Here is a 57,671-nt window from a genome sequence, read left to right as displayed (position 1 = left end):
AGTTGTTTTTTGGTCAATCGAAACCGCTGGGCTCAAACCCTCAATAAAATCTACGTCTGGCTTATCCATTCTTCCAAGGAATTGCCTTGCATACGCGCTTAAGGATTCCACATAACGCCTTTGACCTTCTGCAAAAAGAGTGTCGAAAGCAAGAGAAGATTTGCCAGAACCAGATAGGCCAGTAAAAACAATCATCCTATTTCTAGGCAATTGCAAATTAACATTCTTTAGATTATGCTCTCTTGCACCTTGAACAGTTATTTTTAAGTCGGAAGGAACATCACCTAAGTCGTATATTAAATTACCATTATTTTTTACAATTGGCGCCGAATCAATAAACGATTGAAGTGCATTGTTTTTTTGACGACTATTTCCATCTTTAGCATTCATGTTTGTAGCATTCATATTTGCATCTTTTATTGAAAGCGATTGCTTACTTTGTAAAGAATCCAAGTGTTTTTGCATTCTACCTCCTTAAGATGCTTTAGCGTATATGAATCAAAATTGCAAAACTAAATCTTGATTACATGCCTGTTTTGTAATATCATTCATTATAGAACACATGTTCGAAATATGTTGCTTACTGCGTGTTGCTAATCCTATGCAAGCCTAACGGTATAATCGGGAGTTTGGTTAACATATTTCAATTAATATTTTAATTACGATTTTACAAGAATAAAACTTAAGGGGTGGGTAAAAAATGGCCATTGACGCACAAGGACTTACTATACAAATTGGTGCGCGCACGCTATTAAACCCAACAGATTTTCATGTTACAAAAGGCGACAAAATAGGCTTAGTTGGAAGGAATGGCGCTGGAAAAACAACACTTACGCGCGTAATTACCGCAGAAACACTTCCAGCTGGCGGAAGCGTAAAAGTAAGCGGCTCTTTAGGATACCTTCCACAAGACACGCATGCGGCAGATCCAGAGCAAAGCGCGCTAGATAGGATTATGAGCGCTCGCGATATTTCGTCAATCGTATCTCGTATACGAAAAGCAGAAAAAGACATGACGAATCCAGATCCAGATATTATGACAAAAGCCATGAATCGCTACGATAAAGCGATTAATGATTTTGAAAAAGCTGGTGGGTACGCTGTTCAATCGGAAGCAATATCAATGGCAAATAGCCTTGGACTCCCACAAGAAGTTATGAAACAAGCTCTTGGAACACTTTCTGGCGGCCAACGCAGACGAATCGAACTCGCGCGAATACTTTTTTCTAATGCAGATACGCTGATTTTAGACGAACCTACAAACCACTTAGACGCAGATTCCATAGTCTGGTTGCGCAATTACTTAAAACGCTTTGAAGGCGGATTCCTTGTTATATCACACTCAACAGAGTTACTAGACGAAGTTGTTAATAAAGTTTGGCATTTAGATGCACAACTTGCGCAAATAGACATGTATTCAATGGGCTGGAAAGCATACTTGCATCAACGCGTTGTAGACGAAGAGAGAAGACGAAGAGAGCGCGAAGTTGCAGAAAAGAAGGCGGAGCGACTTATGAAGCAAGGAATCCGACTTCACGCAAAAGCAACTAAAGCGGTAGCAGCTCAAAACATGATGCGTAGAGCTGAACGCTTATTGAACGAAACAAGCGAAGCTCAAAAACAAGAAAAAGTAGCAGACATTCGATTCCCAGAGCCTGCTCCTTGCGGACGCACTCCTATTATGGCTAAAGATATTTCAAAAGCTTACGGATCGAACATTGTATTTGCTGGCATAAATTTGGCTATAGATAAAGGCTCGAGAGTTGTTATTTTGGGATACAATGGCGCTGGAAAAACTACCACTTTGCGCATTCTTGCTGGCGAAGAAAGCGCAGATACTGGCGTTGTTGAATATGGGCACGGATGCAAAATAGGCTATTTTGCGCAAGAGCACGATACTTTAGACTTAGATGCAACTGTTTTAGAAAATCTTCAACACGTTGCTCCAGAATTAAACGACACTCAAGCAAGATCAATGCTTGGAAGCTTCCTGTTTTCGGGAGACGACGCCATGAAACCCGCTAAAGTGCTTTCTGGCGGAGAAAAAACTCGCCTAGCATTGGCAACTCTTGTAACTTCTAAAGCAAACGTTCTTTTGCTTGATGAGCCTACTAATAACTTAGACCCAGCTTCTCGCGAAGAAATTCTTAAAGCAATTTCTAAATACGAAGGCGCAATTGTGTTGGTTACTCACGACGAAGGAGCAGTTCTTGCGCTAAACCCAGAAAGAGTTCTTCTTATGCCAGACGGTGACGAAGACTTGTGGAGCGACGACTATCTTGATTTGGTAGCGGAAGAATAGGATTTTAGATTGCTATGAAAAAAACAGCTAATTTTGCAAATTGCGCGCTACACAACATTTTTCGCGTTCTTCGCGCGCCTTTAGCAATATTGCTGTTAATAGCATTGTTTGAATGCACTGTTGGAAATATTCCATTTTGGAATAGTGTTACTGGCAGCACAGATAGCATGTTTGCTCACAATCTTACTGGCCCTGGAATTAAAAGACTTTCTTCTGGAGGACTTTTAATTACAGACCCTTCGGAATCTTATTTAGAAGTTAATTCCGACGGATCTTCGCCGTACATTCAGCTTAAACCTTCACTAATTACGCCTAAAAAAATTGGCAAAAGTCCCGTTAAAACAGACGTGCATGTACGCATTGATGTTAATAAAATCGCTGGAAAGCCTTTAAGCACAAACCCTAGAGCCATTAGTTTTGCTATGCTTCCTGTTCCAGATCAAGCAGTTGGAGTTAAAAGCACGCTTCGATTATGGATACAGCACCCTAAAGGAGACGTTGTAGACGTTGAGGACGCAAAAGCAAATGTTAGAGCACCTTTTAGTTGGAATTGGGGTCGCGTTCTTTTTCTTATAGTCGTTTCAATTTTGATTGCATTGTGGAATCCTTGGTCTAAATTGTGGAAAATAAAACTTAATACAAAAAGTTTTAATCAAAGACTTTTACTAGTTTTATCTTGGACTCCATTTATTGCTATAGCTGTTGTTGCAATTGTTTGGAATGTTTTTAACGCTATTCCAATGCATTTTGACGTTGCTGGAAACTACACGTACGATTTTGATCAATATGCACACACAGCAGACGCTCTTATTAAAGGAAAAACATATCTTGACTTGCCTGTTCCTAAGCAAATGCAAAATCTTACTAATCCGTACGATCCAATTGCAAGAAACAAGCTTCTTTCTAATTTAGTGCACAATATTTATTGGGATCACGCATATTACAACGGCCATTGGTACTCGTATTTTGGTGTAATTCCAGCTGTTTTATTCTTTATGCCTTATAGACTTATATCTAGTTTGTGGATTAATGGCGGAAGTATGCTTCCAACAACAATCGCAACTCTTATATGCCTAGTGGGGTTCTTAATTTCTGGCTCTCTTCTAGTGATTAGACTTATTGAGCGAATAAATAAACGAGCGTCTCTTGCTTGCGTGTCTATTTGCTTAGCATTGTTCTTTATTACATCTAACACCGTTTACTTATGGTTTAGAACATCATTCTATAGTGTTCCAATGGCAGCTTCGCTATTCTTTACATCTTTAGGATTATGGTTTTATCTTGGCGCTAATAAAAATATTGCAAAAGATTGCAAACAAAGCCAAGAATCAAACAAGTCTATTTATCAAATATCTGCTAAGCACATTGCATTAGGATCTTTGTTTATATCTCTAAATCTAGGATGCAGACCAACATTTATAATCGCGTTTTTGCTTGCAATACCGCTTTTTTACAACAATATTTACTTCTATTTTAAGCATTTAATTTCTAGCAAGAAAATTATAAAAGAAGACTTAAAGCAAATAATAAAGCTAGTTTTAGGCGTGATTGTGCCGTTTGTAATAGTTGCAATACCAATCGGATTGTATAACGCTTTAAGATTTGGGTCGCCATTTAACTTTGGTAACGAATATCAAATTACTATTACAGACATGACTACAATGCGCCTTCCTGCGCAAAACATCATTCCTTCAATTTTAAGTTATTTAGCTTTGCCATTACGCTTTACACCAACTTTCCCTTGGATTTCGATTAATCCTATTGCTTTCAATAGATGGCAATACGCGGAGCCAATGATTGGCGGAATGTTTACTCTTGCTCCATTGGCATTTATTGGCGTTATTTGTTCTTTGTTAACGATTAAAAGAATGAGCAAATTTGCGTCAAGACTTACTATATGCGCTTTGATTCTTGCAATGATTGTTGTTGTTTTCAACAGCTTAAAAGCAGGAATTGGATGGCGTTATATTGCTGACTTTGGATGGGCGTTCTCACTAAGCGCAATAATCGGAATTACTGTTTTTCTAGAAAAATACGCAAACGTAGAAGATTGCACAACTTTGCGCACAAAAGTTATGTGTTACACAATACGAATTGTAGTTTTAGCAATGCTATTTTTCTCTATTGCAATCGCTTTCTTAGGTTGGTTTGTTCCAGGAAGAGAAGATTCAGTTTTGCGATTCAATCCTGGGCTTTGGCACTACGTTAGATGCTGGTTTACTCTAATCTAGTTTATATTTTAAGAACTCGAACCTTCCTAGATTACTTCCTAGATTTTTCTACATCTCTTCTAGCATTTTGTGAACAGTATTAAGTAACAAAGTAACGCCATTTTCAAATTGATCTTCTTTAGGAAGTAAAGACAATGCTAAGTAGCCATTAGTTGGCATGTCAAAATAATATCCAGGCTGAGAAACCAGCTTGTAGTCTTTAATTAAGCGCAAAGCTAATAAATCATCATCTATACAAGAAGGAACGCGCAACAAAATATTCCATCCTCCTTCTGCGCGCAATGCACTAACGCAACAATTTGGGTAGTTTGCAAGCATTTTTCTAAGCTTTTTAAGATTAGAGCGTACTCGACTTTGAACAATCGCAGTTTGCTCTTTAGCGCATTGCAATAATTCTGGAATTCTTTCTGATACAGTTGCGCCAATTGGAAGAAAATCATCCGCAATAACGTCAAGTCGTTTCATTGCTTCTTGCACATCTTGACTTGGTCCCGAAACCTCAATCCACCCAACTTTTGCGTGCGGAGCTGCAAGCATTTTTGAAAATCCATCTAAAGCAAAAACGAGTGTTGATTGTTCTCCTGCAAGTCTTGAATTTTTGGCAAATGGTTCTAAAGAGTAATCGTAGAAAACTTCATCTGCAATAATCGCAACATTATTTTTATTGCATAAACTCAACAATTGCGCTCTTTCTTCTGGCTTAACATAAGAGCCTGTTGGATTATTTGGGTTTATTAAAACAAGAGCACGAATACGATTATTTGCGTTTTGCAAAAGTTCTTTAACTCTTGGAACATCAATAGTCCAAGAACCATCGTAAACAAGCGGATAAGGTATAGATTTTACACCTTGGAGTCTTGCAATAGATTCAATAAGAGGATACCCAGGAGTCGGAGCTAAAACTGAATCGCCACAATCGCACAGAAGCATCATAAGCCATGCATATGCTTGAGAAGTAGACGATAATACGTATAGATTATTTGGATTAAGAGCTTTTGGCGAATCACTTTTTTGATCTGCAACATTTTGACTTGCAATATTTTGATCTACGCGATTATCTCTAGCATTTATAAAATCAGCAAGAATGCGCCTAACTTCGATTGGCCCTCTAGGATCTGCTGTATATTTTGCGCTTAAACATTTTGGAGCAAGGCCATGCACTGTTGGGTTTGAATCGTTAAGTTTTGTAAGCTTAATACCTTTAGATATAGCAACGCGTTGAGCCAGAATAATTGGATTTGGCTCACTTACATCAACTCTAGAAGAAAATCGCACTCGACTACACTAGCGCATTGCATAACCAAATATAAAAAATGCGCTGAACGCAAAAGCATCCAGCGCAAATAAAGTAAACAAAACAAATAAAATATTAAAACTTTACTTGTTTCTTTGTTGCATTGCATAGTAAGCTGCACCAATAATGCCAGCTTCGTTATGCAAAGACGCAACAACAATAGGAGTCTTAATATCGATATGCGGCAAGAACTTCTCGCTCACACGGCTAACGCCACCGCCAACAACAAACAAGTCTGGATTAAAGTACTTTTCCATTAATCCGTAATACTTAGTTAAACGCTTAGCCCACTTTTTATAACCCATATCCAACTTTTCGCGAACAGAAGAAGCAGCATACTTTTCTGCATCTCCCTTTCCTTTTTCTAGCTGAATATGACCAAGCTCTGTGTTTGGAATAAGAACGCCATTGTAAATCAAAGCGGTTCCAATTCCAGTGCCTAATGTTGTTGCAATAACTAAGCCATCTTTATCTTTTGCTGCACCAAAATGCTGCTCCGCAAGACCAGCAGCGTCGGCATCGTTAACAACTGTAACAGGACGACCGCAAGCTTCGCTAAACACTTCTGTAACATCCACACCAATCCAAGATTGATCGAGATTCGCCATAAACTCAAGTTTCTTGCCTGGCTTAATAGGCGCTGGGAAAGCAATACCAACAGGAACATCTGCAGGAACATCAAAATGCTCAAGTTGCTGACGAACAATATCTGCAACAGCTTGAGGTGTGGAAACCGCTGGAGTGAGAATCTTATATCGCGGTTCTGCAAACTCGCCTTTTTCCAAATTAACTGGTGCAGCCTTAATACCAGAGCCACCAATATCTACGCCAAATGCTTGTGCAGTGTCAATCATCGTTAACACTCCCCTCTGAATGTCGGACAATGGGATATCATGTTCATTCTACAATATTGCTAAAGCGACACGCTTATATATTGTCTATTTAATGATAACGATTGCATAAATGTTTTTCTCAAAATTAAAGCTTTAATATTAAAAATCATGCAAACAATTGCTAAAATTTTAACTCTAATCTATCGCAAATAGTTTTGAAGCTCCTTGTTTATTAAACCATTTGAAGCAATAACGTCGTTTTCGCGTCTCCAGTGGATTGAGTCACCATTCCATTGTCGAACATGACCTTGAGCCTCTTTAACAACAACAGCACCAGCGGAAACGCCTGGAATATCCCACTCGTGAAGATGCGGCTCAAAATAAGCGTCGTAAGTGCCATCAGCAACCTTGCATAAGTCAAGAGAAGCAGGGCCAATGCGCTTAATATCTGCTGGACATTCTTCCTCAAGCGAAGAAACAACATCCAATGCTCTTTTAGATTCGCCTGGAATATAAGACATTCCGTAGCAAACAACAGAACCGTGCAATGTTGATGTTGTAGAAGGAGTGATTTTCTCTCGCTTTTCTCCATTAGGAGTTTTACGAATACGAATAGCACCCTGGCCTTTAGCTGCTAAATAAGTAAGACCTAAAGCTGGAGCATGAACAACTCCAAGAACGGGCCTTGCGGAGCCTTGATCGTTGAACTCAAAAAGCGAAACAGTTAGAGTCCACTCCGCCATATCTCGATTAAAGTTAATAGCACCGTCAATATTACCAACGCACCAAAAACGATCACCAATATTGCAATTTTCTGGACGATTACGCCAAAATCCCTGGAATGTGTTTATGTACGTAAGACGATTTTCAATAAAGCGTACGAGCTTATCTCCAAAACCAGAATCTGCTTGATTCGGATCCCCCAAAACCATCATGCTTGCCATATCTCGAGGATTTAATTGGTCTTGATAAGCGTGCTTGCCAACATCTTCCAAAATTCTAGCAACTTCAAGAGCAACATCGCGTAAATTCATACTTGCCATACTCTACTCACCTCTTTAATTCCCCACATTTTGATTATTTATCTATTCCAAAAATCTGCAACTATCCATAAATCTGCAACTATTTTACTCAACTAATCAAATTAAACCAAACTTCCACACGCAATATTCAAATAAAATCAATAAACTTTCACATTTAACTTTTAACATAAGTTTTATAAGAAGTCTTACAATGCAAAAACGCGTAGCGAAACAAAATCCTAAATTTCTTAAACCAGCCTTAGAATTAATTAATAAACCTAACATCTCTCTTAAAAGATTATAACATGACTTATAACATGACTAAAGTACCAGACTTAAAAACACAAGACTTAATTAATACTCATTCAAATAATCCTTCAAATAATCCTTCACTAAAAAAACCAGGACTTCTTGTTTTAGATGTAGACGCCACTCTTATTGAAGAAGAAGTTATAGATTTATTAGGAGACATTGCTGGAGTTGGATCTGATTTAGCATATATAACGTCTAAAGCAATGCAAGGAAAAATGGACTTTAATACGTCGCTAAAGCTAAGAGTTTCTATGCTTAAAGGACTTGACTATTCTTGCGTTAAACAAGTTGTGCAAAATATTCATGTAACAAATGGAGCTAAAAAGCTTATTAGCACATTGCACTCTTTTGGATGGAAAGTTGGAGCTGTTAGTGGCGGATTCAAGCAAGTTTTAGACGATTTTTTGCCAAAACTAAACATAGACTTTTGGGTTGCAAACAATCTAGAAGTCGTAGATTCTAGATTGAGCGGAAAAGTTATTGAGCCTATAGTAAATCGTCAATATAAAGCAAAAGCATTGACAAATTGGGCGCGCAAGAACAATATTGATATTGCTCAAAGCGTTGCTATTGGAGACGGCGCTAACGATATAGATATGATTAAAACAGCAGGATTAGGCGTAGCATTTTGCGCAAAGAAGTTATTAAAAAGTCAAGCTAAAGCAAGCATAGATACGCGAGACCTAAGCCTAGTTTTAGATTTACTAAATTAACGTTTACTCACTAACTTTTAATCCAAGTAGGATTCACTACTTAAGTGCGCTCCTCTTGCCCAATCTGCAGCATTCATAGCTTTTTTACCTTGCGCTTTAACTTCTAAAAGCTCAATAGCTCCGCTTGCACATCCAACCCAAACATTGTGCTTTTTTGCAAGAATCTGCCCATGTTTAAGCTCATTTAGACTATGCAATTCAATATCTTCATCTTTTGCTACTGCGCAAGCAAGAACATGCAAAGTGATTGCTTGCAAATCACTAGAATCAACATGAAGATTGCACCAAGCTCCAGGATTTGGCGTGCAAGCGCGAATCTGCCTATCGGTTGCAAATGATGGAATATCAAAACGAATATGAGCATCTTCAACAGTGATTTTTTGAGCGATTTGGCAAGGAGTAGGATCTTGCTCAACTGGAATAATTTGACCAGCTTCCAAGCCAACAAGAGCAGAGCAAAGAAGATTTGCACCATCATTGCTTAATCTAGTCAGCAAATCGCCAGCTGTTTCATGAGCGCCAATCTCGGTAGTCATTTGTGCAAGAATCGGACCTTCATCCATTCCGCGCGTAATCTTAAAAACTGTTGCACCTGTAATATCGTCTCCAGCCCATATTGCGCGCTGAACAGGAGCAGCACCTCGCCACTGCGGAAGAAGCGAAAAATGCAAGTTGTACCATCCTAAAGGAAGAGCATCCAAAACAGATTGGCGAAGAATCTTTCCATACGCAACAACGGCCGCAAGCCTTGCGCCAGTAGCTTTTAGAGCACTCACACACTCTTGCTCATTGCTGGGATTAATCTCTAAAACAGGAATTCCAAGCTCAATCGCAGCTTTTTTAACAGCACTAGGAACAAGCTTTCTACCTCTACCAGTCGGAGCGTCTGGACGAGTAAGAACAGCTCGCACATCAAAATGCTCTTTATCTTCAGCAAGCGCGCGCAAAGGAGCAACAGCAACATCTGGAGTTCCAGCAAACAAAATAGGCAATACCATAAGTCAACTCCTTAAAATCTAAAATCCCAAAAATCCTAAATCCTAGCAAAATGCATCTTTTAGCTTGCTAAAGAATCCCTTTTTATTGCCCACTGGCTCTGCAATAGCATGTTGCTTTACTTCGCTAACTTTTTCATCGTGCAAGTTTGCAAACTTTTCAATCAAACTACGCTCTTCTTCGCTAAGCTTTGTTGGAATATTAACAAGAATGTGAACAATAATATTTCCTCTATCTTTACTTCCAAAAACAGTAACACCCAAATCGTAAAGAGGAATCGTGTCTTCGTTTTGCGTTCCAGCAGGAATTTCAACACTCTTTTTGCCATCAAAAGTATCAATATCTACTTTGTGACCAAGCACAGCCCAGCTCATTGGAACGTCAATCCAGCAATGTAAATCGTTTAAGTCTCTAGTAAATTGCTCGTCTTTGCGAATGCGAACGTCAACATACAAATCGCCAGCTGGACCTCCACATTCGCCTATTGCTCCTTGAGACGCAAGTCGCAAGCGAGAGTTGTCTTTAATTCCAGCAGGAATCGTGATTCCAACTTCCCTAGAAGTGCGAACGCGACCATGCCCGTGGCAATTTGGGCAAACATTTTTAATAATCGTTCCGTGGCCTTCACATGCGCGGCACGGCTCCGAAGACATCATTTGACCAAACATTGTGCGAGTAACTCGTTGCACAAAACCAGCACCCTTGCACTCTGAGCAAGTTACAGGATCTGTTTTATCTGCCGAACCTTTTCCAGCACAATCTTGGCAAAGACCGAAAGTAACAACATGAACCTTAGCGTTTCCGCCAAAAACAACAGTTTTAAGGTCAACCTTAACTTCTGTTAGCGAATCTTCACCACGATTAACGCGCGGAATAGGAGATCCAGCATTAGCACCAAAAGACCCAGAGAAGAACTGGTTTAGAATATCTCCCATATCCATATTCATATTTGCGTACGCGCCAGCGCCAGCACCAGCTCCCGATGCCGATAGATTATTTGGATCTACGCCCATATCTACCATTTTGCGTTTTTCTGGATTAGACAAAACGTCGTATGCAGCGTTAACTTCCTTGAATTTGTCTTCAAACTCAGGCCCTGCAATATCTGGATGATACTTTCGACTTAACTTTCTATAAGCTTTGCGAATCTCATCGTCGCTAGCGTTAGAATCAACACCTAAAATCTTGTAATAGTCAGTCACTTAACTCCCCTTTTATGTTCTAAAATTATTTTTACATAAGGCACAGCCAGCCAGTTTTTATGAATTTGTTTTTATGAATTTTCAGATATAAACGCATTAAGATATTTTGCTACAGCTTTAACAGCTGTCATTGTTGCAGCATAATCCATATGAGTAGGACCGATTGAGCCAATAAACGCAGAATCGGAATCCGAATTGTAGCCGTAAGCGCTTGTTACAACAGAAGCATTTAGAAGACCAGGCGTGTGAGTTTCCGAACCTATTGCAACGCTAACGCCACTTGCGCAATCGTTTGCTTCTTCGCTTAGCGAAGTCATAAGTCGCATAATAACAGCTTGCTCTTCTAGAGCGTCAAAAAGAGACGCAAAATCGCCAATATTTTGCCTATGCGCAAGTTGAGAAGCTCCAGCCATGTACAAATCGTGGGAATGCTCGCCATCGTGCATATCTTCTAACGCGTTAGAAAGTTGACTAATAACTTGCAAAGCAGAAGCTAAATCCTGGCGATTCGCTAGAGAATAAACACGTTTTGAAGCATCAAGAAGAGATAATCCAATGCAATCATCGTTAACCATATTAGTTAGATGCAATAAATCATCTGCATCTATGTTTGATGCTTGAATAATGTGTTGCGCAACTCCTCCAGCATCTGTAATCACAACAACCAAAAGCGTAGAAGACGATACTTGAACAATCTCAATTCTTTTTACTTTTGACTTCGACAATGCAGGAGACGCAACGAGTGCAACTTGACCAGTTATGCTTGCAAGAAGTCGCGCTGAGCGTTGTAGAGTGTCTTGTAAACTAACAGATCCACTTAAAAACGTGCGAATCCCTCGTCTTTGCGCATTAGAAAGCGGGATTAACGCAGCTAAGCCATCAACAAAATACCTGTAGCCTTTTTCTGTAGGAATTCTTCCAGCAGAAGTATGTGGCTGAATCAAGTAGCCTTCTTCTTCTAGAAGAGACATATCGTTGCGAATCGTTGCAGAACTAACGCCTAATTTGTGATTTTTAGCTAAAGATGCAGACCCAACAGGCTCATGCGAACGAATATAATCTTCAACAACCGCACGCAATATCATCATGCGTCGTGATTGCATTGATTCTCCTTTATTAAAACATCAAACTCGATTAAATAGCGCTAATAATTTCTATAAATAGCACTAATCGTTTATTAATTCACTGCTAACTATTATATATGCCAAAATAATATGTGATAACAATATGTGATTAAGTATTATTAAGTATTTTTAATAAATCACTTTTACAGAATAACAACTAACTATAAATATAAACTTTTGTTATGTTTTGACACACTTTGTTAGAAATTCGTCTGATATAAAAGATAGGATTAAAGGGCAATGTGAGGGTAATGGCCAGCGTAAGCTGTGCGCAAAAACCCGAATTATTGGAAGGAAAGTAGATCACATGACCGATTTCAACTGGTCTGCATTAGACGAGCGCGCCGTAAAGATGGCGAAGGTTCTCTCGGCTGATGCTGTTGAGCGAGCAGGACACGGACATCCTGGCTCCCCTGTTTCATTGGCACCAATTGCGTACACCTTGTACCAGCACTTCATTAAGCACGATCCTGCTGACCCAAAGTGGGCTGGCCGCGATCGTTTTATTCTTTCTGGCGGTCACGCTTCGCTTACGCAATACGTGCAATTGTTCTTCTCTGGTTACGGCTTAACTCTTGACGATCTTAAGTATTTCCGTGGCGGTGCAGACACGCGTACTCCAGGTCACCCAGAATATGGCTTAACTCCAGGCATCGAAATGACTACTGGCCCACTCGGTCAGGGTCTTGCTTCTGCTGTTGGTTTTGCTTATGGTCAGCGCTTTGAGCGCGGTCTTCTTGACCCAGAAGCTCCAGCTGGCACTTCCCCATTCGATCACAAGGTTTGGGTTATTTGCGGTGAAGGCGACGTTGAGGAAGGTGTTTCTTCTGAAGCTGCTTCCTTGGCTGGAAACCAAAAGCTTGGCAATTTGACTGTAATCTTCGATGCAAACCACATTCAGATTGAAGGCGATACTAAGCTCACCTTCTCTGAAGATATTCTTGCTCGTTACCGTGCATACGGTTGGTACACCGATGAAGTTAGCTTCATTCAGCCAGACGGTTCCTACAAGGAAGACGTTCAGGCTTTGGCTGCTGCTATTGAAAAGGCTCAGGAAGTTACCGATAAGCCTCACTTCATTAAGGTTAATACTTTGATTGCTTGGCCAACCCCAGGCAAGACCAACAATGAAGCTTCCCACGGCTCTAAGCTTGGTGAAGAAGCTGTTAAGGGCTTGAAGGAACTTTGCGGTTTCGATCCAGAAGTTTCGTTCCCAATCGACGAAGAAGCTTTGGCTCATGCTCGCAAGGTTGCCGAGCGCGGTTTGGCTGCTCACAAGGCTTGGGATGAAGCTCTTGCAAAGTGGGCTGCTGCCAACCCAGATAAGGCTGCTCTTTACGATCGTCTTAAGGCTGGCAAGCTTCCAGAAGGCTTCGACAAGGCTATTGACGACTTGGTTGCTGGCTTCGAAGTTGGTTCCAAGGTTGCTACCCGTAAGGCTTCTGGCGCAGTTCTTAACGCAATTGCTGCTGTTATGCCAGAACTTTGGGGTGGTTCCGCTGATTTGGGTGGATCCAACAACACCAACATTAAGGGTGCTGACTCCTTCGGCCCATCCGAGGATGCAACTCGCACTTGGCCAAACGTTTCCGAGTACGGCCGTCAGCTTCACTTTGGTGTGCGTGAGTTTGCAATGGGTGCTATTACCAACGGTATTTTGCTTGGTTCTAACACTCGCCCATTCAACGGCACATTCTTCCAGTTCTCTGACTACGAGCGCCCAGCAGTTCGCTTGGCTGCTTTGATGGAGATTCCAAACCTCTACGTTTGGACTCACGATTCCGTAGCTTTGGGTGAAGATGGTCCAACTCACCAGCCAATCGAACACTTGGCTGCTTTCCGCGCTATTCCTCAGCTTGAGGTTGTGCGTCCTGCAGATGAGTACGAGACTGCTGAAGCTTACCGCTACTTCTTCGAGAAGAAGAACAGCTACCCAACAGCTATGATTTTGACTCGCCAAGGTGTTCCAACTCTTGCAGAAACTGCTGAGAAGGCTCGCGAAGGCGTAAAGCACGGCGCTTACGTTTTGGTTGATTGCGAAGGCACTCCAGACGTAATCGTCATGGCTACTGGCTCCGAAGTTCAGTGGGCTGTTGCTGGTGCCAAGACTTTGGCTGCAGAAGGCATTAAGGCTCGCGTTCTTTCTATGCCATCTCTCGAATGGTTCGAAGAGCAAGACGAAGAGTACAAGGAAGCAATCCTTCCAAAGTCTGTTAAGGCTCGCGTTTCCATCGAAGCTGGCTTGGCATTGCCTTGGTACAAGTATCTTGGCGATTGCGGCAAGGCTGTTTCTATCGAACAGTACGGCTTGCAGGGCGACGGCGGTCAGAACATGATCGACTTGGGTATTACTGCTGAGCACGTAGTAGAAGCTGCTAAGGCTTCTATCGAAGAAGCACGCGCTTAAGATAGCAAGTAATAAAAATAAAACTTGATGTGTCAAAATAAAATTGATTCATCACAAAAACTCGAAGTGCTAATTTAGCAACTTCACTGGAAACAGCAAAGGCGTGTTGATGTTAAGCTACAGATGGTTTAACATCAACCGCTGTTTCCTGTAAAACGCCAACACTACCAACGTGTTCCAATTGGTGGAGCACAGTGTTAAGGAGATAACATGACTGAAGCAACGCAGCGCACTAGCGATTCCGGCGTTTCTATTTGGTTGGACGATTTGTCCCGTACCCGCATTGAGTCTGGCTCTTTGCAAGATTTGATTGCTAACAAGAATGTTGTTGGTGTTACTACCAACCCATCTATCTTCCAGAAGGCTTTGAGCCAGGTTGGCCCATACGACGCACAGCTTAAGGAACTCGGCAAGGTTGACGTTGAGACCGCTATTCGCGAGTTGACCACTACCGATGTTCGTAACGCAACCGATATCTTCCGTGAGATTGCAGAAAAGACCGACTTTGTTGACGGCCGCGTCTCCATCGAAGTTGACCCACGCTTGGCTCACGATACTGCTAACACCGAAAAGCAGGCGGAAGAGCTTTGGGCAAAGGTTGATCGTCCAAACGTTATGATCAAGATTCCTGCAACTTTGGAAGGTCTTCCAGCTATCACCGCTACCCTCGCTAAGGGTATCTCCGTGAACGTAACCTTGATCTTCTCCCTCGAGCGTTACGAGCAGGTTATCGACGCCTTCATCGAAGGTATTGCTCAAGCTGCTGCTAACGGCCACGACTTGAAGCACATTGGTTCCGTAGCTTCCTTCTTCGTCTCCCGCGTTGATAGCGCTGTTGACAAGCTCCTCGAAGCTAACGGTTCTGCTGAAGCTAAGGCTCTTGAAGGCAAGGCTGCTGTTGCTAACGCTCGCTTGGCTTACGAACTCTTCGAGAAGAAGTTCGCAGCTGATCCACGTTGGGCTGAACTTGAGGCCAAGGGTGCTAAGAAGCAGCGTCCACTTTGGGCTTCTACTGGCACCAAGAACGCAGCTTACTCTGATTGCAAGTACGTTGACGAGTTGGTTGCTGAGCATGTTGTTAACACCATGCCAGAAAAGACTTTGAACGCTCTTGCTGATCACGGCAACGGTGCTGCTTCCATTAAGGGCACTTACGAAGAGAGCCACGCTGTTATGAACAAGCTTGCTGAGCTTGGCATTAACATTAAGGACGTTACCGACAAGCTTGAGGCCGACGGTGTTGCCGCCTTCATCAAGTCTTGGGATTCCGTGATTGCAGACGTACAGTCTGGCATCGATCGCGTAAACGCCTGATTTGATTAATCAGCAATAAATAAACATTAAACCGCACATGAACGTGGATTAGTTCACACATGTGCGGTTTTGTTTTGCATTTTTATCAATCGCAATAAAAAAGCTACCCAGTGTTATTTTCTAAGCTAAGTAATTGAAAAGAGACAGACAGTGTAGTTCTGTCTCTTTTCACGTAGAATTTTTTAATTGGCAGAAATATATACCTGATGGATAGGTATGTGTTCCTGCCTATTTTTATGCAATTTTTCAAAACAATAAAGAACATTATTAGATTAATAAGGAGGAAAATATGAAAACATTAGTAAAAAAGACAATGGGTCTATTGATGGCAACATTAGTAGCATTTGGTGTAATGGCTGGAACTACACAGGCATTTGCGAACGAAGGGCAACCTGTATATAACAGCTAAGAGGAGTAAGACCTTTTTTGTCTGATAAATTCGATATTACGAAGTATAAGAATTATAAGTTATTGGAAGATTATGATAAGAAGAACTTGTTTGATGTGGAAGAGTATTTGAAGAATAGGGAGAAGGTAAAAATAAACAAAAACAGTGTGATTATAAGAATATAGTTGAATATTATTACAAATTATTTTCGGGTATAATTTATTTATAAACCACTAACAAGGCTATGGAGCTTGGTTATATTGATCCTGTGATGTAAATAAAAAGGAGGATTTATGAAAAATACGAAAAAATGTCCAAAGTGTGGGGGAAGTGAAATTATATTTGTGCCTGGATCTGCTGGTGCTTATGGGACTGGAAATAATGTTATGACTGGCCATACAATTATGTCGGCAGTACCTGTTGATAGGTATATTTGCACTGCCTGTGGTTTTAGCGAGGAGTGGATTGACCTTGATAATATGGATAAATTAAAAAAGAAATATGATGAGATTTAAATGAGAGTTACTTTTATATGGGGCTGGGATAGATGATTAATAAACCAAATGTGCCAATTTGCTTTGTAAATCTTTATTTCAGCTGCCTTTCTCACAATTTTGTCTGTGGCATCTCAATAATAAATTTTAGCATGCGTTTCATCTTGATATTCTTTTAGAACTTTATTGAATTCCTGACATGCTCCAAAGCCTGAACTACCAAAATAGAGCACTTATCCAGTTTTAAGATTTGAGATATTATTCTCCTGTAATACTGAAAATGAGGGTCTTAAGCCGCTCAAATGAATATATGCAATAAAACCAACGAATAACATTATGACAATAGCTGGAAGTATACGAGATACTACACTTTTCATAACTCAGTACTCCTTTTTCGTAAATTGTAATAACGACAATAGGAAAAACATAACAATATACATTAGAGCAATAATGCAAGTTACAGACGTAAGAGCAGTGAACGAGTCTGGTGATAAATAATAAAATATCTGAAAAGAATACACGGATGTTTGAGACAATATTATGTTTATCAAATTCGGCAATATCCATAATAATATAAAGGAAAGAATCATCGTAACACCAACTTTTTCAAAATATATCAACAGATTCATATTTATAGCAATATACAAAAGGAAAATTATCGGATATACGAGCAGTTGATGCATAACTATCCCTAGAGACGAGTAATTTAGTGATAAAAATACCAAATTTACGACTAGATAAATGCTTACGTATTCACCATATATAAAACACAATAATTTAATCCTATTAGGAATATACTCTAGATAATAATGAATAATTTTCTTCTCTTGCCATTCACCAATTGATAATATCTGATATAGGCTTAAAAATAGTATAGTTATCGTTGAAAAGAACTTATATTGTGATAAAAATGCACCTCTTTTAGCTTGAAATACTATAAACACGCAACATGCCAAATACAAAACAAAAGACAATAAGAAAAGCTTCTGATGACTAAACTTAATAATTTCTGATTTTATATAGTACTTCATTATCATCTTCCTCCAACATAAAAGCTTTAATATCATGCGTAATATCACTGTATTCCACGATTTGTACCCCATGCTCAATCAGCAATTTAAGAACCTTGGCAATATCCCCTCTAGGCAATTTAATTCTAAAAGTTGATTCTTTGTTATCTTTGCTACGACAAAAAACCTCATATCTGTTAGAAAGCAATTCACTAATATCCACATCATTTACAACAATCACATTATAAATTCTTAGATTATCGTTAAAATTAACAATTTTTTGAATTTTCCCTTTTTTTAAATACCATACAATATCAGCAATTTCACCTAACTCATCTAATATATGACTTGAAATTACAAGGCTTTTACCTTGTGAGCGCAATGACAAGATAGTGTCTTTTAACTGCTTTATAGTAAGAACATCTAATCCATTGAAAGGTTCATCAAGAAGAATAATTTCACTATTTGAGAGCAATATTCTAGCAATATTTAATTTTTGCTTCATACCTAGCGACAATTGTTTAAACTTTTTATTTTTTGCTTCGTCGAGACTCACCTGATGCAATAATTTATCACAATTAAAGTCTTTTCTCCCCATCAAAGCAGCAAACACTCTAAGATTATCCTGTACAGAAAATTCGTCATAAAAAGATGGATTCTCAATAGCAAATGAAAGTGAACCGTCCAATTCAATATTGCCTTGATAATCAACTATCAAATTTGCAATGCACTTCATTAACGTGGTTTTTCCTGAACCATTATTGCCTACTAACGCAATAATTTGCCCAGCACTGCTTTCCAAAGAAATGTCATCTAAAACGACTTTTCCCCCATATGATTTTTTCAAATGAGATATCTTCATAAGATTACCTCTTAACAAATGAAACTAAAAATTTCCGATCTCCTTTTACAGAAATCTTACTATCTTCACCAATAAAAATTTTAGGACTCTCTTCGTAGATAACAGCATTTTTAACATTTCCTGGCTGTTTCTGAGCACGCACAAAAAGAGCATCATCAAGCTTGTACAGCTTTCCAGCAAAGCGTATCTCTCCTTTGCCTCTCTTTGCATAAATAGCATACACTCCTGGCTTTAACGATAAGTTATCGTTATTCTTATAATCTCCTGAAACTAGTGTTGGCAAATCATCACGAACCATACCAAAACGAACATTATTTGTCTTATACCCTACATACAGCAGACTGACAAGACCTAGGATTACTATGGTAGCTGCAAATATCCATTTTTTGCTTTTCATTTCTTAATCACATCCAAATCTATTATTTCATCAGCAATTTTATCGAACATTGCATCATGAGTAACAATAAAAATCATATGCAACATTCTTACCAATAGAAGCATAGTTTACGATAATGGGAATCAAGCGAAGAATATCTCTCCAAATCTAAAAATTTTTGTATAGCAGGCTTGCCAAGACTATAAACCATAATAATCATCTTCTCTCTTTCAGGTAAAAACCTCATATAGAGCTAAATACGCAACATCATAGACGAATGTTACATCCTCGACTCTTACTATAGTTATAAGGCATTTATGATGTCTTGTAAATACACTGTAACGAAAATGTTATAAAACATATATACCAGATATTTCCACCAACTTTCATCCTGACATTCATGTAATTATCGCGAATTATGTATGATTTTGAAGATAAAATTCACATGAAAATATGCAGACTATCCTCTATTACGATTGCTCATTTTTCTCAATTATCGGGTTATAGACCAAAAAATAAGGTACGACCACACCTTATATGTGAAATCTTACCTTATTTTTGTTTTATGACTTCAATTTCCCACTTCACAGGGTGGGTGCAAAGTGTGTGCACTTTTTAACGTTAACATCCTGTGCACTCAACCCTAAAGCGTTGATATCTTCCCTCATACAGCCAAACTTGAATTTATATATCTACTGTTTTAATAAGTTTGATTGCCCTTGATGATACTAACTCGTCTTGGCTCATTTCCAAAAGGTTCTTTTTATCTACCCACTTATAATTAACCGTTTCTCCTTTTTGAAGAGCAATTGCATTTTTCTTACAATCGGTTACGCATAGATATTCAACATAAAGAGAGCGGTAAACATCCTGCACAAATCTTCCGATCTCCATAATTTTTGAAGCTTCAATACCTGTTTCTTCTTTTAATTCTCTTACTGCACATTCTAATGGTGTTTCATATTGCAATGCAGAACCACCTGCTGTCAACTCCCACATTCCACCGAATTTCTTTTCAAAATCTCTTTGCATAATAAGGTAAGTCCCATCTATATGTTTAACAATTACTTCGCCCACCAAATGATACATGCCGTCAGGAATTGGTTCTCCTCTCACTAATGTAATATTCTTTAATTTATTAAATTCTTTATCATACGCATCCCAAATCTCAGCCATAAAACCCTCCATAAGGCCTGATTGTCAATTTCATTAAATATGAATTTTATCTTTCTCCAGTGGATACAAAGCCATTGTTCACTTCTACATAAAGCTTACCAATCTCAATATCCGTGATGAGCACTTGATTAGAATCAGATTCAACCTCACAAACTCCCACATCATGTGGCAAACTCACAACAATTTCAGGCATACCCTGAGTAAACCACCTCAGCCAATTCGAAGCTGAGACTTTTTTAGTTTGAATAAGCCTTATAACATTTTGCGCTTCCTCAACCCTCAATATATCTTGTTCACAGTTAAAAGCTCACACCAAAGGTATCAGCACGTTTCACCGTTAAACGAACATCTTTCGTCTCTGCGATAAACTTCTTATTATCCATTACTTACGTTAATTAGATAAATAAATACATAAATTACAATTGAACTAGTATAGAAATATTCTATTTTTCATATAACATAGTAAAAGTAGTGAATAAAGTACGAGGAGGTAATTTGTGAAGAAAAGATATATGTTGAGAAATATTTTTAAAACCAAATATAATTTCCATAATATTGTTTTAATCGTTTTCATTGGACTATTAGCAGGTTTCTTATCAGGATTGTTCGGTGTAGGTGGAGGAATGGTGATAGTTCCTGCATTAACTGTTTTTATGAAATTTGATCAGCGTCATGCTACTGCTACTTCTCTTGTTGCCATAATTATAACGTCGCTTTGTGGAAGCATTGTTTACGGTTTAAACGGCAAAGTGTCATTTTTATCAGCATTTTTTCTAATAATAGGTTCAGTTTTCGGATCACAAATTGGGGTATATTTTTCACATATTTTGCCTAAAAAAATATTTCCTTGGTGTTTTACACTTTTTGTATTACTAGTTATATGTTCTAGTCAAGTTTGGATTCCGTTAAGAAATGTAGATTTTAATGTTAGTTTTTTAAAAGCTATATGTCTTATATTTATAGGCGTTGTTTCTGGTATTTTTTCAGGTATTTTAGGCGTTGGCGGCGGAGGAATTATAGTTCCATGCGTGCAACTTTTGCTCGGCATGGGAGACCTTATGGCAAGAGGAACTGCTTTGCTTGTCACGCTTCCTACAGCTATAAGTGGCAGTATTGCTAATGCTCGTTACCATTATACTCATTTTACTGAAGGAATTATTATCGGTATTTTTGCGACATTTACTGTAAACTTAGGCGCAATAATTGCGCGCAGTATTTCACCTTTTATATGCAATATATTGTTTTGTATTTTTTTGTTCAGTGTATGCTTACGAATGATATTAAAAACAGGTATTTTAGCTAAGAATAAGCGTTAAAAAGTTTAAGATTGGCTTGATAGCTTGATTTTTGAGCATAAAAATAGCCTAGAGAGGATTACCCCTAGGCTGACTTTTGTAACATTTCAAACGCTCACAATCTTTTGGCTTTTACGATGCCCTTTCAATATCCACACTAATCTCTGATTTAAAAGTTATACTGAACCTGTCCTCGTAAACTTTTATTTTCTTGATGTACTTTCTTACCAGCTTCTCGTCATACTCACTAATATCGTGACGCTCACTTTTCAGAAAATCTTCCATTTCTCTGATTCGTCTTTTAGCATCTTCTTGACCTGCTTTTTCTATAAGAAGCTGCTGTTTCTTACCTTTCAGCTCATCAATCTCGTTGGCAGTTTTCGTGTAGTCTTTTTTAGCTTTAAGCAAGGTTAATAGTATCGCTTGTTTATCCGCGATTTTTTTATCAACCGTTTCAAGCTCACTTAAGTTGTTTCCCGCGATAATTTCTCTAATATTGTTATTCAACGTATCCAATACTTCACCAGGTACGGTGAGTATTTTGTTTATGGCTTTCACTGTAGCAGACTGCAGTTCTTCCTCTTTTACTGTCGGAGCATCGCAAGCACTAGGACCATTTTCCCATCTGGTACAACAACGCCAAACAACAGAATGCACTCCTCGGTTGTTCCAAGCAATTCTTCTGTAAACATCCCCGCATTTAGAACAAACACATAAACTGGATAAAGCGTACTTACTGGAATAAACTCTCTTTTTTTTTATTCTCCTCACCACTAAACATGTTGGCTCGTCTTACCATTTCTTCTTGGACTTTAAAGAAAATATCTCTTGGAATAATAGACGCGTGGCTATCTTTTACATAATACTGTGGTTCTGTTCCATCATTTTTTATACGAACATGGTTAATAAAATCTGTCGTCTTTTTAGTTTAAGAAATTATAAAAAAGCAAAGTACGCTTGACAAAAAAAGCAAAGCGAGCTATACATTATATGTAAAGTTAACTTGCTGTTGAAGGAGGAAAATGAAAAATACAATTTTTCGATTAAGAAAACAGCATAAAATAACTCAAGAAGAATTGGCAAATGAAGTTGGAGTTACAAGGCAGACCATAACTTCCATTGAAACTGGAAAATATATAGCATCACTGCCGTTGGCTTTTAAAATTGCTAAGTTTTTTGATACAAGTATTGAAGAAATATTTAGCATAGAGGAGGACGATTAATATGAACAAATTAGAAAAATATAAAAAAGAAATAGGATTTAGAATTACTATTTTAGTCTTATTATGTATGGTTGCCTTACTCGCAGTTATTATTGGAAATTTTTACTTAAAATATAAATTTCCATTAAAAGAAGATGTGACAGATTATGTAGTAGTATTTTTTATTGGACTTGAACTTGTATCTGTATTCTACATGTCAATGCTTGGTAGAGCATATAGAAATAGAGATATATTGGAGAAGATGTATACTAAAGAAACAGATGAGAGAATGATATTAATAAAGATGAAGTCAGGATCAAATATAATACCTATATTCTCAATGGTTATTGTAATAGTTTCTTTAGCTGTAGCATATGTAAGTTATGAAGCCTTTTTAGCGTTAATAATAGTTGCATTTGTACAAATAATATTTTCTAAATTATTAAAAGTATATTGGTCAAAAAAGATTTAAAAATATCATATTAAAGGTATTAGACGATAGACAGTTAAAACTCTATCGTCTTTTTTTATACTCAAAATTAGGAGGTAAAAATGGTAAGGATAAGAAGCCACACTTAAAACAATTTAATATATAAGACATTTAGCGATTGAAATATAAGTTCAGTCGCTTTTTTAATTGAAATTTATAGATTAAGGAGAAGAAATTAATGGATAGATAAATGATAATTTAGCTGCCTAATCTTCGATTGTCGCTTGCCCGTTCATGAGCATAGGTAAAAGCCAATCACGGAGAGCTATCAAAGCTCTATTTTCGCGTTGATTAGACGATATAGTCGTATAAGCAGGCATAGCAATTCTATTAAACACCTTAAGTTCAATCTCATTTGGAATATAAATGGGTCGATTATTAACTAGTGGTTTATCACAAGAAAGTACAGCATCACCACTAATGAAAAATGGGTATTATACATTGAGATCTTTAGCTGTTCCGACTTGAATGGTAGATTTCTTCTCTTCACTGATAATGTCACCAAGCTTTCCGTTTGACTCTCTACGAAAGAATTCGTCACACAACTTCGCCAGTAACGAAAGGTGGGTTATTCACAATCTAGTAAAAGATTTGAATTAAGCCAGCTGGCAACGCCATTATTGTTGTTGGAATCACAAACCTCGTCCGCAATCGCAAGCAACCGAGGATTACTATTCGATACCGCTACACCGTATCCCCCTGCGCGGAACATGTCTATATCTATAATATCGTCTCCAAAAACGACTGTGCGGCTCGGCTTCACACCCAAACGATTGCAAATAACGTTCAAAGCATGCCCCTTGTTTGCAAGAGGATTCGTAAGCATCCACAAAACATCTTCGCTAATGTGTAGCGAAAAATCGGTTGGAAGAATGCTCTGAAGTTTTTCCTTCTCACTCTCTCGAGGAACAATAATAATCTTGTCTGCAATGCCACTTGGAACATTAGAAAAATCGGTAATAACAAAATCCTGCTCGTTCCAAAGCATACGAACATCAAAGTTAGTGTAACGAACATCGTTCATAACAATGCCAATGCGAAGCGTAGGAATCTCATTAAGCAAGCGCAAACACACACTACAAGCATGTTGAGAATCAAATCCAAAACGCGTAAGAGTATCAAGGCTTCTTTGCGAAGTAAGCTCACCTATCGTGCTGTGAGCACAGTCAAAATCAATAAGAGCACCATTAAGGTACGCGCAAACTTGAGCATTCAAATCGTGAATAAAATCAAAAGCACTTCCAACAGGTCGAGCAGTAATAATCGCAAGCGGAATTCCACATTCACTCAAACGCTTAGAAGCGCTAACAGTTTCTTGGCTTAAATATCTGCTTTCAAAAGCATTAGCATCATGAAGCATAGTGCCATCAAGATCTGCTACCACAAGAGAAGGAGAAAAATGAAGCATAACAATAACCTAATGTATTTTAATTAGTCTAACATCTTCTAACATCTTAAAAAGCATAGCAAAATATACGCCTGCTCTGCTTATAAAACAAAAGCGCGCAATCTTTCGACTACGCGCTTAAAAGAATACTTAGATAAGTGAGAACTTAGTCATAAGATTCAAGGCAACAATAACAGCCACCCAAATCAAAGCTATAATAACAGTCCAACGATTCAAGTTCTTTTCTGCAACACCAGAGCTACCAGCGTTCTTCGTTAAACCGCCGCCGAACATATCGGAAAGGCCGCCGCCCTTGCCCTTGTGCATCAAAATCAACAATGTTAACAAAATGCTGGTGAGCACAAGCAACACTTGCAAAACAATTTTCACAGCGGACACAAGTAACCTCCTGTTTTTGGTACTCTGTAAAGCATAGTAAAAGCCATTGACCTATGCGCTAAATATATGTTGAATCAGAACTAAATAAGTGCTAAATCATTCACTAAATAAGCACTAAAATCATTCGCGATTTTTATAAGACGCGAGTTTAACAATAGAAGCAAGCTCTTCAACTTCTAAAGACGCTCCTCCAATAAGGAATCCATCCACATCTGGCTCACTAATTAAGCTTGACGCATTAGAAGACGTTACAGATCCGCCATAAAGAATACGCACAGAATTTGCAACATTATCGTCAAAAGTGCGTCGCAAATCGTCCCTAATCGCAAAAGCTGCCTCTTGAGCAGATTGAGCTGTAGCAACCATGCCAGTTCCAATAGCCCAAACTGGTTCGTACGCAATAATCAAACGTGCTGCCTGCTTAGAGTCTAAGTCGCGAGTAACGTCGTGAACTTGACCAACCGCAAAATCAAGCTCTATACCTTGCTTGCGCTCCTCGAAGCTTTCGCCAACGCATAAAATTGGTTGCATTCCAGCTGCAAGAACAGCGCGCACTTGGTCAACAATATTCGCATCGTCTTCTGGATGATACTTTCTACGCTCGGAATGGCCTACAATCACCATTGAGCAGCCAAGACTTGCAAGCATATCTGCAGAAACGTCTCCAGTAAACGCGCCTTGAGTTGTAACGGAAACAGCTTGTGCTCCGTAAAGAATAGGAATATTACTGGATTCAACTAAAACTTGTACGCTTCTTAAGGATGTAAACGACGGCATAAGCGCAATATCGCATTTTTTGCAATCAAAGTGAGAATCGCAAAGCATCCACCAGAATTTTTGAATAAAATGAGTGGCTTCAAGGTGATTGAAATTCATTTTCCAATTACCTGCAACTAGCGGTTTTCTTTTACAAACCATAATCACCCTTAAGAATTGTTATAAAGATAAAATTAACATTATGCCGACCTCGATTTACAAAATGAATTCATAAAATCGAAGCCGGCACAATATCTTAAATTTATTTACTCAAGCACGCTCAAGCCTGGAAGAGTCTTACCTTCCAAGAACTCGAGAGAAGCGCCGCCACCAGTGGAGATGTGCGAGAAGCCATCTTCCGCAAATCCAAGGTTACGAACTGCAGAAGCGGAATCACCACCGCCAACAATAGTGAAAGTACCGTTCTTAGCGGCGTCAACCAAGCCCTGAGCCACAGCACGAGTACCAGCAGCAAACTCTGGAACCTCAAACACGCCCATTGGTCCATTCCACACAACAGTCTTGGAATCAACAATCTTATCGTGGAACAGCTTTTGAGAATCAGGGCCAATATCTAAGCCCATCTTATCTGCAGGAATAGCATCCGCTGGAACAACTTCTGGAGCAACTGGAGTGTCGCCTGCTGGGAAGCCAGCGTTCACAACAATATCGGTTGGAAGAACAAGCTCAACGCCATTCTTCTTAGCGGTTTCAATGTATCCCTTAACTTTCTCGAGCTGATCCTCTTCAAGCAAAGAAGTACCGACTTCGTGACCCAAAGCCTTAAGGAATGTGAACACCATTCCGCCACCAATAACAAGGCGATCAGCCTTAGAAAGCAAGTTTTCAATAACGCCAAGCTTGTCGGAAACCTTAGATCCACCAAGAACAACAGTCAAAGGACGCTCTGGATTTTCGGTTGCGCGAGAAAGTGCCTTAACTTCCTTTTCAACAAGCAAGCCAGCAGCAGCTGGAAGATCGGCAGCAACATCGTAATTTGAACCCTGGGCGCGGTGAACAACACCGAAACCGTCGGAAACAAAAACTTCTCCAAGAGCAGCAATCTTCTTGGCGTAAGCTGCGCGCTCAGAAGCATCCTTGCTGGTCTCTTCGGCGTTAAAGCGCACGTTCTCAAGCAAAACAACGTCGCCATTGTTCATTGCAGCAACCTTAGCTTGAGCATCTTCGCCGTAAGTATCTGCAGCCAAAGCAACATTTACACCAAGAAGTTCACCTAAGCGAGCTGCCACTGGAGCCAAAGAAAGCTCTGGAACAACCTGACCCTTTGGACGGCCAAGATGAGCCATTAAAATAACCTTGGCGCCCTGCTCGCGCAAAGCTTTAATCGTTGGCAAAGCAGCCTTAATACGACCGTCGTCTGTGATAGTCGTGCCCTTAAGAGGAACATTAAAATCGGCACGAACGAGTACGCGCTTGCCGCTCAAATCTCCCAAATCTTTAAGTGTCTTCATTGGTATCCTTTCCAAACCATGATTCAACCAATCATGATGGCGAATTTAACAAGAAAAAAGACGAAAGCAAAGCTAAAACGTCTATAAATTCCACAAACGATTATACCGCATATGCGCAACAAGCACGCACAAAATCAACAGAAAGATTTACATAAAAATCAACACCAAAATCGCGCGATACAAAAATGCCGCATACTTTGTGTATACGGCATTTAATCAAAATTAGTAACTACAAAAGTTAATTCTAGAGTTAATTCTACATTCTAGATTTTTCGACTTTAGCGCAAAGTTGCAAAAGTCTACGAATACGGCCAGCAACAGCATCTTTTGTGATTGGAGGATCTGCCAAATGACCAAGCTCTTCCAAGCTTGCATCACTGTGCTTAAGTCGCAACTTGCCTGCCATCAAAAGATTTTCTGGAATATCGTCTCCAAGAACGTCGAAAGCGTGACGAACCTTTTCGCAAGCTTCTGCAGCAGCCTTAGCACTCCTGCGCATATTTGCATCATCGAAGTTTGCTAAACGATTAGCTTTTCCTCTTGCTTCGCCATCAGAACGCTTGCCAGTCCATTCTCTAGAAGACCTTGGAGCGCCAATCAAATTAAGCATACGCTCAATTGCGTCTGAATCACGCAAAGTAACGCGCTCGGAGCTTTTAACTTTACGAGCCTTTGCGCTCACACCCAAACGTGCAGCCATAGCTTGCAAAGCTGTTGCAGCTTCGTGAGTTGGGCAAACAATCTCTAGATAGCTAGCTTTTCCAGGATCCGATATAGCACCGTGAGCTATAAACGCTCCCCTCCACGCGGCTTTAATTTGTGCAATGCTTCCGCTAACAATTTCTGGAGCTAAGCCTGCAACAATGTGCATACGTCGATCCAGAAGACCAGATTGCAATGCTAAAGCTGCGGCTCCTCGATCAACAAGAACCTCGTAACGAGTAACAACACCCGTAGGCGTTTGACGAGAAGCTTGAGAAATCTTAGCCTCCCGCTGGAAATAAGTCTCAAGAACGTCTACGAGCCATTGTGCTGCATTTTGCGAATCAAACTGTGCTCTAATTACAGCTTGATTATTAACTGGCCTTAGACCTCCAGCAAAACGCATCATCGCTGCAGCTTGAGCCATAATAACCGCTGGTTGGTCACTATTATTTGCGACGAGTTCGTTCTTTACGTCGTCAAGAAGAGCCAAGGGAAACCTCCTATTTTGTTCTTCTTAAAGTATGCGTTGGGATTCTTGCAAGATGCCATTGCACGATGCTAAAAACATCTACATGCTCGGCTTTCTGTAGTACCCAATGACTTGGACATTTTACCTTTTAATATTGCTTTTTATATTACATAACACCGTAGGAGAAAATGCATTATTTGTTAAATCATGCTCTAGATCTCATCTCTCTAGCAGACACTGTAACTTGTAATCCTCTAGATTTTAATCGTTTTGCAAGCTCTATGCTAATAGCTACAGACCTATGCTGGCCTCCTGTGCATCCAATTGCAATAGTTACATAGTGCTTATCTTCTTTTGCAAAACCATCGATTGCTGTAAGAAGAGCTTTCTCGTAGGAATCTAAGAATTCCATTGCGGCTGGGTTTTTAAGAACATAATCGCTAACAGCTTTATCTTTGCCAGTTAAATCTCTAAGTTCTGGAACCCAAAATGGATTTGGCAAAAATCGCATATCTGCCACAAAATCGGCATCCATAGGCATTCCGTACTTAAATCCAAAACTAAAAATGTGAACAGATACAGTAGAAGACCCTTTTCCAAGCAAGCCTTCATAAAGCTTTGTTGAAAGTTGATGAATACTAAGAGTAGAAGTATCGATAATAATATCCGCGCAATCCTTAAGATGACTTAAAAGCTCGCGCTCTTCTAAAATGCCATCAATAAGTCTCCCGCCGCGTTGCAAAGGATGCGGCCTGCGCACAGACTCATATCGCTTAATAAGCACAGAATCGGAAGCGTCTAAAAATAGTATTCGAGTTTTTACGCCCAAATCATCTATATGGCCCAAAACAGCAAAAAGATCGTCAAAATATCCACGCGATCTTACATCAATAACTGCTGCAAGCTTATGCACTTTAGAGCCAGAAGACGTCATCATGTCTACAAGCGGAATCAGCAGCTTTGGAGGAAGATTATCAATAACATACCAGCCCATGTCTTCCAAAGCATTTGCAGCATGCGATCTTCCAGCTCCACTCATGCCCGTAATAAGCATTACTTCAAAATCGCTTGAAACATGCGCATCTTGGCTACTTAAAGAAGCATTATTTGATTGCAACTTAAAAACGGAATTATGAGATTGCATTTCTAGATTATTCTCATCGCTCATAATGCCTCCTGCAATGCTTTTTCCATGCAACTTCTTATGTAATCGTAATCTGTAGCCTTGATGGATTTATGTTTGATTATACAAGAATCATCACTCGAATCATCACTCGAATCATCACTCGAATGCCTATACTCAAAAGTCATAAGTTTTACTTGATCTAATGCCTGATACAAAAGCATTTCTTCTCCACCAATACCAATGCCGTATTTTCTCCAAACTTTAAGCATCTGGCTTGGTCGAGGACTGTAAACAACGTCTAGCAAAGCTCCTAAATATTTTATTGACTTTTCCTTGCAATATTCACACAAAGCGAGCGCTAATCCGTCTGCTACATGAGCTGGAACAGTGCTTATAACAATATCTGCGTTTGCAATTGCTTCAATTGCATCCAACGAAGAAATAGATTCTAGAATGTGAGATTTATCACATTTTTCTATACTTTGTAAATCGTCAATTTGCAAAGGCTCACTCGCAGGAAACTCTATACCGCAAACAGGCTTGTAATCGCGCTTGTTTTTAATCTCAAAATTCTCTGGCTCTATTCTTCTGCTATTTGGAAAATCCAATTTATATTTATCTACTAAATCGTTAAATCTACTAACGCTTTTAACAGTTTTTCCATCGCTTTGCAACCTTGCAACAACACTAACTTTGCTCAATTTTGAGCCTTGCGCAATTTCTATTAAAGCTGCCATTGCAGAAGACGCTGTGTTTCCGCTGCCAATAATAACCGCACTTTTAGCGTTTAATATTTTAGATTTTAGAGCGCGCACTAACGCCATTACAATCCCATTTACGTCTGTGTTACAAAGCTCAATCGTCTCAGGATTTTCTATGCATGGCTTTTTACTAAACACAGCAGTATTTGCAACTCCAAGCGTTTTTGCCCAATAGTCGCAAGCTACACCTAGGCTCATAATCGTTTTTTTAAGTGGCATTGTAAGGCTTAAGCCTTTCCAAGAATCATCAAGATGCGCGATAAAATCTTTTAAGTCTTCTTCGCTAACTTTTTCTTTACTATAATGCCAATTATTTAATCCCAATGCCTTGTAGGCAGCATTGTGCAAAACTGGAGATAGAGAGTGCGATATAGGATTGCCCAAAACCGCACAATTGTAGCATTTTTCAACCATTTTAACCTCTTTATTTATAAGCCTTTATTTGCGAGCCTCTATTAACAAGTTTATGCGATTTTACAAATCCTTAGGATCTACACTAAATTTTAATTCGCCACTTTTTCGCATTGCAAAATGCTTTGCGCATTCTTTTTTCAAACGATTAACTAATTCATCTCTATATTCTAATGGCACTCTTACAACTGCTTTAACTCTATCGTTTAATTCTTCAAATCGTTGAGAATTTTGCTCGCGCAATGTTGAAGGAGGCTTCATTGGAACAATTCCAAGTAAAGGCGGAAGATATTCGGACTCACTCGAATCGCCAGAATCTTCGCTCGAATCGCCAGAAACCACAGAGTTATTATTTTTAGTTTCGACTTTTAACATTGGAAGATTGCTAGAACTATCTAAATTGCCATTTTTGCTTGCGACTTTTGCAATGTCTTCACTAATGTCTTCACACTCATAATCGCCCATTGCACCAATCGCATTAAGCGTATCTACAACAGCTTGCCTAAACCCCCATATTCTTGCAACGCAAACAGAAGGAGGCAAAAGCGCATCTTCTCTTTCTTTAAGCTCTTGTTTAGAAAGAATCGAAGAATCCCACTCCTCTAACGATTTAGCGAGAACATCATAAGTTTCTCCCAAAATAAGCACGCTTCCGTCTCTGCTTTTTGGAGCACACATAGAAGCCGCTTTCATCCACGCGTTCAAAGTGTCGATTCTAGCATCTAATCCCGTGCTGTAAAGACTCGTCCACGCGTCTAAAATCGCAACAAGACCATATTCCCCGCAAGAATCTTTAGAATTGCTTAAAACACGCGGCTGCGATCCAAGCGCGCTAATAACAATCATCGGCTTTTGCTCAACCCACTCAACAACACCGCTTTTTTGTTTTGCAGAAGAAACAATAATTGGAACATCCTTAAAAAACTTAAACACTTCTTTAGCTGTAAAATTAACGCCTATATGAACAGCTTCAATCGCTCCAGAATTACTAGAACAATTCGAGCATTTCCAACCTATTGCAATACTTCCACACCACGCGCATTTAGGAGCAGAACCGTCTAAGGGCAAGTCAAGCGGACCAGTGCAACGTTTGCAACGAGCAATACAATGGCACTTTTTACACGCAGCTTTTTGAATAGCGCTATCTTGGCAAGTGGCAAGCAAAACAGGCATTTTAGCGTCTAAAGTTTGTCTAATCGAAGTTAGCGCAGTGTACGGTATTCTAGAACCTACACTCGGGTCATTTATTTTAGTCAAATTATTTGAATTTAAAAGACGAACCCAAGGACTTGCATTTTGAACAACAGACTTAAAAGGCGTAACTTCTACTAAATGGCCACTAACCGAAGGAGCTAATTTTTTGTTTTCAACTTCGCTTTGACTAATAACGCTTCTTGCAAAAGACATTGAAACAAATACGCCATTATGATTTTTGGCGCGCAATCGCATAACGCCTCTAGCTTGTGCGTAAGGCATCATGCCGTCTGCATACTGATATGCGCTATCTTCTACAATCACAAAAAGCGCTTGCGACTCAACTGGCGCATACATTGCAGACCTTGTTCCTAAAACGCACGGAACAATGCCCTTTTCTATAGCTCTCCACGCTCTATACCTATCTGCTGGAGAATCATAAGCGCAAAGACGAGCAACATCTCCACTTAAAGCGCCATTAGAATTTTGTGACTTTTTATAAGGCTTAAGGCCGTAAACCATAAGCGAGCGCATAACATCGCTCACTTCTCGAATCGTAGGCAAAACAACAGCAACTTGACGACCAGCGCTTATAGCATTTGCAATAATCCACGCTAAATCTTGCGCCCATCTAAACGCGCCTGGCAAAGCATCTACAAGAAAAGCTTTGTAATTATTCGTTGTACTTAACATAAAGTCATCTTTAGAATGCAAATAATAAGGTTTTTGAACGTTTTCTAGCTCTTGTTTTAACAAATCCGCGTTTTTGTAAGACGCAAACATGCGAGCATCGGTTGTTTTTATAAGATTTTCCGATTCGCTATATTGATTCTGTTGCCAGTCATCTTTCGATTTTAAGCTTTTGCGAAAATCGATGGTCCATTTTTGCCTTTTAGACATGTGAATATCGTCTAAAAAATTCTCTTTATCTACGCCAGCGATTCTTTTGGGCAAAGCGAGCCGAATAATATTCGCTCTAGTTCCGCCATAAGCGTTAGCAATTGATGAAATATCTTGCATAAAAGATTTAGACGCAACTTTTTCGCTTGAAACAATTTTTTCAATAAACTTTAGGGAGGATTTTGGCGTTTCGCTTGAATCGCTTCTACTCCATATGATTCCGTTAACTCGTCTTGCGCCGAATTTTACGCGAACCATAACCCCTGGCTTTGCGTCTTCATCTTGCGATTGGCTAACAATGTAGTCGAAAGTTTTTCCAAGATGAGGTGCTTGAACGTCTAAAACAACATGCGCAATCGCACAGTTACTCGCTTGGATTGGTGTTGAACCACCCTTTTTGCGCCTGTGTGATTTTTTCGCTAAACCTTCTAAAGAAGGCTGCAACGAAGACTGTTCAAGCATTAATAATCCTTATAAAATTAATCCTTATAAAACTTCAAATCATTTTTTTAAATCATTTTTTTAATGATTTTACCTCATTTTTAATCTGTTCAACACGATTCAACTCTTCCCAAGGAAAATCAACATCACTTCTGCCAAAATGACCATAAGCAGAAGTCTTTGAGTAAATTGGTCTAAGCAAATCAAGCTCGTCGATAATCACAGCTGGTCGCAAATCAAAGACTTTACGAACTATTGCAGAAATATCCGAGCGCGTAATTCCATTAGCTTCTGTTCCAAAAGTTTCTACATTTACGCTAACAGGCTCCGCAATACCAATAGCGTACGCGACTTGCACTTCTACTTTATGAGCCAAACCTGCAGCAACAAGATTCTTTGCAACCCAGCGCGCAGCGTATGCTGCAGAACGATCTACCTTACTAGGGTCTTTTCCAGAAAAAGCTCCGCCACCATGATGAGCGGCTCCACCATAAGTGTCTACAATAATCTTTCTGCCAGTTAATCCAGAATCTGCAGCAGGCCCGCCTAAAACAAACGACCCTGTAGGATTTACAAGCATTCTATAATCGCTATAATCAACGCGATTTTCTAAGACTTTACTAAGAACGGGCTCTACAACGTTTTTAACAAGCTGTTCTCTAAGCCAATCAACGCTTACATTAGGACTATGTTGAGTGGAAATCAAAACAGTATCTAAGCGAATAGGCTCTAACTTTTCGTTATACTCGATTGTTACTTGCGTTTTTCCATCTGGTCTAAGATTTGGCACAATTCCAGACTTTCTAACATAAGATAAGCGTTGAGCAAGACGATGAGCAAGATAGATTGGAAGAGGCATATAAGCGTCTGTTTCGTCGCTAGCATAACCAAACATAACGCCCTGGTCGCCTGCTCCTTGACTCTTGTAGCGTTCTTCTTTAGACGCAAGATTTTCGGATTCTAAATCTAATCTAGAAACACCTTGATTTATCTCCGCGCTTTGCTCAGTTAGTGAAACCATTACGCCACAAGAATCAGCGTCTAAGCCAACAGAAGAACTGTTGTATCCAACTTCGCGCACAACTTTTCTTACAATTCCAGGAATATCTGTGTAAACTTCTCCCCTAACTTCGCCAAAAACAACAAATTGTCCTACGCAAGCGCAAACTTCAACAGCAACATGCGCATGGGGATCTTGACGAAGCATGTCGTCTAAAATTGCATCCGCAATCTGATCACAAAGCTTATCTGGATGACCTTCTGTAACAGATTCTGCAGAAATAAGTTTAGACTCTTTCATAATTCCCCTTTATAACTTTGTAACTTTATAAATAAAACTAACTTTATAAATAAAGCTAACTCTCTAAATTGCGCATTAAAACAATCGCAGCCGCATACCCACACGCGATTGTAAGCGCAAGGATAATACGGCTGCAATTAAACGAAAAAGAAAACTTAGTTTCCCTCGTTCACATCATCTTCACCAAGATTCTCTACCAGCAAACCCTTATTAATCTCGCGGAATGCAATAGAAAGAGGCTTTTCTTGGTTCTTATACTCAACAAGAGGACCGACGTTTTGCAACAATCCCTCGTTAAGCTGTGTGAAATAAGAATTAATCTGCCGTGCTCGTTTTGCGGCAAACAAGGCAAGCGCATACTTGGAATCCGCATGTTGCATTAAATCATCAATAGGCGGATTTGCAAGTCCCGTAGGTGTTGGCTTAGTGCCCAATGCCATAATGTTCTCCATATTCTATGGTGCCACAATAGTTTCCAAATAATCAATTGTAAGCTATTGCAAGGATATTCAAAACACTAATCAAAATTAAACTAAAGTGATTGGAACTAATCTAAACTAGTCTAAACTAAAACTAATCAAGATTAATCTAAATCGTATTCTTTAGCGATTATATTCCAAAGCTCGTCCGCAGCGCGATTAGCATCGTCATTAACAATCACAAAATCAAACTCACTAGACGCGGCAATTTCCACTTTTGCTGTTTGCAAACGCTTAGCTTGCTGCTCAGGAGTTTCTGTGCCTCTACCAATAAGCCTACGCTTAAGCTCTTCAAAGCTAGGAGGAGCAATAAACACGTACACAACTTCCAAACCAAGTCTAGAAGCCTCTTGCTTTACTCTTCTAGCTCCTTGAAGATCAATCTCTAGAAGCGTTGGAACGTTTTGAGCAAGATGATCCAAAACTGGTTTAAGAAGAGTGCCATAGTGAGCCATTCCGTGAACAAGAGCCGTCTCTAAAAATTCACCGTTCTTTTGCCTTCTAGCAAACTCTTCTTCGTCAATAAACCAATAATGAATGCCATTAAACTCGTCGTAGCGAGGCTTTCTGGTAGTCGCAGAAACAGAAAGCCAAATATTAGGGTGTTTTTCGCGCAATACCCCCTCAACAGTGCCCTTACCAGCAGCAGTAGGACCAGTAAGAACAATCAATCGCCTTTTAATGGATTGCGTACTTTGTGTATTGTCTAAACTAACCATATTTGACTCTCTTAAATCATTTTTATGAATCCATTAAAGCTTGACGAATATCCCAAGCTATTCGTTCAGTTGCATTAGATAATGCACCAATATCTGGACCATGCGAAGCAATAGACCTAGAAACAGTTACTAAAACATTTCCGTGAGTTCCAGCAAAAACCGTTTTCAAATCGTTAGCTTCCGCACCCTGCCAGCCGTAACCTGGAGAAAGAATAGGGCCAGTAAAACTCGTTAAATCGATTCCACCGCCATTCATCCAATCTCCAATAGTGGCTCCAACAATTAAGCCAACAGAACCCATGCCCTTTGTATTGTTGTTAAAAGTTTGAGCAGTTTGAGCAATACCATGAGCAACAGTTGTACCACGGTATGAACCAGTTTGACGAATTGCTGTTTGCAAACTAGCGCCTTCGCGATTAGACGTTAGCGAAGCAATAAACACACCCTTGCCATTATTAAGAGCCTCATTAATCAACCCACCCATTGACCTAGCTCCGTAATATGGAAGAAGCGTAATTGCATCTGTAAGAAGAGGCGCATCTGGCTTAAAATAAGCGTCTGCAAGAGCGGAGATTGTTGTAGACAATCCACCATGACCGCAATCAACAATAGTGATTACATCCATTTGCCTTGCAGCGTACAGCACTCGTTCGAGCGCCGCGAAACCCTTAGACCCGTAGCGCTCGAACATGCTTGACTGGAATTTTACGGCAGCAGCTCTGCCGTTCATGGCTTGAAGCATACGCATGGAGAACAATTCTGCTCCTTGAGCATCCATATTGTATCCCCAATTAAGCAGCATTTTGCGGTGCGGATCTATACCAACGCATAATGGCCCATATTTTGCCATAGCGTTTTTTAGACGCAATCCAAAATCGGATCTTTGCGCCTGCAATTCCTGCTCTCGTATGCTTTCGGTCATGTATTAAGCCCGACTTTCTTCGTTTTCTGCCTTCTCGATTGCAAACAGTTGCTTTGCATGCTCCTGAATGCTCATCACTTGGTAATCGTTGTTCTTAACGGCTTCTATAGCCATAAGAACTGGTGCAAACTCCGTAATTGTAGTGAATTGCGGAAGGTCTGCTGCAACAGCAGCTGCACGAATAGCATAACCATCCGTACGCGACCCTCTTGAATTCGGCGTGTTCAACACCATATCAATCTTACCATTTTCAATCAGCTCAACCACGTTTTTGCCGATTCTTTCGCGCGAAGGCACGTCATTTCGCACATCCTTCGCCGTGTCGCCTTGGCTTGAGAGCTTGTCAACAATAACTGAATCAATGCCGTAACGTCTAAGAACAGATGCCGTACCTTCTGTAGCCCAAATCGTAAATCCAAGTTCTACTAAGCGCACTGCAAGAAGAGGCAATTGGCGTTTATCTGCATCGCTTACAGACACAAACACGTTGCCACTTGTAGGCAAACCGCCCTTGTATGCTGCAAGCTGACTCTTAGCAAAAGCATGTGGGAAGTCGCGGTCAAAGCCCATAACTTCTCCAGTAGAGCGCATTTCTGGACCAAGCAAAATATCAACTGTACGACCAACAGGAGTGCGGAAACGCTTAAAAGGCAAGACGGAAGCCTTAATAGCAACCTGCTGGCCTGGGTGAATATCTCCACCATCTCCCTTTGGAAGAAGAAGACCACGCTTTCGCTGCTGTTCGATTGTTTCTCCAGACATAATTCGAGCAGCAGCTTTAGCAAGAGCAACACCAGTAGCTTTAGAAGCAAACGGAACAGTTCTAGACGCTCTAGGATTTGCCTCAATTACGTACAAAGTGTTTGCCATAAAAGCGTATTGAACGTTAATAAGACCACGAACCGAGCATCCGCGAGCAATCGAAAGCGTGCCCTCGCGAAGGCGGCGAATTTGATCGTCGGAAAGTGTGCTTGGAGGAAGAGTGCAAGCAGCATCGCCAGAGTGCACACCAGCCTCTTCAACATGCTCCATAATTCCGCCAATATAAAGCTCATTGCCGTCGTAAAGTGCATCAACGTCAATCTCAATAGCGTCTTGCAAGAACTTATCAATCAAAAGCGGCGAAGGTAAGCGGCCAGAAACAACAGTGTCTGCTCTAGCTTCTTGCAAAGCGCGATCCACGTATTTTGCAAGCTGAGCATCGTCGTACACGATTTCCATGCCACGACCGCCAAGCACGTAGCTTGGTCGCACAAGAACCGGGTATCCGATTGCGTGAGCAGCATCTTTAGCTTCTTCGAGGCTTAAAGCAGTGCCGTAGCGCGGAGCATTCATGCCTTCTTGGCGAAGAACCTCTCCAAAAAGCTCTCGATTTTCCGCCAAATCAATGGCCTCAGGCGTAGTACCCAAAATTGGAACGCCTGCAGCTTTAAGACGAGCCGCAAGTGAAAGCGGAGTTTGGCCGCCAAGTTGCACAATCACGCCTTTAACTGGGCCAAGCTTCTTTTCTGCTTGATAAATCTCAAGCACATCTTCGAAAGTAAGAGGCTCAAAGTATAGGCGATCCGACATATCGTAGTCTGTAGAAACTGTTTCAGGATTGCAATTGACCATGATTGTGTCGTAATCCTTACCCAGCTCTTGCACAGCATGAACGCAAGTGTAGTCAAACTCAATACCCTGGCCGATTCTATTAGGACCAGATCCAAGAATGATCACGGCTTCGCGATTGCGCGGCTTAAGCTCGCTTTCTTGAGCGTAGCAAGAATAGTAGTAAGGCGTTACAGCGTCAAACTCGGCAGCACAAGTGTCAACCGTTTTGTAAACAGGATGCAATCCATACGCCCAGCGAAGCTCTCGAACCATGTTTTCGCCTTCGTCTCCAAGATTACGCAAATGCGCAATTTGAACATCCGAAAGGCCAGCAAGCTTAGCGCTCTTTAACACTTTTGGCGTCAAGTTTTCTGCTTCACGAACCTCTAGCGCTGTTTTGTTAATTAGCGAAAGCTGCTCAACAAACCATGGGTCGATTTTTGTTGCGTCAAAAATCTGCTCTGGAGTTGCTCCACCCCAAAGCGCGCGCTGAATTTGCAAGTAGCGGTGCTCTGTTGGCGTGTGCATTTCTTCAAGAAGTCTATTAACTTCTTCTTTGCTTGGGCGCTCGCCGTCCCAGTTAAAGCATGCGTGGCGCTTATCGATTGAGCGCATTGCTTTTCCAAGAGACTCCTGGAAGTTTCCAGCCAAAGCCATTGCTTCGCCAACAGACTTCATAGAAGTAGTAAGCGTAGTATCTGCTCCAGGGAACTTTTCAAACGCAAAGCGCGGAATCTTAGTTACAACATAGTCAATCGTTGGCTCAAAGCTTGCAGGAGTCGAACGCGTAATATCATTTTGGATTTCGTCCAAAGTGTAGCCGAGCGCAAGTTTTGTAGCGATTTTTGCGATTGGGAATCCTGTTGCTTTAGATGCGAGCGCAGAAGAACGCGAAACTCGCGGATTCATTTCGATTACGATTATGCGACCAGTCTTAGGGTTGATTGCGAATTGAATATTGCAACCGCCTGTATCAACGCCTACGCCTCGAATAATCGCAATGCCAATATCGCGCATCTTTTGATATTCGCGATCTGTTAGCGTAAAGCATGGAGCAACTGTAATCGAGTCTCCCGTGTGAACACCCACAGGGTCAACGTTTTCGATTGGGCACACAACAACAACGTTGTCTTTTGAGTCTCGCATAAGCTCCAGCTCAAATTCCTTCCAGCCTTCAATGCCTTCTTCAATAAGCACTTCGTCTGTTGGAGAATAGTGGATGCCAGCTCCAGCAATGCGGTGTAATTCTTCTTGATTATGAGCAATTCCAGAGCCTAAGCCGCCCATTGTAAAGCTTGGGCGTACCACTACTGGGTATCCAAGCGTTTCAACAATTTTGTCTACTTCTTCGATTGAGTGAGCAATAAAGGATTTTGCGCTTTCTGCTCCAGCTTTTTCTACGACTTTCTTAAAAAGCTCACGATCTTCGCCGCGGTCGATTGCTTCCAAAGATGCGCCAATAAGCTCCACATTGTACTTTTTTAAGATTCCTGCACGCCCCAAGTCCATTGCGGCATTAAGAGCAGTTTGGCCGCCGAGCGTTGGAAGAAGCGCGTCTGGCTTCTCTTTAGAAATAATGCGCTCCAAAATCGCCGTGTCTATTGGCTCAATGTATGTTGCATCTGCAAGCTCTGGATCCGTCATAATCGTAGCAGGATTAGAGTTTACAAGGATTACGCGGATTCCTTCTTCGTGAAGCACTCGGCAAGCTTGCGTTCCAGAGTAGTCGAATTCTGCAGCCTGACCAATTACGATTGGGCCAGAACCAATCACCATTACAGACTTAATATCATCGCGTTTTGGCATTATAAATTCCTTTTATCTCTTTATACCTACTATTTTTCGCTTTTATTCTTGTGATTTTGCATAAGTTCTACAAAGCGATCAAACAAGTATGATGCGTCGTGAGGCCCTGCGGCTGCTTCTGGGTGATATTGCACAGAAAAAGCTGGAATATCAAGGCATTGCAAGCCTTCTACAACATTGTCGTTAAGATCTACATGAGACACTATTACGCGACCAAAATGGCCATTTTCGTAAGGGGACTGAACAGTCTGGCCAATAGGAGCATCTACAGCAAATCCGTGATTATGAGCCGTAACTTCCACTTTTCCAGTAGTCACGTCTTTTACAGGCTGATTTATGCCACGGTGACCAAACTTAAGCTTGTACGTTCCAAAGCCAAGCGCGCGACCAAGCAATTGATTTCCAAAGCATATTCCAAAGAATGGGTATCCTGCGTCTAACACATTACGCAATAATTCCACTTCGCGATTTGCTTGAGCAGGGTCTCCAGGACCATTCGAGAAGAACACGCCATCTGCGTTAAGCGCTTGAAGTGACTCAAAGCTTATTGAGGAACTTACAACGTGTACACGGCATCCACGCTGTGCCAAACGGTGAGGAGTCATGGCTTTTATGCCAAAGTCAACAGCTACAACAGTGTAAAGCGGCTCTTTGCCCTCATAATCTCCGCAAGGCTCAATCGTATAAGCTTCTTGCGTACTAACTTCGTCTGTTAGTCGCAGGCCTTGCATTTGAGGAGTTTCTTTAATCTCATTTACAAAAGATGCAACTGTGCGAATTGCTCCAGTAGTTTTGTCTATAAGAGCATCATTAGAAAAAATGCCGGCACGCATAACGCCAACTGAGCGTAAATGTCGTACCAGCATTCTTGTATCAATACCACTGATTCCTACAATACCTTGTTTTTCTAAATCATCTTCCAAGGAACCAGTAGCTCTCCAATTGCTAACATTTGGACTTGGAGCTTTTACAACGTATCCTGCAACCCATATTTTTGACGACTCTGGGTCTTCGCCGTTTATTCCCGTGTTTCCTATGTGTGGGAACGTTTGAACAACTATTTGTTGATCATAACTTGGATCAGTGAGTGTTTCTTGGTAACCAGTCATTCCTGTAGAGAACACGATTTCAGCGCGTGTAGAACCTTTTGCGCCAAATGGTTTACCAACGTAAACTTGCCCGTCTTCCAATACTAATACTGCATCATCAGTGCCGAATCCGGCGAAGGTGTCGTTATAGCCCACCTTAACCCCCTTATGGCTTTAGGTTATTCGTGGCAAGTTTACTCATATTGGCGGACGGCGACGCGCCGATGTATTACAAAACAAAAATCCGCCTACTTTTACAAGCAAGCGGATTTACATGTTTTACGACTATTTTACAAAAGACTATTTTGCAAAACTAGAATCTGAATCTAAATCTGACTTTACAAAAGACTAATCGTTTTCTTTCAATTCTTGCGATTCTTGCGATTCACCAGCTTCGCTAGACTCGTCAGATTCACCAGATTCACCATTAAACTTAGCCAAGCAAGCGTCTTTGTCGGAAACAATTGCGCTTAAAAGACCATGAATAAAGGTGATTGCTTCATCGTCACTATATGTTTTAGAAAGAGCAATTGCCTCATCAATCGCAACTTTATCTGGCACTTCGTCGTTTAGAAGAATCTCCCAAACAGCAATGCGCAAAATATTGCGATCAATAACCGCCATTCTTCCAACTTTCCAGCCTGTTGAATAGCGATTTAAGGTTTTATCAATCCTATTTCTGCGCTCTCCTACTCCGCGAATAATATCAACAGCATAATCCGGAAGAGGAGTTTGCGCGCCTGGCTCTTTCAAACGTTCGTCGAGTAAAGAAAGAATATTCTGACTTTTCTCGTCTGCCTCATAAAGAGTGTTCAATGCCCTCTTTCGAGCAGTGGAGCGTGCCATATTAGCGTCCTTTTTATAAGTTTTTACTAGTTTTCGCGACCAAGGTAAGAGCCGTCACGAGTATCGACCTTAACCTTTTCGCCTTCGCCAACAAAGAGTGGAACCTGAATTTCGGCACCAGTTTCAACTGTTGCAGGCTTAGTGCCAGCATTAGAACGGTTGCCTTGCAAGCCTGGCTCAGTGTGAGTAATCGTCAAAATTACAGACGCTGGAAGCTCTACACTCAAAGGAGTTCCATCATGGAAGCTAACAATGCAATCAGTTCCTTCAAGAAGATACTTGCTTTGATCTCCAACCAAATCCTTAGGAATGTACACCTGGTCGTAGGTTGTCATATCCATAAACACAAAGTTATCGCCGTCTTCGTAAGAGTATTGCAAAGTACGGTTATCAACGGTCTCGAACTCCATCTTCATGCCGGCGTTAAAAGTCTTATCGACAATCTTGCCCGAGAGCACGTTCTTAATGGTGGTACGAACGAAAGCAGGACCTTTGCCTGGCTTTACGTGCTGGAACTTAACAACAGTCCAAAGCTGACCTTCAAGGTTCAAAACCGATCCATTTTTAATATCATTGGTAGTCTGTGCCACGAGTTATCCGTTTCTTTCGCTAATAAAGCTGCAATGCGTGCAGCTAAGAAATAAACCTTGCTTATTATGCCACAAAGCGTCAACTAATTAAAATAACAACTAAAATAACAACCGCATTTAACGCAATTATTCGTTACTGTTGATCGTCTTGCTCCGACGAGTCTGAGTTTTGACTACGACCCATTGGAATATAGCCACCTTGATCATCCTTAGGATGCGGAGCATCAAAAGGATACCCATTGCCATCTCTGCTTAAAAATCTATCGCTCACTTTTTTAATTCTATCTTCATACTGACTTATAACAGCTTTTATTTTTTGATAAGCCTGCTTTAACTCTGTATAATTATTGCTGCTTTTAGCAAGAGCATTCCCTGCATCATTAATAGCATTTTCTATGCTTTTAGAAGCATCAGCTAAAATAGGCAAATTTTTAGCTTTTTCTACAAGCTCTCTAGCTTTTTTAACAAGATTTAACAATTGATCGCCAAAAGCAGTTCTGCTAGTTTTTAGTAAATTCTTTGCATGCGTTTTAACAGAATTAGCATCTTTGTGCAAAGAATCCAATTTGTCTGAAAGCTTATTTTCAACTGTTGTAGAATCGTAAGAATCCGCGCCAAGTGGGCATGATGGAATATCATCGTTTAAGTCATCATTAGCGTAGCTTAAAGAAGTTTCAAAATCGTCCGCTGCGTCTTTAGCAGCATCAAAATCTTCATCAAAATCAGCAGCTTTTATGCTAGAAGCATCTTTAACATCTTGACTTGATACAATTTTTTTAAGCTCTTCTTTAGCATTGATTACTTTTTTGCGCAATTGAACGCAATTTTTAGAAGGCTCATTCGCTTTTAGACTAGGCTTAGAGTTATTAGCAAATAATACAAACCATAATACGGCAACAACTCCGATTGATATAAGAGATGCACAAACAATAACAGCAATAGCTTTTTTATCACTTAATAAAGAGTTGTTTGAATCATTATTAGAGGAGCCAAAAATGTTTTCTGGCTCGTAGGCATCTTGATTATTAAAGGAAGCGATATCATCCAAATCTTCTGATTCTTGGTACTTATTATTGCTGTTTTCCATATTATGAGATTAATACAATCTTTTGATATTTTTACTCACATATAAAAGCATCATTATAAAACACTAATTTATAATTATTTTTACAAAAAAAGAACATAAACTAACATATTATCTTTACTTTATTCATAAAGACTGATATATTTAACATGTTCTAACAAGAACGAACATACGCATGATTTAACAGAGAAGAGAAACCATGAGAAAAAATATATTCGCATCTTGCTTATCTTTAGTAATAATTTTCTCACTAATACCAACTCAAGCCATTGCTCGCGAAAAATTAAACACTGGGCTAACGCAGTATAACAAATCTGTTGCATCTAATCCAAAAAACAAAGAAAACGCACTAAACACTTGGCATGAAGCAAAATATAAGGGATTCTTTGACCCAACTCCTACTGGGCTAAAGTGGAAGTTTGACGAATCCACCAATACTCTTGAAATATCAAAAATTAGCAGGACAGATTTTGCATCTAACTCAATTGAAAAAATAATTTCATCTAATAAAAACAACCAAGATGGCGTAAATTTTGATACATCTAAAGTCAAAGTCATAAATATTGTTCAATCAGGCGATCAAACTGAAAATGCTGGAAAAATCCAACTAGGAAACGGTGCTAGCAAACTGTTTTCAAACTTTGCAAATCTAGAAACAATAAACAATTTGAATTTATTTGACACTTCTAATGTAGAAGATATGTCTGGAATGTTTTCTTCAACACCTAAGTTAAAAAACATTAATGGCACTAAAGACTGGGATACAAGCCGCGTAACAGATATGAGCAGCCTGTTTGAAGATAGCGGAATAAGCAGCATAAATCCAATATCTAACTGGGATGTTAGCCACGTTGACAACATGCAACTAATGTTTAGAAACACAAAAAATTTGCGCACAGTTCACGGATTAGACGAAAAGTGGAACACTAGCAACGTTACAGACATGACTAGCATGTTTGAAGGCGGCGCAATTGAATCTGCAGACGGCATTAGAAACTTTAAAACTCGCAATGTTCATCATATGAGCAATATGTTCTACCAAGCAAAGAATCTTTCAAACGTTAAGGGAATTACTTGGGACAACCACTACTGCGATGAAGCAACTGGAATGTTTGCAGAAAGCGGATTAACAACTACCGAAGGCCTAGAAGTGTTTACAAACGAAAATCTTTCTTCAATGGGAAGAATGTTTATGAACGCAAACAAGCTAGAAGATATTAAAGCGCTTGAAAATTGGGATATTAGCAATACTAACGACATTGGCAGAATGTTTACTGGAACAACCTCACTTAAAGAAGCTAATCTTGGAAAATGGAAAACTTCTTATGTTTCAAACATTATCGGCCTTTTTGAAAACAGTGGCGTTAAAAAGATAACTGGCTTAGAAAATTGGGATACAAAAAATATTTGGAATATGGGAAAAGCATTTTCAAATACTACTAATTTAACGCAAATACCAGGAATCGAAAAATGGAACACTTCTAGCGCAACAGATATGAACGATATGTTTGCAAACTCTTCTGTAACTTCGCTAGATATTTCTAAGTGGGATTTAACGCAGGCTCTTAATATTCAAACTGGTTCATTAAACCAAGGTGTTAAAAACATGTTTGGCGGCAGCAAAATCGATGATATTACTATTCCATCTGGAGTGGATCTTAAGCAAACAAATCTTTCGGCACTTAATGACATTTGGAAAGAAGCAAGCGCACAAGATGGAAATCTTCTTATTAAAGAAGGTGGATTCTCAAATAGTGCAAAAGATTTAATAGAAAATAACGCAAAACAAAGCAAAGAAAGCGGCTCTAGAAGATTCTTACGCGGATACTTTATGGCTGCAATAAAGCACGGCGATGCTAATATTAATTGCTTAGTTAATACGAATGGAAAACATAATTTTGTTGATGCAATTGTTAATTGTAAAGATTCAAATAATAAAATAACTGACTTCCGAAATCTAGGCATAGAAAAAGCAAACGCAACTTTATCTACGATTCTAGGCTTAAAAGACGAAGTGATTACAGATTGGAATAATGGGAACTCTGCTTTTAATACAGATTTAAGCAATCTTGATTTAAGTAAAGATTTTAATTTGACTGTTAAAACTAAAAGCATTCAAAAGGAAACTTCAAACGTTGTTGAGCCTAGTAGATCTGAATCTTCGGACCATGATTCTGATTCTGATTCTGATTACAGTTTGAACAAATTATTATTCATTCCTTTTAATAAAGATGATTACAATTATAGTAGTTATAATCAAACCAGTGTTGATGCGAAGACATATACTGCAGAACAACAAAAGGTTGTAGAACCTAAAACTGCAGAATCTGCTAAATCGCAACAAGAAAATCAAGATACTTCTTACAAAGCAGAAATCGCCAACAAAACTGCAACAAATAAGAATCAAACCGAACAAAGCAGCAACTCAATCAGCAATAACGCTGATTACAAAGATTTGCAAAGCAATGATTCTAAAGAAAACAACTCTAAAGATAATGATTCAAGTAAAAGCGTAAACAAAAAGAAGGACGCACTAACAAATAACAGCCATATTGCGAAATCAGCCTCTTCAACCAATAATACGCATGTATTGGCTATTGCTATATTAGTTGTATTTGTTGTTGCAATTGCTGGAATTGCAACATTTGTTTTAAAGAAAAACTAAAACATTTGCAATAGTTTTCCGCAAAATGTTGTACCACACACCGTGTTTTGCAACATTTTGCGGAAAACTTTAAGATCTTTTATTAAAACGCTATATATCAAGCGCCGTATTGAAGAAGATATTTAGCAGCGCTATCTGCCAACTGCTGATTCATTACGGGCTCCCCGTTTGAATTACTAATCCTCTTAGCTGCATCGAAGATTTCACGCACGTTTGCAATTGGAAGAACTGGGAATCCAAACTCTTGCTCTACTGCTTTTACTGCAGAAAGTTCACTATCTTTTGTGCGCTCCATTCTATCTACTGCCAAAATCAAGCCAACAACTTCCACATTTGCTTCTGCTTTAAGCTTTGGCAAGACTTCTCGAACTGCGGTTCCAGCAGTCATAACGTCGTCAACCAGCAGCACTTTCATGCCGTCTTTTAGCGGCTTTCCAACCATCATTCCGCCGTCGCCGTGGTCTTTTCTCTCTTTTCTATCAAAAGTAAAACCAACTGGCATATTGTAATTATTAGTTAACGCAATAGACGTAGAAACTGCCAGTGGAATGCCCTTATAAGCAGGGCCGAAAACAGTGTCAATATTGCTAGAAAGAACACCATCTTTTATTGCTGCAACAATTCTTTGAGCGTAATAATCGCCAAGAGAAGCGATTTTCATGCCGTCATCGAAAGCACCAGCGTTAATAAAGTAAGGTGATTGGCGACCAGACTTAAGCGTAAAATCACCAAATTTAAGTGCGCCTGAATCAAGCAAAAACTTTGTAAAATCCTCGTGTAATTGTGCCATAATTAACTCTCCTTGTTAAAATGTCTTAAATAATCCGTCTTAAATAAATTGTTTTACTGTATTAAATTTCATCGCCAAGTTTTGCCTTCTTTAAGCAAAGACGCAAGCTTTGGCCTAGAATCAAGCAAATCATCCAACTCTCGCGCAATGCGAATCGGAGCAGTAGGATCCACAAGAGCCGCCGCCCCAACTTCTACAGCATTAGCGCCAGCATACAAGTATTCCAAAGCTTTCTCTCCAGAATCAATGCCACCAATGCCAATGATTGGAATATCTGGCATAGCTTGACGAACTCGCCACACAAATCCAAGTCCAATCGGAAAGATTGCAGGACCAGAAACACCACCCGTACGATTCGCAATAATAGGCTCGCCTGTGCGAATGTCAATTCGCAATCCAACTAAAGTATTAATCATGCTAAGAGCATCCGCTCCAGCATCAACAGCAGCTTTGCAAATCGAAACAATATCTGTAACGTTTGGCGTCATTTTTACAATCATCGGCTTATTCGTCATTGCGCGAAGACGCTTAATTAAGCGATGCAATGCAACTGGGTCTGTTCCAACGCTCATTCCACCATGAGTTACGTTTGGGCAGCTAACATTAATTTCGAGCATGTCTGCAGAAGAATCCGCAAGCTTTTCAACAACTTGCGCATAATCGTCGTCACTGTGACCAGCAACGTTAGTAATCACAAGCGCTCCAAGCTTTTTTAACTTTGGAAGCTCGTCTACTAAATAGTGGTCGACTCCAGGATTTTGCAAACCAACAGCATTCACCATTCCAGAAGGCGATTCTGCAGTGCGCGGAGAAGGATTACCCTCCCACGGAACTGGGGAAACACCTTTTGTACAAATTGCTCCAAGCTGGCTCACATCGTAAAAGTGCGCGCAAGCTGCAAGTTGGAACGTGCCAGACGCTGTTCCAACCATGTTTTTCCACTCAACGCCAGCAACTTTAGTTGAGTGCTTCCAAACGTGGCTAGTGTCAAAACCAAGATTTTGCGCATTATTTTGCGCATTTTCTAAAGCTTTATTCATTTCGTTACTCATATCTTTTTGCTCCCAGCCTTTATTGTTTCCAGTATTTGTTCTCAGCCTTTTATTTACTCCCAGCCTAATCTTTCAGAGTCAAACACTGGCCCTTCGTTACAAACTTTAAGTCTGCCTTCTAATGTGTCTACAACGCAAGCAACACAAGTGCCATATCCGCATCCCATTCTTGCTTCTAGGCTTAGTTGGCATTTAACGTTACGCTCATGCGCCCAATGAGCTACAGCTTTCATCATTGGCATAGGTCCGCAAGAAAGAATAACAATAGGCAAATCGCCATTAAAATCAAAATGATTTTCTTGCTCTAGCTCATTAAGCAAAGTAATAACAGTCCCTTGCGCGTTGCTAATGCTATAAACATTATCAACGTATTCCTTCATAAATGAGTCAGCAAAATGATTATCTCTGTATCCAAGAACGGCCGTAACCTTGCAATCCTTATTTTTTGCAATCGCTTGCGCAGCACAAATCAAAGGAGGAACGCCCAATCCTCCGCTTACAAGAACATAGTGAGCTGGCCTAGAAATATCAAAACCCAAGCCTAATGGCCCTAAAGCGTCTACAGTGTCTCCTGCTTTAAGCTGCGCAAACTCGGCAGTACCCTTACCAATCACAGCAAAAATAAGAGTAAAAGTATCTCCATCAACGCTTGCAACACCAAATGGCCTAGGAAGCATAGTTGTAGAATCTGGAGAATATAAGTTAACAAATTGCGCAGGAGTGGCCGTTTTAGCAATAGCATCATCGCGCAAAACTAAGCGATACACACCCTCGTCAAGCTTTTGATTATCAAGAACTTCTATTGGGCGCCTTCCTAAAAGACGGCTATATTTTGGCTTACTAGAATCTGCACCCGAATAGTCTAAAGAGCTTTCACGAATAGTAAATATAAAGCTTCTAGAAGATTTTCTAGTTTGAATAAACATGCCATCACTCATGTATTTGCCCTATCTTGTGTAGTGTGTAACTTTATTTGTTTAGCTTTATTTATTTATGTATTTTCGCTTGTAATTTGTAACTTGTTAGTTATAGATTATATTCACATTTATTTAGCTATATTCACTTATAAATCGCCTGCCTTAAATCATCTCGCATATTAATAGCAGCGCATGCAGAAGAATGTGCAACAATATCTAGAATGTCATCTAAAGAGATTGAAGATTCGTGCTTTTTATAAGATTCACTGTTTTTCCAAGCGCCAATAATTCCGCGCGAAGAGTTTACTATTGCGCCACTGCCGTCTTTATCAAACATTCCAGCAACATCTTTAGCTGTTCCACCTTGCGCTCCATAACCTGGAACAAGGAAGAAAGTATGCGGCATAAGTTCACGCAACCGCTTGCCTTCTTGCGGATGCGTTGCTCCAACAACCGCTCCAACTCTAGAATATCCGTGATTCCCAATGTTTGATTCGCCCCAATTTTCAATCAAACTTGCCATATGCTCGTAAACTGGCCTGCCATCTTCAACAACAAGCTCTTGCAACTCTTTGCTAGAAGGATTAGACGTGCGCAAAAGCACAAAAATGCTCTTATTGCGCGAAATTGCTTCGTTTACAAAAGGCTTAACACCATCCGATCCCATATACGGGTTTACAGTAAGCGAATCCTCGTGCCAAACATCCTTTGCGCTAGAGTTTTTAAGAAGATTAAGCAAAGACTCGTAAAAGTCGTAAGATTCATCGTTAAAATACGAATCAAGATTAGCAAATCCTCGCAAATGCGCAGCATATTGAGCTGCTGTAGAGCCAATATCTCCTCGTTTTGCGTCTCCAATAACAACTAAGCCTTTGGATTTAGCATAATCGCAAGTCATTGTGTAAGTGTCGATTCCAGCAGGACCAAGCGCCTCATACATTGCAATCTGTGGTTTAACAGCTGGAACAATATCACAAATCGCATCAATAATTGCTCGATTAAACTCAAAATAAGCAGCACCAAGTAAAGTTTGCAAAGCTTCTTCGCTTTCTACTTCTTGCAAAACTTCATTTGCTAAGCCGCTTAAAATTTGCGCAGGCAAAATACCAGGCTTTGGGTCTAATCCAACAACAGTAGGATTTTGCTTTGATGCAATCGCTTCTACTAACTCGTCCATTTTTCTCCCATTTTTACTATTTTTTACGACTTACTAACGCGACTTACTCATATGACTTACTCATACGATTTATTAAATACGCGACTACATTCTAGAAAACGCAATTTGCGATCCAATAATAGTTGCCACTGGCCTGCCCTTTAATTGCCAACCGTCAAATGGCGTATTTCTAGCTTTTGAATGGAACAAGCTTGAATCCACACTCCACTTTTCGTTCATATTAATCAACACTAAATCAACGTTTTCTGGGTGCTCCGTGTTGCTTAATCGCAATGTACGCCGAAGCGCGCACTTGGAAGACACGTTTAGCAAAGCAGAAACATCCGTAGGCCTGCGGCTCATTAGTTGCATTGGATTAACAGACATTAGCTCAATTAAGTGCTTATCGTCCGTGTATCCTGCATCCACAAGCACTTTTCTACAAACCGCGTACGCGCATTCTAAGCCAATAATGCCATTAGGCGCGCTCGCAAAGTCGCCAGCCTTATCTGCATCTGTATGCGGAGCATGGTCAGTCGCAATCATGTCTATAGTTCCATCTGCGATTGCACCAAGAGTGGCCTGTCTATCTGCTTTAGACCTAAGAGGCGGATTCATTTTTGCGTTAACGCCATACTTAAGCACATCTTCATCGCAAAGAGCAAGATAATGCGGAGCTGTTTCGCAAGTAATAGGCAAGCCTTCCTTCTTAGCTTTGCGAATCGCTTCAAAAGCAGCTGCAGTACTCACATGCTGGAAGTGCACGTGAACTCCACTAACTCGCGCAGCATCAATGTCTCGCTTAACAATCGCAAGCTCCGTAGAAGCAGGAATTCCGCCAACGCCTAAAATCTTAGCTACTGGGCCTTCGTTTACTGAGCCAGAATTGTGATGCTCACAATGTTCAAGAAGAGGCAATCCTGTTTCTTTAGCGATTTTTAGAACGTCTTGCAAAATCGAATCTGTAACTGCAGCACCATCGTCACTGATTGCAACTACAGGATGCTTCTTCATTGGAGACGTTTTTTGACTATCTTCGATTCCAGGAACATACTTTTTCCACAAATTAACGTTGCTAGGATCAACGCCACTTCTTCCGCCCGATGCGCACACGCTTAAATCGTAGCGAACTGGCAATTTTACGCCATATATGCAACCGTATCTTTGCAAGTAGTCAATCACATTTTCCACGTCAAAAGGAGCATCATTCCAAGGCTCGCCGTCCACCGCTGGAATCGTGTTTGGCATAATCAAAACTTGCGTATATCCGCCTGCAGCCGCAGCATTGCCGCCAGTCATCATCGTTTCTTTATCTGTTTGACCAGGATCTCTAAAATGTACGTGTGGATCTGCAAAACCAGGAGCAACAATCCAATCACTTGCATCAATTTCTCCGCATATTCTGGCATTTGGCTCAATTAAAGCATCTTGCCGCACACCTTCTACGATTAAATCAATGCGCTCGCTAGTATCCCAAACTGCAATATTTTGCAAAGTTAAGGTTCGAGAGTTATTCATATTGCTCCTAGTTTGCTCAAGGTTTTAAGTTATTTAGATTATTTTAGATTACTTTATATTTCAATTGCGTTAATCGCGATTATTTTTACGTTTTGACTGCATTCAATCTGCATTCAATCTACTTATGCTTCTTCATCGCAATACAAGCATCTATACACATTTGCGTCAGAATCATCCTTATAGAACTTTTTAACTAACGACAATTCACTATTTGTTATGCAACGAATATTAGGACATTTAAGATCTTTAGGAGCGTTTTTATCTTCTTTATGAACACGAGGATTAGCCAGCGAAATTCCATTAGCATCGTAAGCTTGCGATTCGTCTTTAGGCACATTCACAAAATCTGTTGGTTCATAGCCCAAAAGCTCATCTCCAAGAACTGAGCTTTCAAGAGCCATTCGCATAAGCATACCGTTTTTAACTTGCTCAAAGTATGCTGCACGAGGGTCTGCGTCAACATCAACCGCAATCTCGTTAATCCTAGGAAGTGGGTGAAGAACAGCCGTATTAGGCTTCGCTTTTTGCAATTTTTCTTCCGTCAAAATGTAAGTATCTCTAAGTCGCAAGTATTGATCCCTGTCTGTAAAACGCTCTTCTTGCACACGAGTCATATAAAGAACGTCTAAACTTCCAATAACTTCCATCAAATCGCGAGTTTCTTCGTAAGAGCACGATTCGGTTGCGTTTATACGATCAATAACGTATTGCGGAGTTTTAAGCTCATCTGGACTAATCAACACAAAATGAACATTTCCAAAGCGGCATAAAGTTTCAATAAGCGAGTGAACTGTGCGGCCGTACGTTAAGTCTCCGCAAAGCCCAACTGTTAAATTATTCAGTCTGCCAAATCGTGCAAGAATCGTTGCTAAATCTGCAAGAGTTTGAGTAGGATGCATGTGGCCGCCGTCTCCTGCATTAATTACTGGCGTACTAACAGCTTGCGTTGCTACAAAAGCGGCGCCTTCCTTAGGATGACGCATTGCTACAACATCTACATAGTTTGACACCACTTTTAACGTGTCGCTAACTGTTTCGCCTTTACTAGCGCTAGAAAGTTGAGCGCCTGCAAAGCCAATCACCTTGCCACCTAAGCGAAGCATTGCTGTTTCAAAGCTTAATCGCGTGCGCGTACTCGGCTCATAAAAAAGAGTGGCCAACACTCTGCCATCGCAAGTGTGGGCCACTTCTTTTCTGTGCGAATCAATGTATCGCGCTTTATCTAAAAGCATTCGTATTTGCGCCGTGGAAATATCGTCTAAAGTAACAACGCTTTTGCCTGCTAACGATTGAGCAATTGCGCAACGAGAAAAAACTTGATTTGAAGAATCATAAAATGCGTTCGTCATAATAGAACCGCTTACCTTTCGCTAGTTGGCAAACGACCGCGACCACACGCGACCTCCACGATTTTACTGATTATCATTGACGAATATGCGATTCGGAGTGGCGTATATTTGTTACCACAAAATACAACAATTAAATGCAAAAATTGAACAAAAAATTAGTAAATCAAATTAAAAATCAATCTGACTTAATACTGATTTCTGATTACGCCTAGAATAAGTAACTTCCTCGCATCTTGAGTAACAAGAATATCAAAAGAACTCATTACAAGCCCTTTTCTAACTCAGCAAAAACATCTTTATATGGTCGAGCTAAACCAGAAGCTGACTGCTTATAACTATGCATAAGTTTTGCAGCACAATCAGTAGAGAATAATTCATCATTTTCTTCTAAATTTTCACTACTAGCTGTTTGCTTTATATGTGAAGAAACATCAGCATAAAAAACTAAAGACTTAGCTCTTTCTTTTACATCATTGCTTATCATTGAATTTTTCATTAAAAATCACCTCCCATCCCGCAATTATACTTAAAGAACAGAATGCAACAATAAATGCGAGACTATGAATATGACTAGATTGCGACTGTAAACTTAGCGACAGTAGAAGAGACGAGACATTACTTCACGGCATTGACGCATAACAGCCATTAAATCGTTTTCAAAAACGCGACCTTGGTTTGGATCGTAGCCAAGATAAGTGGCGATTCCACCCAAAGAATAAGAGTCTGTTGGAATAACATCCGCGCGCTCAAGGGAGCCAGACCACAAGAAGTTCGCATTTCGCACTGCAGAACACATATGCCAGCAGCGTTCCAGCACATTTGCATCTTCATCTTCAATCAAATGCAATTCTTTAAGCGCTTTCAACGCTTGCATTGTGCCAACCACTCGCAAAGACTCGTATTTTCCAGCGTATTGCAATTGCAAAAGCTGAACAGTCCACTCAACATCGCTTAAACCTCCGCGACCAAGCTTCAAATGCCTATCTCTACTAACACCTCTTGGCAAGCGTTCTGCTTCCATACGCGCTTTAAGCTTACGAATTTCCGCTAATTGCGATTCACTAAGAGGCTCTGACGAATAGCGCAAGTCGTTTACTACTCCGCTTAGCAAAGCATCCGCTAAATCTTTAGAACCTGCAGCAAAGCGCGCGCGCAAAAGTGCTTGATTTTCCCATGTACTAGCCCACTTTTGGTAGTAGTGCTCGCACGATTCTAGCGAACGCACAAGCGGGCCATCTTTGCCTTCTGGTCGCAAATCTAAATCGACCATGATTTTTGGCTCTAAAGTAAGAGGACCTTGTAAAATACTTCGCAATATGTCTACAGTAGTTTGAGCAAAACGGTGAGCAAGATTAGCTCCAGAATCATCGCTAGAATCACAACCGCAACTATCTTGTGTAGGCTTATAAACAACCATAATATCTGCATCCGAGCAGAAGTTAACTTCCCTACCGCCGTAACGTCCCAAAGCAATAATTGCAATCGAAGCTTTGCTTTTATCTAGGCACATTTTGCGAGACGCATCTTTCATAGCCCATTGCAAAGCAGCCTCAAGCACAGCATCAAATACGTCACTCATAGCTTGCATAGAAGCATCATCGTCAATAAGCCCACACATCCAAGCAAGAGCTACTCGCTCAATTTCTTGCCTTCTTAAAGCGCGCAAAAATTGTGCAAAATCCGCAATACTGCTTGAATATCTTGCCACCATTGCGCGCGTTTGCATATCTAAGCTTTCTCTGTCTCTTGGCGCAAGCACCGAGTCGTCTCCAAGCCAAGTTATTGACTGTATAGACTTCATCATTGCATCGCCTAAATAGCGCGAATCAGACAAAACGTGGCAAAGCCGTTGAGCTGCGCTAGGAGAATCACGCAAAAATCCTAAGTACGTGTTTTTTCCGCCAAAGCGTTCGGAAAGTCGCCTAAAAGCAAGCAAACCCATGTCGGGATTTTGACCTTCTCCAAGCCATTTCAACACTGCTGGAAGCAAAATTCTATGAATTTTAGCAGCACGCGAAAGCCCCTCGCTTAGAGCTTCAACATGCATTTGTGCAGCTCTAGCATCCGCAAATCCGATTGACGCAAAGCGAGCACGCGCAGCCTCAGCAGACAGCACAATAGGATCTGCATCCGTTTGCGCGTTAATCGGAAGCATTGGACGGTAATAAATATCTTTATGCAAGTGTCTAATTTCTCGTCGCGCTTTGTCGAATCGCGCAACAAGCTCTTCTGGCTTAAGTCTAACAGCTCTAGCAAGACGCCTAATTTGCTCGTTACTGTTAAGATCTTCTACACTAATACTTCTTGCGCGATCTAACCCACCATTTCCTTGCGCACCTAAGTCTGGGAATAAATGTGTACGTTGCATATTCCACATTTGCTGGCGATGCTCGAGCACGCGCTCAAAACGGTAGTGTTCTGCCAAAGTTGCAGCTTGCGATCTAGAAACGTAACCTCCAGCAGATAGTGCATTAAGCGCGCCTAGTGTATCTCTAACTCGCAAAGACGTGTCTTCACTTCCGTGCACAAGTTGCAACATTTGCACAGTAAACTCAACATCGCGCAATCCGCCGCACCCAAGCTTCATATCTAAATCTCTATGAGACGCAGGAATCAAAGACTCTACTCGCTGTCGCATATGTTGGCAATCTGCAACAAAATGCTCACGACCAGACGCTTTCCAAACAAGCGAATCTGCCATTTGTCTATAATCTTTACCAAGCTGCGCATCTCCTGCAGCTGGCCTCGACTTTAGTAATGCTTGAAACTCCCAGCTACTTGCCCACTTTTCGTAGTATTCTCTATGCGATTCCAAGCGCCTAACAAGCGGACCATCTTTGCCTTCTGGCCTTAGCGCGGTATCAATTTGCCACAATGGCGGCTCCGCACATCCCACAACAACCGATTGGCAAACTTTTTGTAAAACAAGCGCAATAGAAGAGCCAACTCGCAAAGCTTCATCTTGTTTAACGCCATTAGTTGGTTCTACTACGTATATTAAGTCAATGTCGGAAACGTAGTTTATTTCTTGCGCTCCCAATTTTCCCATTGCGATTATTGCAAACTTGCAACAGCAAGATCCAGAAACTTGCCCGCGCGCAATCGCAAGTGCCGCCTCTAAAGCCGCATCTGCAGCGTCCGAAAGTTTACGACTTATGTCTGGTTGTAATTCTACAGGGTCTGCGCTCGCCAAATCGTATGCCATAATCGCAGCAATATGCTGGCGATATCTCGCTCTAAGCGCACAAACAGCTTGCGCAAAAGGCATAGAGCTTATTGGAACAGTACACGAATCGCAATTCTTGTTGTCATCTTTTTCTTCATTTACTACTGTTGCGCTGTACGATTGAACAGCTTCTAGTAAATCCAAAACACGCTCTTCTAAAGTCATATGCAGCAAATGATTTGGGTCACTTGCAGCAGCGTTTATTAAATCTTCGCGTGTTCGCATTAGCATTGCAAACGCTTTAGAAGCTCCAAGAACTTGCATTAAAGACGAAAGCGGACTTGTTATTAGTGAATTATTCGAGTTCTCGGCAATATTTTCAACAACTTTTTGACGCGATTTGTATATGTCGTTAAACGCTAAAATTGCGTAATCTGGATCTTCTACTCTATTTATGCTTTCTAAGATTTTGAGCACATTAATTGAATTATTCTCACAATTTTTGCAAATATCTTCTATAGTTTTACGAGCAGATTCTGGGCGCGCAAACCCTGCCTTAACTAGGCTTCTATACGATAAGTTGCTTTCTTGAGCAAAACCTAAGTTGCTTTTTGAACCATTTTGCAAATTAGCTTTTGATTCCACGTTCAAAATCGCGCTAAAGCCATTGCTTAGATCTCCAGCATTACTTGTTTGATTGCTCATAACGCCACTGTACATTGTGGTGTCGTACAACAATATTTTGCACGGCACCACAAGTACGATTTGCGCAATCTACACGATTTTAGTAAAAAGTGGCTTAACGTTTGACCAAATGCTTCTAGTAACGCCAGGACGATTCATTGTGTACAAGTGTATTCCGTCTACACCTTCCGCAACTAAATCGTTAATCTGTTGAGACGCAAATATGCTTCCAGCGTCTTGCAAAACTTCTGGGTTACTTCCCCATCGCTCAATCATTGCTAAAACTGGCTCACTCATTTTAGAAGAGCACATTTTTGTCATTCGCTTAACTTGATTTGCGTTTACAACTGGCATAACTCCAGCTTCAATCGGAACGTTAATGCCAGCTTTTCTAGCTAAATCCCTAAAATGCAAAAAGTCATCGTTATTGTAAAAAAGTTGCGAAATCAAGTAAGTTACTCCAGCATCCACTTTTCGCTTTAGATTATCGATGTCTTCTTGCAAAGTAGCAGCTTCTGGATGTTTTTCTGGGTAGCATGCACCCAAAATAGGCAAATCTGGTCGCTTTGAGCGAATATACGATACTAAATCGCTTGCGTGATTAAACACTCCAGCAGCATTCTGACTTTCAATAACGTCTCCGCGCAAAGCTAAAACACCACTAACGCCTGCCTTATCAAACATGTCTAAAGCTTCGTCAACATCGTCATAATCCAAGTATCTTGCTGTTAAGTGCGCAACAGTCTTGATACCATACTCCGATCGAATAGTGTTGGCGATTCTAGCAGTAGCAGTTCGATCCGAAGATTTTCCTGTTCCGTAAGTTACAGATATAAAATCTGGATCTAAACCCCTTAAGCCGTCTAAAGTGTCGTAAATCGTG

General features: G+C 40.3%; 48 protein-coding genes and 1 pseudogene (2 of these 49 cut by a window edge). 10 read left to right on the top strand and 39 right to left on the bottom strand.

Annotation, left to right across the window (positions count from 1 at the left end; all coding sequences use genetic code 11):
• On the bottom strand, positions 1–405 hold the start of the coding sequence (uvrA, locus tag D0T20_RS03645; protein WP_162862719.1) for an excinuclease ABC subunit UvrA. It extends 2,571 nt beyond the left edge of the window; 405 of the gene's 2,976 nt are visible here — the first part of the coding sequence; the start codon lies at positions 403–405; its stop codon lies off the left edge, out of view.
• Positions 406–700: 295 nt separating this feature from the next.
• On the opposite strand from uvrA, the gene D0T20_RS03640 reads away from it, so the two are divergent.
• Entirely contained in the window at positions 701–2,302 is a 1,602-nt protein-coding gene (locus tag D0T20_RS03640) for an ABC-F family ATP-binding cassette domain-containing protein (RefSeq protein ID WP_016801384.1), read from the top strand.
• A gap of 14 nt (positions 2,303–2,316) precedes the next feature.
• Complete coding sequence (locus tag D0T20_RS03635) at positions 2,317–4,533, top strand: beta-carotene 15,15'-monooxygenase (RefSeq protein WP_116438415.1); 2,217 nt, start codon at positions 2,317–2,319, stop codon at positions 4,531–4,533.
• A 48-nt stretch (positions 4,534–4,581) separates the two neighbouring features.
• Here D0T20_RS03635 and D0T20_RS03630 read toward each other — a convergent pair whose 3' ends face one another.
• The 3 genes from D0T20_RS03630 to D0T20_RS03620 form a co-directional block, all read right to left on the bottom strand.
• Positions 4,582–5,808, bottom strand: coding sequence for a pyridoxal phosphate-dependent aminotransferase (locus D0T20_RS03630; RefSeq protein WP_116438414.1), 1,227 nt, complete (start codon positions 5,806–5,808; stop codon positions 4,582–4,584).
• A gap of 102 nt (positions 5,809–5,910) precedes the next feature.
• A complete protein-coding gene (ppgK, locus tag D0T20_RS03625; RefSeq protein ID WP_016635338.1) occupies positions 5,911–6,681 on the bottom strand; it encodes a polyphosphate--glucose phosphotransferase in 771 nt (256 codons plus the stop codon).
• 179 nt (positions 6,682–6,860) lie between these two features.
• A complete protein-coding gene (locus D0T20_RS03620) occupies positions 6,861–7,703 on the bottom strand; it encodes an inositol monophosphatase family protein (RefSeq protein WP_016635339.1) in 843 nt (280 codons plus the stop codon).
• 296 nt (positions 7,704–7,999) lie between these two features.
• On the opposite strand from D0T20_RS03620, the gene serB reads away from it, so the two are divergent.
• Positions 8,000–8,707, top strand: a complete 708-nt coding sequence (gene serB / locus D0T20_RS03615) for a phosphoserine phosphatase SerB (protein ID WP_116438723.1) — start codon at positions 8,000–8,002, stop codon at positions 8,705–8,707.
• Positions 8,708–8,724: 17 nt separating this feature from the next.
• Here serB and fmt read toward each other — a convergent pair whose 3' ends face one another.
• From fmt to hrcA, 3 genes are all read right to left on the bottom strand, one after another.
• A complete protein-coding gene (gene fmt / locus D0T20_RS03610) occupies positions 8,725–9,705 on the bottom strand; it encodes a methionyl-tRNA formyltransferase (RefSeq protein ID WP_116438413.1) in 981 nt (326 codons plus the stop codon).
• 42 nt (positions 9,706–9,747) lie between these two features.
• Complete coding sequence (locus tag D0T20_RS03605) at positions 9,748–10,905, bottom strand: DnaJ C-terminal domain-containing protein (protein WP_016840117.1); 1,158 nt, start codon at positions 10,903–10,905, stop codon at positions 9,748–9,750.
• 71 nt (positions 10,906–10,976) lie between these two features.
• A complete protein-coding gene (gene hrcA / locus D0T20_RS03600; protein WP_240320602.1) occupies positions 10,977–11,993 on the bottom strand; it encodes a heat-inducible transcriptional repressor HrcA in 1,017 nt (338 codons plus the stop codon).
• A gap of 343 nt (positions 11,994–12,336) precedes the next feature.
• Between hrcA and tkt the strand changes: the two genes are divergently transcribed.
• The 3 genes from tkt to D0T20_RS03585 all read left to right on the top strand — a co-directional run bounded on the left by tkt (position 12,337) and on the right by D0T20_RS03585 (position 16,653).
• Positions 12,337–14,436, top strand: a complete 2,100-nt coding sequence (tkt, locus tag D0T20_RS03595) for a transketolase (protein WP_116438411.1) — start codon at positions 12,337–12,339, stop codon at positions 14,434–14,436.
• Positions 14,437–14,646: 210 nt separating this feature from the next.
• Complete coding sequence (gene tal / locus D0T20_RS03590; RefSeq protein WP_016798447.1) at positions 14,647–15,750, top strand: transaldolase; 1,104 nt, start codon at positions 14,647–14,649, stop codon at positions 15,748–15,750.
• 681 nt (positions 15,751–16,431) lie between these two features.
• Positions 16,432–16,653, top strand: coding sequence for a hypothetical protein (locus D0T20_RS03585; protein ID WP_004111696.1), 222 nt, complete (start codon positions 16,432–16,434; stop codon positions 16,651–16,653).
• A 359-nt stretch (positions 16,654–17,012) separates the two neighbouring features.
• Here D0T20_RS03585 and D0T20_RS06505 read toward each other — a convergent pair whose 3' ends face one another.
• The 5 genes and pseudogenes from D0T20_RS06505 to D0T20_RS03555 all read right to left on the bottom strand — a co-directional run.
• Positions 17,013–17,663, bottom strand: coding sequence for a hypothetical protein (locus tag D0T20_RS06505; protein WP_116438410.1), 651 nt, complete (start codon positions 17,661–17,663; stop codon positions 17,013–17,015).
• On the bottom strand, positions 17,632–18,504 hold the full coding sequence (locus D0T20_RS03570) for an ABC transporter ATP-binding protein (RefSeq protein ID WP_116438722.1): 873 nt from the start codon (positions 18,502–18,504) through the stop codon (positions 17,632–17,634). Before D0T20_RS03570 ends, D0T20_RS06505 begins: the two co-directional genes overlap by 32 nt.
• Positions 18,505–18,508: 4 nt before the next feature.
• The gene (locus D0T20_RS03565) at positions 18,509–18,901 is read right to left on the bottom strand and encodes a hypothetical protein (protein ID WP_016828761.1); all 393 of its coding nucleotides are present in this window, start codon (positions 18,899–18,901) and stop codon (positions 18,509–18,511) included.
• Positions 18,902–19,564: 663 nt separating this feature from the next.
• On the bottom strand, positions 19,565–20,056 hold the full coding sequence (locus tag D0T20_RS03560) for an NUDIX hydrolase (protein WP_032812826.1): 492 nt from the start codon (positions 20,054–20,056) through the stop codon (positions 19,565–19,567).
• A gap of 64 nt (positions 20,057–20,120) precedes the next feature.
• A pseudogene (locus tag D0T20_RS03555) lies at positions 20,121–20,439 on the bottom strand (hypothetical protein); the annotation flags it as partial.
• A gap of 129 nt (positions 20,440–20,568) precedes the next feature.
• On the opposite strand from D0T20_RS03555, the gene D0T20_RS03550 reads away from it, so the two are divergent.
• A complete protein-coding gene (locus D0T20_RS03550) occupies positions 20,569–21,372 on the top strand; it encodes a sulfite exporter TauE/SafE family protein (protein WP_016635451.1) in 804 nt (267 codons plus the stop codon).
• 111 nt (positions 21,373–21,483) lie between these two features.
• Here the strand turns inward: D0T20_RS03550 and D0T20_RS03545 are convergent, their stop codons facing one another.
• Entirely contained in the window at positions 21,484–22,122 is a 639-nt protein-coding gene (locus tag D0T20_RS03545) for a recombinase zinc ribbon domain-containing protein (protein ID WP_240320601.1), read from the bottom strand.
• A 251-nt stretch (positions 22,123–22,373) separates the two neighbouring features.
• Between D0T20_RS03545 and D0T20_RS03540 the strand changes: the two genes are divergently transcribed.
• Together D0T20_RS03540 and D0T20_RS03535 are read left to right on the top strand one after the other, a co-directional pair.
• Positions 22,374–22,574 (top strand): helix-turn-helix transcriptional regulator, encoded by a 201-nt coding sequence (locus tag D0T20_RS03540; RefSeq protein WP_016785011.1) that lies wholly within the window; start codon positions 22,374–22,376, stop codon positions 22,572–22,574.
• Position 22,575: 1 nt separating this feature from the next.
• On the top strand, positions 22,576–23,025 hold the full coding sequence (locus D0T20_RS03535) for a hypothetical protein (protein WP_116438409.1): 450 nt from the start codon (positions 22,576–22,578) through the stop codon (positions 23,023–23,025).
• 586 nt (positions 23,026–23,611) lie between these two features.
• On the opposite strand, the gene D0T20_RS03525 is transcribed toward D0T20_RS03535, so the two are convergent.
• The 17 genes from D0T20_RS03525 to D0T20_RS03445 all read right to left on the bottom strand — a co-directional run bounded on the left by D0T20_RS03525 (position 23,612) and on the right by D0T20_RS03445 (position 43,494).
• The gene (locus D0T20_RS03525; protein ID WP_116285817.1) at positions 23,612–24,451 is read right to left on the bottom strand and encodes an HAD hydrolase family protein; all 840 of its coding nucleotides are present in this window, start codon (positions 24,449–24,451) and stop codon (positions 23,612–23,614) included.
• A 129-nt stretch (positions 24,452–24,580) separates the two neighbouring features.
• Complete coding sequence (gene secG, locus D0T20_RS03520; RefSeq protein WP_004115170.1) at positions 24,581–24,829, bottom strand: preprotein translocase subunit SecG; 249 nt, start codon at positions 24,827–24,829, stop codon at positions 24,581–24,583.
• A 120-nt stretch (positions 24,830–24,949) separates the two neighbouring features.
• The gene (tpiA, locus tag D0T20_RS03515; protein ID WP_116285816.1) at positions 24,950–25,747 is read right to left on the bottom strand and encodes a triose-phosphate isomerase; all 798 of its coding nucleotides are present in this window, start codon (positions 25,745–25,747) and stop codon (positions 24,950–24,952) included.
• A gap of 104 nt (positions 25,748–25,851) precedes the next feature.
• Positions 25,852–27,057, bottom strand: a complete 1,206-nt coding sequence (locus tag D0T20_RS03510) for a phosphoglycerate kinase (protein ID WP_116438408.1) — start codon at positions 27,055–27,057, stop codon at positions 25,852–25,854.
• A gap of 256 nt (positions 27,058–27,313) precedes the next feature.
• A complete protein-coding gene (gene whiA, locus D0T20_RS03505; protein WP_004130980.1) occupies positions 27,314–28,252 on the bottom strand; it encodes a DNA-binding protein WhiA in 939 nt (312 codons plus the stop codon).
• A 184-nt stretch (positions 28,253–28,436) separates the two neighbouring features.
• Positions 28,437–29,285, bottom strand: coding sequence for an RNase adapter RapZ (gene rapZ / locus D0T20_RS03500; protein WP_080649803.1), 849 nt, complete (start codon positions 29,283–29,285; stop codon positions 28,437–28,439).
• A 110-nt stretch (positions 29,286–29,395) separates the two neighbouring features.
• On the bottom strand, positions 29,396–30,532 hold the full coding sequence (locus D0T20_RS03495; RefSeq protein WP_116438407.1) for a shikimate dehydrogenase family protein: 1,137 nt from the start codon (positions 30,530–30,532) through the stop codon (positions 29,396–29,398).
• A 60-nt stretch (positions 30,533–30,592) separates the two neighbouring features.
• Positions 30,593–33,085 (bottom strand): primosomal protein N' family DNA-binding protein, encoded by a 2,493-nt coding sequence (locus D0T20_RS03490; RefSeq protein ID WP_116438406.1) that lies wholly within the window; start codon positions 33,083–33,085, stop codon positions 30,593–30,595.
• Positions 33,086–33,137: 52 nt separating this feature from the next.
• Complete coding sequence (gene metK, locus D0T20_RS03485; protein ID WP_116438405.1) at positions 33,138–34,364, bottom strand: methionine adenosyltransferase; 1,227 nt, start codon at positions 34,362–34,364, stop codon at positions 33,138–33,140.
• A 155-nt stretch (positions 34,365–34,519) separates the two neighbouring features.
• Positions 34,520–34,804 (bottom strand): DNA-directed RNA polymerase subunit omega, encoded by a 285-nt coding sequence (rpoZ, locus tag D0T20_RS03480; protein ID WP_004130985.1) that lies wholly within the window; start codon positions 34,802–34,804, stop codon positions 34,520–34,522.
• A 143-nt stretch (positions 34,805–34,947) separates the two neighbouring features.
• Entirely contained in the window at positions 34,948–35,562 is a 615-nt protein-coding gene (gene gmk / locus D0T20_RS03475) for a guanylate kinase (protein ID WP_016635440.1), read from the bottom strand.
• A 22-nt stretch (positions 35,563–35,584) separates the two neighbouring features.
• The gene (gene pyrF / locus D0T20_RS03470) at positions 35,585–36,484 is read right to left on the bottom strand and encodes an orotidine-5'-phosphate decarboxylase (protein ID WP_016635439.1); all 900 of its coding nucleotides are present in this window, start codon (positions 36,482–36,484) and stop codon (positions 35,585–35,587) included.
• Positions 36,485–36,487: 3 nt separating this feature from the next.
• Positions 36,488–39,883, bottom strand: coding sequence for a carbamoyl-phosphate synthase large subunit (carB, locus tag D0T20_RS03465; protein WP_116438404.1), 3,396 nt, complete (start codon positions 39,881–39,883; stop codon positions 36,488–36,490).
• A 29-nt stretch (positions 39,884–39,912) separates the two neighbouring features.
• A complete protein-coding gene (gene carA / locus D0T20_RS03460; protein WP_116438403.1) occupies positions 39,913–41,127 on the bottom strand; it encodes a glutamine-hydrolyzing carbamoyl-phosphate synthase small subunit in 1,215 nt (404 codons plus the stop codon).
• Between the two features lie 192 nt (positions 41,128–41,319).
• Complete coding sequence (gene nusB / locus D0T20_RS03455; protein ID WP_116438402.1) at positions 41,320–41,817, bottom strand: transcription antitermination factor NusB; 498 nt, start codon at positions 41,815–41,817, stop codon at positions 41,320–41,322.
• Positions 41,818–41,843: 26 nt separating this feature from the next.
• Entirely contained in the window at positions 41,844–42,407 is a 564-nt protein-coding gene (efp, locus tag D0T20_RS03450; RefSeq protein WP_004130995.1) for an elongation factor P, read from the bottom strand.
• A 133-nt stretch (positions 42,408–42,540) separates the two neighbouring features.
• Positions 42,541–43,494, bottom strand: a complete 954-nt coding sequence (locus D0T20_RS03445) for a hypothetical protein (protein ID WP_116438401.1) — start codon at positions 43,492–43,494, stop codon at positions 42,541–42,543.
• A 196-nt stretch (positions 43,495–43,690) separates the two neighbouring features.
• Here D0T20_RS03445 and D0T20_RS03440 point away from each other — a divergent pair, with 196 nt between their 5' ends.
• Positions 43,691–46,156, top strand: a complete 2,466-nt coding sequence (locus D0T20_RS03440) for a BspA family leucine-rich repeat surface protein (RefSeq protein ID WP_116438400.1) — start codon at positions 43,691–43,693, stop codon at positions 46,154–46,156.
• Positions 46,157–46,253: 97 nt separating this feature from the next.
• Here the strand turns inward: D0T20_RS03440 and pyrE are convergent, their stop codons facing one another.
• The 9 genes from pyrE to metF all read right to left on the bottom strand — a co-directional run.
• Positions 46,254–46,946, bottom strand: coding sequence for an orotate phosphoribosyltransferase (gene pyrE / locus D0T20_RS03435; RefSeq protein ID WP_016635433.1), 693 nt, complete (start codon positions 46,944–46,946; stop codon positions 46,254–46,256).
• A 68-nt stretch (positions 46,947–47,014) separates the two neighbouring features.
• Positions 47,015–47,998 carry a dihydroorotate dehydrogenase gene (locus D0T20_RS03430; protein ID WP_116438399.1) on the bottom strand — a complete coding sequence of 328 codons (984 nt, stop codon included), beginning with the start codon at positions 47,996–47,998 and terminating at the stop codon, positions 47,015–47,017.
• Between the two features lie 53 nt (positions 47,999–48,051).
• Complete coding sequence (locus D0T20_RS03425) at positions 48,052–48,936, bottom strand: dihydroorotate dehydrogenase electron transfer subunit (RefSeq protein WP_116438398.1); 885 nt, start codon at positions 48,934–48,936, stop codon at positions 48,052–48,054.
• Positions 48,937–49,057: 121 nt separating this feature from the next.
• Positions 49,058–50,092, bottom strand: a complete 1,035-nt coding sequence (pyrF, locus tag D0T20_RS03420) for an orotidine-5'-phosphate decarboxylase (RefSeq protein WP_116438397.1) — start codon at positions 50,090–50,092, stop codon at positions 49,058–49,060.
• An 84-nt stretch (positions 50,093–50,176) separates the two neighbouring features.
• Positions 50,177–51,589 (bottom strand): dihydroorotase, encoded by a 1,413-nt coding sequence (locus D0T20_RS03415; RefSeq protein WP_016784975.1) that lies wholly within the window; start codon positions 51,587–51,589, stop codon positions 50,177–50,179.
• A gap of 122 nt (positions 51,590–51,711) precedes the next feature.
• On the bottom strand, positions 51,712–52,938 hold the full coding sequence (gene pyrB / locus D0T20_RS03410) for an aspartate carbamoyltransferase (RefSeq protein WP_016805028.1): 1,227 nt from the start codon (positions 52,936–52,938) through the stop codon (positions 51,712–51,714).
• A gap of 262 nt (positions 52,939–53,200) precedes the next feature.
• The gene (locus D0T20_RS03405; protein WP_116438396.1) at positions 53,201–53,434 is read right to left on the bottom strand and encodes a hypothetical protein; all 234 of its coding nucleotides are present in this window, start codon (positions 53,432–53,434) and stop codon (positions 53,201–53,203) included.
• 93 nt (positions 53,435–53,527) lie between these two features.
• Positions 53,528–56,824, bottom strand: a complete 3,297-nt coding sequence (locus tag D0T20_RS03400) for a bifunctional [glutamine synthetase] adenylyltransferase/[glutamine synthetase]-adenylyl-L-tyrosine phosphorylase (protein WP_116438395.1) — start codon at positions 56,822–56,824, stop codon at positions 53,528–53,530.
• 54 nt (positions 56,825–56,878) lie between these two features.
• Positions 56,879–57,671, bottom strand: the 3' portion of a protein-coding gene (metF, locus tag D0T20_RS03395) for a methylenetetrahydrofolate reductase [NAD(P)H] (protein ID WP_004133041.1). The gene runs 62 nt beyond the window's last position; the window shows 793 of its 855 coding nt (coding positions 63–855); its start codon lies beyond the right edge, outside the window; it ends in the stop codon at positions 56,879–56,881.

It is taken from the genome of Gardnerella piotii (assembly GCF_003397585.1).
Classification (GTDB): domain Bacteria; phylum Actinomycetota; class Actinomycetes; order Actinomycetales; family Bifidobacteriaceae; genus Bifidobacterium; species Bifidobacterium piotii.
This window is presented reverse-complemented; position numbering and strand designations above follow the sequence as displayed.

Bases quoted from the DNA above. Each gene is read 5' to 3' on its own strand.
- gmk (WP_016635440.1), bottom strand. From the start codon at position 35,562: ATGGTTAGTTTAGACAATACACAAAGTACGCAATCCATTAAAAGGCGA.
- D0T20_RS03490 (WP_116438406.1), bottom strand. From the start codon at position 33,085: ATGCTTGAACAGTCTTCGTTGCAGCCTTCTTTAGAAGGTTTAGCGAAA.
- ppgK (WP_016635338.1), bottom strand. From the start codon at position 6,681: ATGATTGACACTGCACAAGCATTTGGCGTAGATATTGGTGGCTCTGGT.
- nusB (WP_116438402.1), bottom strand. From the start codon at position 41,817: ATGGCACGCTCCACTGCTCGAAAGAGGGCATTGAACACTCTTTATGAG.
- rapZ (WP_080649803.1), bottom strand. From the start codon at position 29,285: ATGCTTATTACGGGCATGAGTGGAGCTGGAAGATCGCATGCTGCAAAT.
- tpiA (WP_116285816.1), bottom strand. From the start codon at position 25,747: ATGGTTTGTAAAAGAAAACCGCTAGTTGCAGGTAATTGGAAAATGAAT.
- pyrF (WP_116438397.1), bottom strand. From the start codon at position 50,092: ATGGACGAGTTAGTAGAAGCGATTGCATCAAAGCAAAATCCTACTGTT.
- tal (WP_016798447.1), top strand. From the start codon at position 14,647: ATGACTGAAGCAACGCAGCGCACTAGCGATTCCGGCGTTTCTATTTGG.
- D0T20_RS03440 (WP_116438400.1), top strand. From the start codon at position 43,691: ATGAGAAAAAATATATTCGCATCTTGCTTATCTTTAGTAATAATTTTC.
- fmt (WP_116438413.1), bottom strand. From the start codon at position 9,705: ATGGTATTGCCTATTTTGTTTGCTGGAACTCCAGATGTTGCTGTTGCT.
- D0T20_RS03525 (WP_116285817.1), bottom strand. From the start codon at position 24,451: ATGCTTCATTTTTCTCCTTCTCTTGTGGTAGCAGATCTTGATGGCACT.
- D0T20_RS03425 (WP_116438398.1), bottom strand. From the start codon at position 48,936: ATGAGTGATGGCATGTTTATTCAAACTAGAAAATCTTCTAGAAGCTTT.
- D0T20_RS03550 (WP_016635451.1), top strand. From the start codon at position 20,569: ATGTTGAGAAATATTTTTAAAACCAAATATAATTTCCATAATATTGTT.
- D0T20_RS03560 (WP_032812826.1), bottom strand. From the start codon at position 20,056: ATGGCTGAGATTTGGGATGCGTATGATAAAGAATTTAATAAATTAAAG.
- D0T20_RS03540 (WP_016785011.1), top strand. From the start codon at position 22,374: ATGAAAAATACAATTTTTCGATTAAGAAAACAGCATAAAATAACTCAA.
- D0T20_RS03640 (WP_016801384.1), top strand. From the start codon at position 701: ATGGCCATTGACGCACAAGGACTTACTATACAAATTGGTGCGCGCACG.
- D0T20_RS03430 (WP_116438399.1), bottom strand. From the start codon at position 47,998: ATGAGTAACGAAATGAATAAAGCTTTAGAAAATGCGCAAAATAATGCG.
- serB (WP_116438723.1), top strand. From the start codon at position 8,000: ATGACTAAAGTACCAGACTTAAAAACACAAGACTTAATTAATACTCAT.
- metK (WP_116438405.1), bottom strand. From the start codon at position 34,364: ATGAAAGAGTCTAAACTTATTTCTGCAGAATCTGTTACAGAAGGTCAT.
- D0T20_RS03535 (WP_116438409.1), top strand. From the start codon at position 22,576: ATGAACAAATTAGAAAAATATAAAAAAGAAATAGGATTTAGAATTACT.
- D0T20_RS03405 (WP_116438396.1), bottom strand. From the start codon at position 53,434: ATGAAAAATTCAATGATAAGCAATGATGTAAAAGAAAGAGCTAAGTCT.
- pyrE (WP_016635433.1), bottom strand. From the start codon at position 46,946: ATGGCACAATTACACGAGGATTTTACAAAGTTTTTGCTTGATTCAGGC.
- rpoZ (WP_004130985.1), bottom strand. From the start codon at position 34,804: ATGGCATTGGGCACTAAGCCAACACCTACGGGACTTGCAAATCCGCCT.
- D0T20_RS03620 (WP_016635339.1), bottom strand. From the start codon at position 7,703: ATGGCAAGTATGAATTTACGCGATGTTGCTCTTGAAGTTGCTAGAATT.
- D0T20_RS03415 (WP_016784975.1), bottom strand. From the start codon at position 51,589: ATGAATAACTCTCGAACCTTAACTTTGCAAAATATTGCAGTTTGGGAT.
- hrcA (WP_240320602.1), bottom strand. From the start codon at position 11,993: ATGATGATATTGCGTGCGGTTGTTGAAGATTATATTCGTTCGCATGAG.
- D0T20_RS03635 (WP_116438415.1), top strand. From the start codon at position 2,317: ATGAAAAAAACAGCTAATTTTGCAAATTGCGCGCTACACAACATTTTT.
- D0T20_RS06505 (WP_116438410.1), bottom strand. From the start codon at position 17,663: ATGAAGTACTATATAAAATCAGAAATTATTAAGTTTAGTCATCAGAAG.
- D0T20_RS03585 (WP_004111696.1), top strand. From the start codon at position 16,432: ATGAAAAATACGAAAAAATGTCCAAAGTGTGGGGGAAGTGAAATTATA.
- D0T20_RS03495 (WP_116438407.1), bottom strand. From the start codon at position 30,532: ATGGTTGAAAAATGCTACAATTGTGCGGTTTTGGGCAATCCTATATCG.
- D0T20_RS03570 (WP_116438722.1), bottom strand. From the start codon at position 18,504: ATGAAGATATCTCATTTGAAAAAATCATATGGGGGAAAAGTCGTTTTA.
- tkt (WP_116438411.1), top strand. From the start codon at position 12,337: ATGACCGATTTCAACTGGTCTGCATTAGACGAGCGCGCCGTAAAGATG.
- D0T20_RS03565 (WP_016828761.1), bottom strand. From the start codon at position 18,901: ATGAAAAGCAAAAAATGGATATTTGCAGCTACCATAGTAATCCTAGGT.
- D0T20_RS03400 (WP_116438395.1), bottom strand. From the start codon at position 56,824: ATGTACAGTGGCGTTATGAGCAATCAAACAAGTAATGCTGGAGATCTA.
- D0T20_RS03445 (WP_116438401.1), bottom strand. From the start codon at position 43,494: ATGGAAAACAGCAATAATAAGTACCAAGAATCAGAAGATTTGGATGAT.
- pyrF (WP_016635439.1), bottom strand. From the start codon at position 36,484: ATGACCGAAAGCATACGAGAGCAGGAATTGCAGGCGCAAAGATCCGAT.
- D0T20_RS03510 (WP_116438408.1), bottom strand. From the start codon at position 27,057: ATGAAGACACTTAAAGATTTGGGAGATTTGAGCGGCAAGCGCGTACTC.
- pyrB (WP_016805028.1), bottom strand. From the start codon at position 52,938: ATGACGAACGCATTTTATGATTCTTCAAATCAAGTTTTTTCTCGTTGC.
- carB (WP_116438404.1), bottom strand. From the start codon at position 39,883: ATGCCAAAACGCGATGATATTAAGTCTGTAATGGTGATTGGTTCTGGC.